The organism is Klebsiella sp. K47 (assembly GCF_051858335.1).
GTDB classification, from domain to species: Bacteria; Pseudomonadota; Gammaproteobacteria; order Enterobacterales; family Enterobacteriaceae; genus Klebsiella; species Klebsiella pneumoniae.
Genome location: NZ_JBPYUI010000010.1, coordinates 3,821 through 59,394, shown reverse-complemented (window position 1 = coordinate 59,394; position 55,574 = coordinate 3,821). Strand labels below are relative to the sequence as shown.

Annotated in this window: 60 protein-coding genes and 1 tRNA gene (1 of these 61 cut by a window edge); 37 read left to right on the top strand and 24 right to left on the bottom strand. The window is 57.0% G+C overall.

The window, feature by feature from the left end; all coding sequences use genetic code 11:
- Together RRF55_RS11830 and hglS are read right to left on the bottom strand one after the other, a co-directional pair.
- Nucleotides 1-621, bottom strand: the beginning of a protein-coding gene (locus tag RRF55_RS11830; protein ID WP_023278953.1) for a carboxylesterase/lipase family protein. Its footprint begins 885 nt before the window's first position; 621 of the gene's 1,506 nt are visible here — the first part of the coding sequence; the start codon lies at nt 619-621; the stop codon falls past the left edge of the window.
- Nucleotides 622-662: 41 nt separating this feature from the next.
- Complete coding sequence (gene hglS, locus RRF55_RS11825) at nt 663-2,006, bottom strand: 2-oxoadipate dioxygenase/decarboxylase HglS (RefSeq protein WP_439419129.1); 1,344 nt, start codon at nt 2,004-2,006, stop codon at nt 663-665.
- Between the two features lie 239 nt (nt 2,007-2,245).
- On the opposite strand from hglS, the gene pcaH reads away from it, so the two are divergent.
- The 4 genes from pcaH to RRF55_RS11805 all read left to right on the top strand — a co-directional run bounded on the left by pcaH (nt 2,246) and on the right by RRF55_RS11805 (nt 7,376).
- Nucleotides 2,246-2,986 carry a protocatechuate 3,4-dioxygenase subunit beta gene (pcaH, locus tag RRF55_RS11820; RefSeq protein ID WP_002907552.1) on the top strand — a complete coding sequence of 247 codons (741 nt, stop codon included), beginning with the start codon at nt 2,246-2,248 and terminating at the stop codon, nt 2,984-2,986.
- The gene (gene pcaG / locus RRF55_RS11815) at nt 2,983-3,603 is read left to right on the top strand and encodes a protocatechuate 3,4-dioxygenase subunit alpha (RefSeq protein WP_004184258.1); all 621 of its coding nucleotides are present in this window, start codon (nt 2,983-2,985) and stop codon (nt 3,601-3,603) included. The genes pcaH and pcaG overlap by 4 nt, the downstream gene beginning before the upstream one ends.
- A 177-nt stretch (nt 3,604-3,780) precedes the next feature.
- Nucleotides 3,781-4,704 (top strand): LysR substrate-binding domain-containing protein, encoded by a 924-nt coding sequence (locus RRF55_RS11810; protein WP_004143800.1) that lies wholly within the window; start codon nt 3,781-3,783, stop codon nt 4,702-4,704.
- 299 nt (nt 4,705-5,003) lie between these two features.
- The gene (locus tag RRF55_RS11805; protein WP_439419128.1) at nt 5,004-7,376 is read left to right on the top strand and encodes a membrane-bound PQQ-dependent dehydrogenase, glucose/quinate/shikimate family; all 2,373 of its coding nucleotides are present in this window, start codon (nt 5,004-5,006) and stop codon (nt 7,374-7,376) included.
- 69 nt (nt 7,377-7,445) lie between these two features.
- Here RRF55_RS11805 and RRF55_RS11800 read toward each other — a convergent pair whose 3' ends face one another.
- From RRF55_RS11800 to cybB, 3 genes are all read right to left on the bottom strand, one after another.
- Entirely contained in the window at nt 7,446-8,564 is a 1,119-nt protein-coding gene (locus RRF55_RS11800; protein ID WP_032415044.1) for an S-(hydroxymethyl)glutathione dehydrogenase/class III alcohol dehydrogenase, read from the bottom strand.
- Nucleotides 8,565-8,588: 24 nt separating this feature from the next.
- A complete protein-coding gene (locus tag RRF55_RS11795; RefSeq protein WP_002907563.1) occupies nt 8,589-8,864 on the bottom strand; it encodes a metal/formaldehyde-sensitive transcriptional repressor in 276 nt (91 codons plus the stop codon).
- A 104-nt stretch (nt 8,865-8,968) separates the two neighbouring features.
- A complete protein-coding gene (gene cybB / locus RRF55_RS11790; RefSeq protein ID WP_032415046.1) occupies nt 8,969-9,496 on the bottom strand; it encodes a cytochrome b561 in 528 nt (175 codons plus the stop codon).
- Between the two features lie 259 nt (nt 9,497-9,755).
- On the opposite strand from cybB, the gene RRF55_RS11785 reads away from it, so the two are divergent.
- The gene (locus tag RRF55_RS11785) at nt 9,756-10,118 is read left to right on the top strand and encodes a hypothetical protein (RefSeq protein ID WP_004143806.1); all 363 of its coding nucleotides are present in this window, start codon (nt 9,756-9,758) and stop codon (nt 10,116-10,118) included.
- A 9-nt stretch (nt 10,119-10,127) separates the two neighbouring features.
- Here RRF55_RS11785 and RRF55_RS11780 read toward each other — a convergent pair whose 3' ends face one another.
- A complete protein-coding gene (locus tag RRF55_RS11780) occupies nt 10,128-10,313 on the bottom strand; it encodes a hypothetical protein (RefSeq protein WP_002907644.1) in 186 nt (61 codons plus the stop codon).
- Between the two features lie 243 nt (nt 10,314-10,556).
- The gene (locus RRF55_RS11775) at nt 10,557-11,021 is read right to left on the bottom strand and encodes a winged helix-turn-helix transcriptional regulator (RefSeq protein ID WP_004180158.1); all 465 of its coding nucleotides are present in this window, start codon (nt 11,019-11,021) and stop codon (nt 10,557-10,559) included.
- A 193-nt stretch (nt 11,022-11,214) separates the two neighbouring features.
- Between RRF55_RS11775 and RRF55_RS11770 the strand changes: the two genes are divergently transcribed.
- Nucleotides 11,215-12,369 (top strand): MFS transporter, encoded by a 1,155-nt coding sequence (locus RRF55_RS11770; protein WP_032415048.1) that lies wholly within the window; start codon nt 11,215-11,217, stop codon nt 12,367-12,369.
- 157 nt (nt 12,370-12,526) lie between these two features.
- Entirely contained in the window at nt 12,527-13,528 is a 1,002-nt protein-coding gene (gene add, locus RRF55_RS11765; protein WP_004151209.1) for an adenosine deaminase, read from the top strand.
- 35 nt (nt 13,529-13,563) lie between these two features.
- Here add and RRF55_RS11760 read toward each other — a convergent pair whose 3' ends face one another.
- Nucleotides 13,564-14,604, bottom strand: coding sequence for an oxidoreductase (locus RRF55_RS11760; protein ID WP_004214966.1), 1,041 nt, complete (start codon nt 14,602-14,604; stop codon nt 13,564-13,566).
- A gap of 190 nt (nt 14,605-14,794) precedes the next feature.
- On the opposite strand from RRF55_RS11760, the gene blr reads away from it, so the two are divergent.
- From blr to gstA, 13 genes are all read left to right on the top strand, one after another.
- Nucleotides 14,795-14,932: a division septum protein Blr gene (gene blr / locus RRF55_RS11755; RefSeq protein WP_004898594.1), complete on the top strand. Its 138-nt coding sequence runs from the start codon at nt 14,795-14,797 to the stop codon at nt 14,930-14,932.
- A gap of 115 nt (nt 14,933-15,047) precedes the next feature.
- Nucleotides 15,048-16,418: a GH1 family beta-glucosidase gene (locus RRF55_RS11750; RefSeq protein WP_004180160.1), complete on the top strand. Its 1,371-nt coding sequence runs from the start codon at nt 15,048-15,050 to the stop codon at nt 16,416-16,418.
- A 216-nt stretch (nt 16,419-16,634) separates the two neighbouring features.
- Nucleotides 16,635-16,850 carry a transcription modulator YdgT gene (ydgT, locus tag RRF55_RS11745; protein ID WP_002907652.1) on the top strand — a complete coding sequence of 72 codons (216 nt, stop codon included), beginning with the start codon at nt 16,635-16,637 and terminating at the stop codon, nt 16,848-16,850.
- Nucleotides 16,851-16,925: 75 nt separating this feature from the next.
- Nucleotides 16,926-17,366: a DUF2569 domain-containing protein gene (locus tag RRF55_RS11740; RefSeq protein ID WP_002907654.1), complete on the top strand. Its 441-nt coding sequence runs from the start codon at nt 16,926-16,928 to the stop codon at nt 17,364-17,366.
- Between the two features lie 78 nt (nt 17,367-17,444).
- Nucleotides 17,445-18,026 carry an electron transport complex subunit RsxA gene (rsxA, locus tag RRF55_RS11735; RefSeq protein WP_002907658.1) on the top strand — a complete coding sequence of 194 codons (582 nt, stop codon included), beginning with the start codon at nt 17,445-17,447 and terminating at the stop codon, nt 18,024-18,026.
- The gene (gene rsxB / locus RRF55_RS11730) at nt 18,026-18,604 is read left to right on the top strand and encodes an electron transport complex subunit RsxB (RefSeq protein WP_004143816.1); all 579 of its coding nucleotides are present in this window, start codon (nt 18,026-18,028) and stop codon (nt 18,602-18,604) included. The genes rsxA and rsxB overlap by 1 nt, the downstream gene beginning before the upstream one ends.
- Nucleotides 18,597-20,552, top strand: a complete 1,956-nt coding sequence (rsxC, locus tag RRF55_RS11725; protein ID WP_439419127.1) for an electron transport complex subunit RsxC — start codon at nt 18,597-18,599, stop codon at nt 20,550-20,552. Before rsxB ends, rsxC begins: the two co-directional genes overlap by 8 nt.
- A complete protein-coding gene (rsxD, locus tag RRF55_RS11720) occupies nt 20,553-21,605 on the top strand; it encodes an electron transport complex subunit RsxD (RefSeq protein WP_020802941.1) in 1,053 nt (350 codons plus the stop codon).
- A gap of 10 nt (nt 21,606-21,615) precedes the next feature.
- Entirely contained in the window at nt 21,616-22,236 is a 621-nt protein-coding gene (gene rsxG, locus RRF55_RS11715) for an electron transport complex subunit RsxG (RefSeq protein WP_002907731.1), read from the top strand.
- A gap of 2 nt (nt 22,237-22,238) precedes the next feature.
- A complete protein-coding gene (locus RRF55_RS11710) occupies nt 22,239-22,937 on the top strand; it encodes an electron transport complex subunit E (protein WP_002907733.1) in 699 nt (232 codons plus the stop codon).
- Nucleotide 22,938: 1 nt separating this feature from the next.
- Nucleotides 22,939-23,574, top strand: a complete 636-nt coding sequence (gene nth / locus RRF55_RS11705; protein WP_002907734.1) for an endonuclease III — start codon at nt 22,939-22,941, stop codon at nt 23,572-23,574.
- Nucleotides 23,575-24,181: 607 nt separating this feature from the next.
- Nucleotides 24,182-25,687, top strand: coding sequence for a dipeptide/tripeptide permease DtpA (gene dtpA, locus RRF55_RS11700; RefSeq protein WP_004151206.1), 1,506 nt, complete (start codon nt 24,182-24,184; stop codon nt 25,685-25,687).
- Between the two features lie 110 nt (nt 25,688-25,797).
- Complete coding sequence (gstA, locus tag RRF55_RS11695; protein WP_004175870.1) at nt 25,798-26,403, top strand: glutathione transferase GstA; 606 nt, start codon at nt 25,798-25,800, stop codon at nt 26,401-26,403.
- Between the two features lie 42 nt (nt 26,404-26,445).
- On the opposite strand, the gene pdxY is transcribed toward gstA, so the two are convergent.
- The 5 genes from pdxY to anmK form a co-directional block, all read right to left on the bottom strand.
- Nucleotides 26,446-27,306: a pyridoxal kinase PdxY gene (gene pdxY, locus RRF55_RS11690; protein WP_002907739.1), complete on the bottom strand. Its 861-nt coding sequence runs from the start codon at nt 27,304-27,306 to the stop codon at nt 26,446-26,448.
- A gap of 61 nt (nt 27,307-27,367) precedes the next feature.
- A complete protein-coding gene (tyrS, locus tag RRF55_RS11685) occupies nt 27,368-28,642 on the bottom strand; it encodes a tyrosine--tRNA ligase (RefSeq protein WP_002907740.1) in 1,275 nt (424 codons plus the stop codon).
- A gap of 124 nt (nt 28,643-28,766) precedes the next feature.
- The gene (pdxH, locus tag RRF55_RS11680; protein ID WP_002907742.1) at nt 28,767-29,423 is read right to left on the bottom strand and encodes a pyridoxamine 5'-phosphate oxidase; all 657 of its coding nucleotides are present in this window, start codon (nt 29,421-29,423) and stop codon (nt 28,767-28,769) included.
- A 57-nt stretch (nt 29,424-29,480) separates the two neighbouring features.
- Nucleotides 29,481-29,804 (bottom strand): C-type lysozyme inhibitor, encoded by a 324-nt coding sequence (gene mliC, locus RRF55_RS11675; protein ID WP_002907744.1) that lies wholly within the window; start codon nt 29,802-29,804, stop codon nt 29,481-29,483.
- Nucleotides 29,805-29,896: 92 nt separating this feature from the next.
- Nucleotides 29,897-31,021, bottom strand: coding sequence for an anhydro-N-acetylmuramic acid kinase (anmK, locus tag RRF55_RS11670; protein ID WP_004143831.1), 1,125 nt, complete (start codon nt 31,019-31,021; stop codon nt 29,897-29,899).
- A 267-nt stretch (nt 31,022-31,288) separates the two neighbouring features.
- Here anmK and slyB point away from each other — a divergent pair, with 267 nt between their 5' ends.
- A complete protein-coding gene (gene slyB / locus RRF55_RS11665; protein ID WP_002907749.1) occupies nt 31,289-31,756 on the top strand; it encodes an outer membrane lipoprotein SlyB in 468 nt (155 codons plus the stop codon).
- A gap of 222 nt (nt 31,757-31,978) precedes the next feature.
- On the top strand, nt 31,979-33,340 hold the full coding sequence (locus tag RRF55_RS11660; RefSeq protein ID WP_023282654.1) for a sensor domain-containing diguanylate cyclase: 1,362 nt from the start codon (nt 31,979-31,981) through the stop codon (nt 33,338-33,340).
- A 33-nt stretch (nt 33,341-33,373) separates the two neighbouring features.
- On the opposite strand, the gene slyA is transcribed toward RRF55_RS11660, so the two are convergent.
- Nucleotides 33,374-33,814: a transcriptional regulator SlyA gene (slyA, locus tag RRF55_RS11655; RefSeq protein WP_004143833.1), complete on the bottom strand. Its 441-nt coding sequence runs from the start codon at nt 33,812-33,814 to the stop codon at nt 33,374-33,376.
- Nucleotides 33,815-33,986: 172 nt separating this feature from the next.
- Between slyA and RRF55_RS11650 the strand changes: the two genes are divergently transcribed.
- The 3 genes from RRF55_RS11650 to RRF55_RS11640 are packed head-to-tail and all read left to right on the top strand — an operon-like array spanning nt 33,987 to nt 37,154.
- A complete protein-coding gene (locus RRF55_RS11650) occupies nt 33,987-34,223 on the top strand; it encodes a DUF1656 domain-containing protein (protein ID WP_004143834.1) in 237 nt (78 codons plus the stop codon).
- A 10-nt stretch (nt 34,224-34,233) separates the two neighbouring features.
- Nucleotides 34,234-35,130, top strand: coding sequence for an efflux RND transporter periplasmic adaptor subunit (locus RRF55_RS11645; protein ID WP_004143835.1), 897 nt, complete (start codon nt 34,234-34,236; stop codon nt 35,128-35,130).
- A complete protein-coding gene (locus RRF55_RS11640) occupies nt 35,130-37,154 on the top strand; it encodes an FUSC family protein (RefSeq protein ID WP_004898611.1) in 2,025 nt (674 codons plus the stop codon). Before RRF55_RS11645 ends, RRF55_RS11640 begins: the two co-directional genes overlap by 1 nt.
- Here RRF55_RS11640 and sodC read toward each other — a convergent pair.
- From sodC to RRF55_RS11625, 3 genes are all read right to left on the bottom strand, one after another.
- Entirely contained in the window at nt 37,147-37,668 is a 522-nt protein-coding gene (gene sodC, locus RRF55_RS11635) for a superoxide dismutase [Cu-Zn] SodC (RefSeq protein WP_004184268.1), read from the bottom strand. The genes RRF55_RS11640 and sodC overlap by 8 nt on opposite strands.
- Before the next feature lie 69 nt (nt 37,669-37,737).
- Nucleotides 37,738-38,634 (bottom strand): aldo/keto reductase, encoded by an 897-nt coding sequence (locus RRF55_RS11630; protein ID WP_064150716.1) that lies wholly within the window; start codon nt 38,632-38,634, stop codon nt 37,738-37,740.
- Nucleotides 38,635-38,682: 48 nt separating this feature from the next.
- Entirely contained in the window at nt 38,683-38,925 is a 243-nt protein-coding gene (locus tag RRF55_RS11625) for a DUF1289 domain-containing protein (RefSeq protein WP_165452876.1), read from the bottom strand.
- Between the two features lie 139 nt (nt 38,926-39,064).
- On the opposite strand from RRF55_RS11625, the gene RRF55_RS11620 reads away from it, so the two are divergent.
- The 4 genes from RRF55_RS11620 to rnt all read left to right on the top strand — a co-directional run bounded on the left by RRF55_RS11620 (nt 39,065) and on the right by rnt (nt 42,086).
- A complete protein-coding gene (locus RRF55_RS11620) occupies nt 39,065-39,664 on the top strand; it encodes a TetR/AcrR family transcriptional regulator (RefSeq protein WP_004175857.1) in 600 nt (199 codons plus the stop codon).
- A 53-nt stretch (nt 39,665-39,717) separates the two neighbouring features.
- Nucleotides 39,718-40,815: an alkene reductase gene (locus RRF55_RS11615; protein ID WP_002907763.1), complete on the top strand. Its 1,098-nt coding sequence runs from the start codon at nt 39,718-39,720 to the stop codon at nt 40,813-40,815.
- A gap of 78 nt (nt 40,816-40,893) precedes the next feature.
- Entirely contained in the window at nt 40,894-41,301 is a 408-nt protein-coding gene (gloA, locus tag RRF55_RS11610) for a lactoylglutathione lyase (protein ID WP_002907764.1), read from the top strand.
- A gap of 137 nt (nt 41,302-41,438) precedes the next feature.
- Complete coding sequence (gene rnt / locus RRF55_RS11605; protein ID WP_002907766.1) at nt 41,439-42,086, top strand: ribonuclease T; 648 nt, start codon at nt 41,439-41,441, stop codon at nt 42,084-42,086.
- 47 nt (nt 42,087-42,133) lie between these two features.
- Here rnt and RRF55_RS11600 read toward each other — a convergent pair whose 3' ends face one another.
- Nucleotides 42,134-42,481 carry a Grx4 family monothiol glutaredoxin gene (locus RRF55_RS11600; RefSeq protein WP_002907768.1) on the bottom strand — a complete coding sequence of 116 codons (348 nt, stop codon included), beginning with the start codon at nt 42,479-42,481 and terminating at the stop codon, nt 42,134-42,136.
- A gap of 340 nt (nt 42,482-42,821) precedes the next feature.
- Here RRF55_RS11600 and RRF55_RS11595 point away from each other — a divergent pair, with 340 nt between their 5' ends.
- Nucleotides 42,822-43,694, top strand: a complete 873-nt coding sequence (locus tag RRF55_RS11595; RefSeq protein ID WP_004151204.1) for a C40 family peptidase — start codon at nt 42,822-42,824, stop codon at nt 43,692-43,694.
- Here the strand turns inward: RRF55_RS11595 and RRF55_RS11590 are convergent.
- On the bottom strand, nt 43,649-44,134 hold the full coding sequence (locus RRF55_RS11590) for a helix-turn-helix domain-containing protein (protein ID WP_040165305.1): 486 nt from the start codon (nt 44,132-44,134) through the stop codon (nt 43,649-43,651). The two genes, RRF55_RS11595 and RRF55_RS11590, sit on opposite strands and share 46 nt — an antisense overlap.
- A 469-nt stretch (nt 44,135-44,603) precedes the next feature.
- On the opposite strand from RRF55_RS11590, the gene sodB reads away from it, so the two are divergent.
- Complete coding sequence (gene sodB / locus RRF55_RS11585) at nt 44,604-45,185, top strand: superoxide dismutase [Fe] (protein ID WP_002907771.1); 582 nt, start codon at nt 44,604-44,606, stop codon at nt 45,183-45,185.
- Nucleotides 45,186-45,247: 62 nt separating this feature from the next.
- On the opposite strand, the gene RRF55_RS11580 is transcribed toward sodB, so the two are convergent.
- Complete coding sequence (locus RRF55_RS11580) at nt 45,248-46,414, bottom strand: MFS transporter (RefSeq protein ID WP_130974854.1); 1,167 nt, start codon at nt 46,412-46,414, stop codon at nt 45,248-45,250.
- 166 nt (nt 46,415-46,580) lie between these two features.
- Nucleotides 46,581-46,673: a cytochrome bd-I oxidase subunit CydH gene (cydH, locus tag RRF55_RS11575; protein WP_002907776.1), complete on the bottom strand. Its 93-nt coding sequence runs from the start codon at nt 46,671-46,673 to the stop codon at nt 46,581-46,583.
- Nucleotides 46,674-46,965: 292 nt separating this feature from the next.
- On the opposite strand from cydH, the gene purR reads away from it, so the two are divergent.
- Entirely contained in the window at nt 46,966-47,991 is a 1,026-nt protein-coding gene (gene purR, locus RRF55_RS11570; protein WP_002907778.1) for an HTH-type transcriptional repressor PurR, read from the top strand.
- On the opposite strand, the gene punR is transcribed toward purR, so the two are convergent.
- A complete protein-coding gene (gene punR / locus RRF55_RS11565) occupies nt 47,918-48,922 on the bottom strand; it encodes a DNA-binding transcriptional activator PunR (protein WP_004184276.1) in 1,005 nt (334 codons plus the stop codon). The genes purR and punR overlap by 74 nt on opposite strands.
- A gap of 112 nt (nt 48,923-49,034) precedes the next feature.
- Here punR and punC point away from each other — a divergent pair, with 112 nt between their 5' ends.
- Both punC and cfa read left to right on the top strand, forming a co-directional pair.
- Complete coding sequence (gene punC, locus RRF55_RS11560; RefSeq protein ID WP_002907785.1) at nt 49,035-50,216, top strand: purine nucleoside transporter PunC; 1,182 nt, start codon at nt 49,035-49,037, stop codon at nt 50,214-50,216.
- A gap of 292 nt (nt 50,217-50,508) precedes the next feature.
- Nucleotides 50,509-51,657, top strand: a complete 1,149-nt coding sequence (cfa, locus tag RRF55_RS11555; protein ID WP_002907788.1) for a cyclopropane fatty acyl phospholipid synthase — start codon at nt 50,509-50,511, stop codon at nt 51,655-51,657.
- A 36-nt stretch (nt 51,658-51,693) separates the two neighbouring features.
- Here cfa and RRF55_RS11550 read toward each other — a convergent pair whose 3' ends face one another.
- A complete protein-coding gene (locus tag RRF55_RS11550; RefSeq protein ID WP_002907792.1) occupies nt 51,694-52,329 on the bottom strand; it encodes a riboflavin synthase in 636 nt (211 codons plus the stop codon).
- A 229-nt stretch (nt 52,330-52,558) separates the two neighbouring features.
- Between RRF55_RS11550 and mdtK the strand changes: the two genes are divergently transcribed.
- Both mdtK and asr read left to right on the top strand, forming a co-directional pair.
- Nucleotides 52,559-53,932, top strand: a complete 1,374-nt coding sequence (mdtK, locus tag RRF55_RS11545; protein ID WP_016946504.1) for an MdtK family multidrug efflux MATE transporter — start codon at nt 52,559-52,561, stop codon at nt 53,930-53,932.
- Between the two features lie 175 nt (nt 53,933-54,107).
- Entirely contained in the window at nt 54,108-54,458 is a 351-nt protein-coding gene (asr, locus tag RRF55_RS11540; RefSeq protein ID WP_016529399.1) for an acid resistance repetitive basic protein Asr, read from the top strand.
- Between the two features lie 140 nt (nt 54,459-54,598).
- Here asr and RRF55_RS11535 read toward each other — a convergent pair whose 3' ends face one another.
- On the bottom strand, nt 54,599-55,177 hold the full coding sequence (locus tag RRF55_RS11535) for a TIGR00730 family Rossman fold protein (RefSeq protein WP_004175848.1): 579 nt from the start codon (nt 55,175-55,177) through the stop codon (nt 54,599-54,601).
- 254 nt (nt 55,178-55,431) lie between these two features.
- Between RRF55_RS11535 and RRF55_RS11530 the strand changes: the two genes are divergently transcribed.
- A tRNA-Val gene (locus tag RRF55_RS11530) sits at nt 55,432-55,508 on the top strand.
- Nucleotides 55,509-55,574 lie beyond the last annotated feature (66 nt).

Genomic DNA, 55,574 nt, shown 5'->3' with positions numbered 1-55,574 from the left:
GGAGGCCATTAGCGACAGCACGCTGCGCGCCCCGGCGGATTCGCCAAACAGCGTGACGTTGGCGGCATCCCCGCCGAAGGCGTGGATATTCTCCTGAACCCACTGCAGAGCGGCAATCTGATCGAGCAACGCGAAATTATAGAGACGTTCGCCCGCCTCTTGTTCCAGCGCCGGATGGGCGAAAAAACCGAGATGGCCCAGCCGGTAGTTAACTGTCACCACCACCACGTCGCGGCTGGCAAGCGCTTTGCCATCGTAAGGCGGCAGGCTGCCGGCGCCGATGGTAAACCCGCCGCCGTGCAGCCAGACCATCACCGGCAGCGGCTGCGCTGCGCTGGCCGGGGCCCAGACGTTGAGATATAAGCAGTCTTCGCTGAAGGCGCCAGGATCGCCGCCGCCGAGCTCGCGGCAGTAGTCAATGTCCTGCCAGCTGGCGGCGGAAAAGGTCTCAGCTGGACGTACCCCCTGCCAGCGGGCGGCTGGCTGCGGCGCGCGCCAGCGCAGCGGGCCCACGGGCGGCGCGGCGTACGGAATGCCGCGCCAGATATGAATCCCCTGTTCTGCGCTCCCGGCAAGCGTTCCCTGACGGGTTTTCGCCAACGGTTTCGACGGATGTTGCATAACCTGCTCCCTGTAAGGCTGATGCCAGCAGGGTACTGATTTTACAGCAGACCGCAACGTCGTTTGCTGCGCTCCTCCGCCTGTCGGTATAGTTCAAACTCATCCTGCACCGGGCAGCCCAGAGCTGCCTCAAACGCCTCGCGACTGGCGTTCCCGTGGCTGCGCGCCTGGGTCTCGTTGCCCAGATTGGACTGAAAAATGCCCGCCGCGCTGACCGGTAAAAAATCTTCATAAATAATCGGCTGGGCGACCACCCACCCGCGCTCAATCAGCGGCTGCGGATCGTCGCCCGGGCGAAACGCCTGGCGATGTGCCTCACCCGTGGGCGTCAGGCGGTAGCGAAACCAGGCCAGCCCCTGCTGACGGAGCAGAAATTCGCTGTCGGGAAATTCGCTAAACACCTCCTGTAGATGCTGCTGGTGGCTGAGATTATCTTTCCCGGTTCCTGCCGCCTGCAGCAGCCGATCGTACAGCGCGCGCCCTTTCGGCGTCAGCGCCACGCCCCGCTGCTCAATTTCGCCAAAGCGGGCGCAATGGGTGCCTCGGTGTTCTCCGGCGAACATCACCGGCTCCTCAAGCGCCTTAAAGCTGGTCTGCCGCAGGAGGATCGGAACCTCCCGGCGCGGTGGCCCTTCAATCAACGCTTTGGGTTCAATACCGCACTCCGGCATCAGGGACTGGACGCGGTCAATATCCAGCGTCCGCGGCGTGAGATGGTTGATATGACACCCCGGGAAACAGACCACATCGGCAATCAGGCGGTGCTCGCGATGCAGAGCATGGTAAGTCTCCTCATCGACGGTGGCTTGCCGGTGCCAGCGGAACGTCTCCAGCGCCTCCTGGACAAACTCGCGCGCGTCGGCAGAGGTGAATTCGCCCTCTGCTTCATACTGCGCAATCAGCGCCAGGCAGCGGGGGGTGAAGTTTTTGCGCCGCGCGAGGATCGCCTCGGCCCGCTCGCGCAGGGCGTGATTTTCAATCAGCTCCAGGCGCAGCAGCGAGGTGAAAATCCGAAATGGATTGCGCGCCAGCGCGGCATCGTCGATGGGACGAAACGCCGTGGAGTGGACCGGCACGCCGGCCTGCGAGAGATCGTAATAGCTAACGGGATACATTCCCATGATGGCAAACATGCGACGGAGCGTCGCCAGTTCTTCCGCTGTGCCCACGCGAATCGCGCCGTGGCGCTCCACGTTTAAGCGCGCCAGCTCGTCAGCGTTAGCGAGCTGTTCATGCAGCTGCGGATTATTTTCCAGTACCGCCAGGTTGACGTCAGCCACCAGCTCCAGCAGCGTTCCGTACTGCGGAACTTCCTGCTGGTACATGGCCGACATGGCCTGCGAAAAGTGCTCCCGAATCTCATCAGCCGTGATGGTGTTCGCCATGATGTGTTACCTCCAGTGAATACTTCCTGGAGTGTAGGAAAGCTGCCTCGCGGCGGGGGGAAGAATTTACAAACTGTGATGGCGATAACCTGCCGCCGGCCCAGGTCATTGCTCAAAACATAACCCATAGTTATGAAAAACACCCGGTAATTTCACTTTAAATTAACAATACATTTACACACACTGCTTCTGGCGACATTACAACAATATGCCCCTCTACCGTCTACACGGAGTACCCTATGAACGACAAATGGTCCCCACGTGAGGTTGTCCATCGCGATTACAGTAGCCACCCGCCCGCTTACGCGCCGGGCTATAAAACCAGCGTCCTGCGCTCGCCAAAAAACGCCCTCATCTCTCTGCAGAACTCGCTGTCAGAGATCACCGGCCCGGTATTTAGCCGCGACGACCTCGGCCCTCTGGATAATGACCTAATCCTGAACTATGCCAAAGAAGGCCTGCCGATCGGCGAGCGGATCATCGTCCACGGTTACGTGCGCGATGGATTCGGCCGACCGATGAAAAATACGCTGGTGGAAGTCTGGCAAGCCAATGCTGGCGGTCGCTACCGGCATAAAAAAGATCAGTATCTGGCGCCGATTGACCCGAACTTTGGCGGCTGCGGCCGGGTGCTTACCGATGAAAACGGCTATTACTGTTTTCGCACCATCAAACCCGGCCCCTACCCCTGGCGCAACCAGGCCAGCGACTGGCGTCCGGCGCATATCCATTTTTCTCTCTCAGGCGACGCCTGGGCCCAGCGCCTGATCACCCAGATGTATTTTGAAGGCGACCCGCTGATTAAGCAGTGCCCGATCGTCAGGACTATTAATAATGACGACGCCGTGCGCACGCTGATCGCCGAGCTGGACATGCACGCCGCCGTACCGCTGGATTGTCTGGCCTACCGCTTCGACCTTGTTCTGCGCGGCCACCGCGCCACGCTGTTTGAAAATCGCACTCAGGGGGCCGCCCGATGAAAGAGTATCTGCCTGAAACCGCCTCGCAGACGGCGGGACCCTATGTTCATATCGGCCTGGCGCCGGACGCCGCAGGCTTTCATATTTTTGAGAAAAATTTTGGCCCGGTCCTCACTACCGCCGATACCGCCGGGGAGCGCATCACCATTGAAGGCCGGGTCATCGACGGCTCCGGGACGCCGGTCCGCGATGTGCTGCTGGAGATCTGGCAGGCCAACGCCGCGGGTCGCTATAACCATCCTGACGATCGTCAACAGCAGAAAGCCGTCGACCCGGCCTTCCGCGGCTGGGGGCGTACCTGCTCTGATTTCACCTCCGGCATTTGGCGCTTTGAAACCATCAAGCCGGGCCCGGTGGTCGGTCGCGATGGCCGGCTGATGGCGCCGCACGTCAACCTGTGGGTGGTGGCGCGGGGGATCAATATTGGCCTGAATACGCGGATGTACTTTGCCGATGAACACGAGGCCAACGCCAGCGACCCGGTGCTGAATCTCATCGAGTGGGAGGTGAGGCGCAAAACCTTAATCGCCGAGCGCGAGGTTCGCGGTACGGAAGTGGTCTATCGTTTTGACATTCATCTGCAGGGCGAGAACGAAACCGTCTTTTTCGATATTTAGCCGTCGCGGTGACAACCACCTTCGCCCCGGTTCTGCGGGGCGAAGGCGTTTTCAACCACAGGGAAAGATCTTGTCATGTAACCAACTCAAATGTTAATAATATTTTGCTATCTGGTTATCAAATTTAAACAAGTCCGCTTGTCTCTTTCACCGCTGTGTTTTTAACATCATCTTACTATGGAAAAAAATGGTCTCTTCAGTCAGCGCATTCGCTTGCGCCATCTACACACCTTCGTGGCCGTCGCTCAACAGGGAACGCTGGGGCGCGCGGCTGAAACATTAAATCTGAGCCAGCCAGCACTCTCGAAAACGCTTAACGAGCTAGAACAGCTGACCGGTACCCGGCTGTTCGAGCGGGGTCGTCTTGGGGCGCAGCTAACCCTGGTCGGCGAACAGTTTCTGACGCATGCCGTTAAGGTGCTTGACGCCCTTAATTCGGCCGGCCAGGCGCTGAACCGCAAAGAGGGCCTGAATAACGATATCGTGCGCATCGGCGCGCTGCCCACCGCCGCGCTGGGGATCCTGCCGACGGTGATCGGCCAGTTTCACAAGCAGCAAAAAGATATCACGCTGCAGGTCGCCACTATGAACAACACCATGCTGCTTGCCGGCTTAAAATCCGGGGAGATCGACATCGGCATTGGACGTATGTCCGACCCGGAGCTGATGAGCGGGCTGCATTACGAACTGTTGTTCCTTGAATCCCTGAAGCTGGTGGTTCGCCCGGGACATCCCCTGCTTCAGGAGACGGTGACCCTTAGTCGGGTGATGGAGTGGCCGGTGGTGGTCTCACCCAAAGGCACCGTGCCGCGGCAAAACGCCGAAGCGCTGCTCCAGAGCCAGGGCTGTAAGATGCCCGCCGGCTGCATCGAGACCCTTTCCGCCTCCCTGTCGCGCCAGCTGACGGTGGATTTTGACTATGTCTGGTTTGTCCCTTCCGGGGCGGTAAAAGACGATCTTCGCCGTGGCGTGCTAACCGCCCTGCCGATCGCCACCCAGGGCGCCGGAGAGCCCATCGGCATTTTAACCCGCGTCGATGCGACACTGACTCCGGGTACGCAGACGCTGCTCAGCGCTATCCGTAAGTCCATGCCTGCCTGACCCCCTTTCTCCCCGGCCCGCAGCGGCCGGGGAACCTGCAAACGCGCCGACGCCGCTCCCCATGACGTTAGACATATTCGGCAAAATAATCATTTAGTGCGAAATTATTTATTAACATTTGCGCAAACTTCTTTAACAGATCTATCATGTCTCGATTTCACCAAATGGTTCACTCTAAATCTAATCAAGCAACAAATACAGTTTTATGAAGGTTAAAACCACTTCATTCAAAAATGATTCAAAAGCAACATGTTTCATTTGGTTCACAGTGAGGTGGCTGGTGTGGTTAAGGAGATTACATGGCAACTGGCAACGCGCCGCGCGGATTCCCCCGGATCCTGCAGTGGCTTCTCGCCGGACTGATGCTAATCATCGGTCTGGCTGTGGGTATTCTTGGGGCAAAACTGGCCCTCGTCGGCGGTACACTGTACTTCGCGCTGATGGGCGTGGTCATGGTCATCGCGGCGGTGTTGATTTTCCGCAACCGCCGCGGCGGTATTCTGTTATACGCCGTGGCGTTTATCGCCTCGGTGATCTGGGCGATTAGTGACGCTGGCTGGAACTACTGGCCGCTCTTCTCGCGCCTGTTTGCGCTCGGCGTACTGGCCTTCCTGGCCGCCCTGGTCTGGCCTTTCCTCGCCAGCCCACCGGCGAAAAAAGGCCCGGCCTATGGCGTCGCCGCCGTTCTCGCCGTGGCGCTGGCGGTGAGCTTTGGCTGGATGTTCAAATCCGCACCGCTGGTCAGCGCGACTGAAGCGGTACCAGTCAAGCCCGTCGCGCCAGGCGAACAGCAGAAAAACTGGGCGCACTGGGGTAACACCACCCACGGCGACCGTTTCGCCGCCCTCGACCAAATCAACAAACAAAACGTCAACCAGCTGCAGGTTGCCTGGGTAGCGCATACTGGCGATATCCCACAGAGCAACGGCTCGGGCGCAGAAGATCAGAACACCCCGCTGCAGATTGGCGATACTCTCTATGTCTGTACCCCTTACAGTAAAGTGCTGGCGCTGGATGTGGACAGCGGAAAAGAGAAATGGCGCTATGACTCCAAATCCTCTTCACCCAACTGGCAGCGCTGCCGCGGCTTAGGCTATTACGAAGATAGCCAGGCGCAAACCGCGCCAGCGGCAGGCACGCAGCCGGCCGCCTGTTCCCGTCGTCTGTTCCTGCCGACCATCGACGCCCGCCTGATCGCCATTGATGCCGATACCGGCAAACTGTGCGAAAGCTTCGGCGATGGCGGTATTGTCGACCTCAGTGTCGGCATGGGTGAAGTGAAAGCGGGTTACTATCAGCAGACCTCCACCCCGCTGGTGGCGGGCAATGTGGTGGTGGTGGGCGGCCGCGTCGCGGATAACTACTCCACTGGCGAACCGCCGGGCGTGGTCCGCGCGTTTGATGTCCACACCGGCAAACTGGCATGGGCGTGGGATCCGGGCAATCCAGCGCTGACCGGTGTTCCGCCGGAAGGCCAGACCTACACGCGCGGTACGCCAAACGTCTGGTCGGCGATGTCCTACGACGCGAAGCTGAATCTGATCTATCTGCCCACCGGCAACGCCACGCCAGATTTCTTTGGCGGCGAACGTACCGCGCTGGACGATAAATACAGCTCCTCTATCGTGGCTGTGGATGCCACCACCGGCCAGGTGCGCTGGCACTTCCAGACCACACACCACGATCTGTGGGACTTTGACCTGCCGTCTCAGCCGCTGCTGTACGATCTGCCTGACGGCAAGGGCGGCACCACCCCGGTGCTGGTGCAGACCAGCAAGCAGGGCATGATCTTTATGCTCAACCGCGAGACCGGCGAGCCGGTGGCCAAAGTTGAAGAGCGTCCGGTGCCGGCGGGCAACGTCAAAGGTGAACGCTACTCGCCGACGCAACCTTACTCGGTAGGGATGCCGATGATCGGCAACCAGACGTTGACCGAGTCCGATATGTGGGGAGCGACACCGATCGACCTGCTGCTGTGCCGTATTCAGTTCAAAGAGATGCGCCATCAGGGCGTCTTTACCCCGCCAGGTGAAGATCGTTCCCTGCAGTTCCCGGGCTCGCTCGGCGGCATGAACTGGGGCAGTGTTTCGCTGGATCCAAACAACAGCCTGATGTTTGTCAACGATATGCGTCTGGGCCTGGCCAACTATATGGTGCCGCGCGCGAAGGTGGCGAAAGACGCCAGCGGGATCGAGATGGGCATCGTGCCGATGGAAGGCACGCCGTTTGGCGCGATGCGCGAACGTTTCCTGTCGCCGCTGGGCATTCCGTGCCAGAAGCCGCCGTTCGGCACCATGTCCGCGGTAGATCTGAAAACCGGGAAACTGGTGTGGCAGGTGCCGGTTGGCACCGTAGAAGACACCGGGCCGCTGGGCATACGTATGCACATGCCAATTCCAATCGGCATGCCGACCCTTGGCGCATCGCTGGCAACGCAGTCCGGACTGCTGTTCTTCGCCGGCACCCAGGATTTCTACCTGCGCGCCTTTGATACCGCGAACGGCAAAGAGATCTGGAGATCGCGTCTGCCGGTCGGCAGCCAGTCCGGCCCGATGACCTACGTCTCACCGAAAACCGGTAAGCAGTACATCATTATCAATGCCGGCGGCGCCCGCCAGTCACCGGATCGCGGCGATTACATCATCGCCTACGCGCTCCCAGACCATCACTGATCGACATACACAAAAGGGCCCATCCGGGCCCTTTTTTTATGGGTGACGATTCGCCTTCAGCGTCGGGGATTACTGGACGCCAAAGTGGATCACGGTGCGAATCGATTTACCTTCATGCATCAGATCAAAGGCCTCGTTAATCTGCTCCAGCGGCAGGCGATGGGTAATAAACGGATCGAGGCGAATTTTACCCGCCATGGCGTCTTCCACCATGCCCGGCAGCTGACTGCGCCCTTTTACGCCGCCGAAGGCGGAACCGCGCCACACGCGGCCGGTCACCAGCTGGAACGGACGGGTCTTGATCTCCTGCCCGGCGCCGGCTACACCGATGATCACGCTCTCACCCCAGCCTTTATGGCAGCACTCCAGCGCCGCGCGCATCACATTTACATTGCCGATGCACTCGAAGCTGAAATCCACCCCGCCGTCGGTCAGCTCAACAATCACATCCTGAATCGGCTTATCGTAGTCGTTCGGATTGATAAAATCGGTCGCGCCCATCTCTTTCGCGAGAGTGAACTTATCCGGGTTGGTATCAACCGCCAGAATGCGCCCGGCCTGCGCCTGCACCGCGCCCTGGATCACCGCCAGACCAATGCCGCCCAGACCAAAGACCGCGACGCTATCCCCGGCCTTGACCTTCGCCGTGTTATGCACCGCGCCGATACCGGTGGTTACGCCGCAGCCCAGCAGGCACACTTTATCCAAAGGCGCCTGCGGATTGACTTTCGCCAGCGAAATCTCGGCGCAAACCGTATATTCGCTGAAGGTGCTGGTGCCCATATAGTGATAGATCGGTTCGCCATTGTACGAGAAACGAGTGGTGCCGTCCGGCATCAGTCCTTTACCCTGGGTGGCACGCACCGCCTGACAGAGGTTGGTTTTACCCGACTTACAGAATTTGCACTCGCCACATTCGGCGGTATACAGCGGAATGACGTGATCGCCCGGCTTAAGGCTGGTGACGCCCTCGCCTACTTCCACGACAATCCCGCCGCCCTCATGGCCCAGCACCGCCGGGAAGACACCTTCCGGATCGTCACCGGAGAGGGTGAAGGCATCGGTATGACACACCCCGGTGTGGGTGATTTTCACCAGAACTTCGCCTTTTTTCGGCGGCGCGACGTCGATCTCAACGATTTTTAACGGCTGACCGGGGCCGAAGGCCACTGCTGCGCGTGATTTCATAACTGTCTCTTCCTCGTCGTGATGTTATTTTAAATAGGATCGTAGCAGATGACCGACCTCTGCCATTCTCGCGGCCCGCTGCTCAGGGGTGGTGTCGCCGCTGACCAGCTCGTCCTGCAGGTGGATCTCCACCATTTCGCCCATCAGGCCGTTCGCCGCCCCGCGAATCGAGGCGATCTGCTGCAAAATAGTCATACAGGGCTCGCCGGACTCCAGCGCGCGCTCAAGGGCTTCGACCTGGCCGCGGATGCGTCTTACGCGGCTGAGCGCCCGTTTTTTATCTTCAGGTGAATGTGGCACGATTACGCCTCCGTATCATATAGGGGGGTATACTATATTCTATTAGCGGTGAAGGCAAAAAAAACCCCGTCGCGGGACGGGGTCAGGAAGTGAAAGAGGATGATTTAGCGCTTACGAGGCATCATTCGCAGCAGAGTATTATCCTTCCACCAGTAATGATGGAGCAGCGCGGCGAGAGCATGCAGGCCAATCACAAAGTACCCGGCATTGGCCAACCATTCATGGATCGCCTTCAGGGTATCCACCCGCTCAAAATCGCTCTGCGGGGCATACGGCATGGTCAGACCAAAGGCATACCAGGGGTTACCGCGCCAGTACATCATCACCATGCCGATCAACGGCAAGGCAATGAACAGCAAATAGATCGCCAGGTGACCAATATGGGCGAAACCGGTCATCATCGGCGATGGTTTCGGTACGATCGGCGGCGCCGGCGATTTCAGCCGCACCAGCAGACGCGCCACCATCAGCACGAAAATGGTGATCCCGCAGGAAACATGCACCATATTAATCAATGGCCGTTCACTGCGGGGAAAAAACCCGCGCAGCTCCATCGCCGCATAGGCTACTACTACCAGCAAAAAAACCAGCCAATGAATCCCAATCTGCAGGCCGGAATATTTATCGCGCATGGCATATCCTTTATGGAAAGTATGATGCTGCCAACATAGCGGCGTTCCCTTAAATTTTCATTAACCTTTACGTAGAATTAACAATTGATTACCGCTTTCTGCCGAGCCGCTATGCCACGCTTAGCGCACGCTCTTTCCTGGCCGAACGACAAACCGTCCACCGGCCATTACAAAATTACACAGTTTTGTTACTTACCGCGCTACTGCCGCCGCTATAGTACAGAATGTCTGGCAGACCACACGGCCCTGGGAGATAAGAATGAAGGAAATCGGCTTACCGTTATTGCTACTGACCGCGCTGGCCAGTCCGGCTTTTGCTGCAGACTGTCAGCCAAACGGCATTGGCGGCTCGTTTTGCATTAACGATGACGGTACGACTACCGACACGGTGCCTAACGAAGTCAACGGCATGGATACGTACTCGAATAATGGCGGCTATACCAGTTCCCTGCCCGATCGGTCAGGGGCGGATGAAGCACTGGAAGGTTCATCGCTGTCGACGCAGCAAGGCGTCGGCAGCGGACAGAGCGACAGTGCGCTGGCGGGTCGCGACTGGCATTCGCCCGCCAATCTGAATGATGGCGCCGCCACCTCCAGTATGAGCCTGCTGGATAAACCCTGAGGCCAGCGGCTAAGCGAGACTCCAGCCTGCGGCGCCGATGGCAAGGGCGAAAAGCAGGCAGGCCAGCGCCGTCTTACGTAACAGCATGGTATAGAATGAAATTGCGACACCAATGAATACCACCAGCAGAATCGGCCACATGCTTAATAACAACAGCAGAAAACCCTCAATATTGTTATGGATTACGCTCTCCACATCCGCATCCTTGCCTCATCGTCGATAAAGTAAGCAGAATTTAATATGTAACATGAATACATTCAAATAAAATATAATTGTAAATGGTTATGCACCGCCTCCTGCGGTTGGCGGTGGGTCACTTTCACGCGTCCGGAGCTTTGGCATCAGAAGCAGTTCGCAAAAAAACACGTCAGGATTGTTCCATGACACTTTAGCGGCACGCTCGTATTCTCGCTGGTATCCTGCAAATTCTTCACGCCATTATTCGGCGCGGGTATCTGACACAATGCGCCGGCGATGACAGTCGCCTGGTTGCAGTTTATCCCCCTGAGCGGAACGCACATCCAGATACTGAAGGGGCTGGCCGTGCGCGTTATCCAGCAGGACCGAATAGGTTTCCCCTTGCTCAAACATATAACGCTCTCCCCATTGCCGCAGCGCCACAACAATGGGAAACACGGAGCGCCCCTTTTCAGTCAGGACATATTCCTTGTATGCGCTGCCATCCGATGCCGGTAAAATCTCGAAAATACCGATATCAACCAGATGCTTCAGCCGCGAGGCAAGGATATTTTTGGCCAGCCCCAAATTTTTTTGAAACTCGCTGAATCTCCGCACATCGTCAAATGCTTCGCGGATAATCATCAGGCACCAGCGTTCACCAATTGATTCCAACGTTCTCGCCACCGGACATTCACTGGTTCTAAGTGATTCCTGCTTTGCCATCTGCGCGCTCCTTATCAATTTATCTACTGATCTAGCTTAATCCTCACCTTTACCAGTTGCAAAAAAAAACCAGCAAGGCTAATTCTATAGGTACACTAGTTTTAAAAAGCAACCAGACAGAGGGTCTCTTATGAAATGTAAGGCAAGTAGATGTACCGGCCAAAGGATCCAAACTGCGTCAGTCCCTGACACGATGCTGACCACAGGGATAACGGCGTTGTTTTCACTAACCTGCGCGCTGGCAGTAGCCAATGTTTATTCAGCACAGCCTTTACTCGACTCGATGGCGGTCAGCCTGAAGGTGTCGCCAGGCATGATTGGTAGCGTCATCACCGCTACGCAGGCGGGCTATGCCATTGGCCTGCTGTTCCTGGTTCCGCTCGGAGACTGGTTGAACCGTAAATACGTGGTGATGAGTCAACTGTTGCTTTCAGTAGCGGCGTTAGTCGCGGCAGGGTTATCCCCCAATATAGCAACGCTGCTTGGCGCCATGCTGATCGTCGGCCTGATGGCCGTGGTGGTGCAGGTGCTGGTGGCCTGGGTGGCAATACTGGCGACGCCGCAGAAACGAGGCCAGGCGGTGGGTACCCTGACCAGCGGCATTGTTTCAGGTATCCTGTTATCTCGGTTTATCTCAGGCGCGATAGCCGATATCGCCGGCTGGCGAGCCGTGTATCTCACGGCTGCCTGTCTGATGTTGGTGATTGCAGGGGTCGTCTGGAAAATCATGCCTTCGCCCCCGCAGCAGCCGCAGCCGCAAAAGCCGACTTACCTTTCCTTATTGAAGTCCGTGTTTCAGCTGTACCTCACCGAGCCGCAACTGAGAAAGCGCGGGATCCTGGCGCTATTTATCTTCGCCGCTTTCAGCATGCTATGGACGACCATGGTCATGCCGCTCACCGCCCTTTCCCTCTCGCACACCCAGACGGGGATGTTTGGCTTAGCCGGCTTCGCTGGCATGCTGGCCGCCGCCAGAGCGGGCAAGTGGGCTGACCAGGGATGGGCTCAGCGCACTACCGGCCTGGCGCTGGCGCTGCTGACCATCTCATGGCTTCCTATCGGCTATGCCGAAACCTCTCTGCTTTGGCTGATAGCTGGCGTCATTGCGCTGGACTTTGCGGTACAGGCCGTTCATGTCTCCAGCCAGAGCCTGATCATTGCCGCCAGGCCTGCAGCGGCAAGCCGCCTGGTTGGGGCTTACATGTGTTTTTATTCGCTGGGCAGCGCGGCAGGGGCTATCGTTGCCACACAGCTTTATTCCCACTGGGGATGGCAGGCGGTCTGCCTTGCGGGCGCCGCGGTCAGCGCGTGTGCATTTCTGATCTGGTCAGGATCGCGTCAATCATGATATTCGTTCTGCGTTTTAAAGGGGCCAGTCAAAAAGACCGTAACACTGACCTGATTGCTGCCAGCTATTTGTATCGCATACATTTTTTCAATGCTTTTAAACAGTTATGTTCATGTTGTATAATGACGTGCACTTTAACTAAAAAAAGAGTGCGACCATGATTGATTCCTCATTGCCATTAACCGACATTCATCGTCATCTTGACGGTAACATCCGGGCCCAAACCATCCTCGATCTTGGCCGCGAATTTAATATCGCTCTTCCCGCAACCACCCTCGACACGCTGCGTCCGCACGTCCAGGTCACCAGCCTTGAGCCCGATCTGGTTAGTTTCCTCGCCAAGCTCGACTGGGGGGTAAAGGTCCTGGCCTCGCTGGAAGCCTGTCGCCGCGTGGCGTATGAGAACGTCGAAGACGCGGCGCGAAATGGCCTGCACTACGTTGAGCTGCGCTTCTCTCCCCGCTATATGGCGATGACCCACCGGCTGCCGGTCGACGGCGTGGTAGAGGCGGTAATTGCCGGGGTTCAAGAGGGATGCCGCGATTTCCAGGTCGACGCCCGGCTGATCGGTATTCTGAGCCGCACCTTCGGCGAAGCCGCCTGTCAGGAAGAGCTGGCGGCGCTGCTCGCCCACCGCGAGGGCATCACTGCCCTCGACCTCGCCGGCGATGAGCTCGGCTTCCCGGGTACGCTGTTCCGCAACCATTTTAACCAGGCCCGCGACGCCGGGTGGCATATCACCGTCCACGCGGGCGAAGCGGCCGGCCCGGAAAGTATCTGGCAGGCCATTCGTGAGCTGGGCGCGGAGCGCATCGGCCATGGGGTTAAAGCGGTAGAGGATCCAGCCCTGATGGACTACCTGGCCGAGCACCGCATCGGGATTGAATCCTGCCTGACCTCGAACGTGCAAACCAGCACCGTGGCCTCCCTGGCCCAGCATCCGCTGAAGCAGTTCCTTGAGCACGGCGTGCTGGCGAGCCTCAACACTGACGATCCGGCGGTCCAGGGTGTGGACATCATTCACGAGTATACCGTGGCGGCGCCGGCGGCAGGGCTGAGCCGGGAGCAGATCCGTCAGGCGCAGATCAACGGCCTGACCCTGGCGTTCCTCGGCGAACAGGAAAAAGCCGCCCTCATTCAGCGGGTTGCCAAAGGCTGATAACCGGCCCGGCAGCCGTGCTGCCGGGCTCCTCCTCAGACCAGGCTGAGCGTGGCGCGATGTCTGGCCGACTCGATACCCAACTCAATCAGGGTCATTATCTGAATCGCCTCGCTGGCCGAGACCGGGTTTTCCCCTACGCCGTTAAGCGCGTCGCGGATAGCGGCATAGTAAGCGGGATAATTACCCGGTAGCGTCAGCCATTTCTCCTGACTACGTTCATCCCCTTCCGCACGGGTCAGGGTACCGTCGCGCATATCATATCCCCAGTCCTCCTGCGGCAGCCGTTCACCGTTTTTTAGCCGCTCCTCCTGCGGGTCAAGGCCGTACTTAATATAGCTGGCCCGCGAGCCGTGGACGATAAAGCGCGCGCTCTCCGCGGCGGCGAGTAACGTACCATGCAGTACTACCCGCCGCTGCGGATAGGCCAGCACGGCGTGAAAATAGTCGGTGGATTGCGCGCCGGGCCGAAGCTGCGCGAGGTCCACCGTGATGCTTACCGGCAGGCCAAACAGCACCACGACCTGGTCGAGCAGATGCGGCGCGAGGTCATACCATATGCCGCTGCCAGGACCTGCCTGCTCACGCCAGCGCTGGCGCACCTGTGGTCGGAAGCGATCGAAATGCGACTCGAAGTAACACACCTCCCCCAGCTGACCTTCGTTGATCAACGCGCTGACCGTTAAGAAATCGCTGTCCCAGCGCCGGTTATGAAACACCGAAAGTATCCGACCGCAGTGCTTCGCCAGGCTTTCCAGCTCGCGAGCTTGTGACAGTGTCACGGTAAAGGGTTTATCCACCACAACATGCTTTCCCGCCTCCAGCGCCGCTTTCGCCAGCGGAAAGTGGGTGTCGTTCGGGGTGGCGATGACCACCAGATCGATATCCGGGTCGTCCAGCAGATCCCCCGGCGCACTCATTACCTTCACGCCAGGCCAATCGGCATGGACCTTATCGGCGTCGCTGCTGGCGACCGCCTTCAGCGCCATACCCGGCGTGCCGCCGATCAACGGCGCATGAAACGTTTTGCTGGCGTAACCGAACCCCACCAGCCCCACCCGGATCGCATCGCTCATCTTACCGCCTCGCTTATGCAACTGATATCAACACCAGGTTAATGAGAATAATTTTACAAACCGTGAGCAAAACTTATCATTCCTTACTTTGCGACTTACATGCAAGTGTGAGAAATCAGACAGATACCCCTTGTGATCTGCTGACCATCGAGTAACATTTCACGCTGTGTTCAAAGGATATTGAAGTGTTATGACAACTGTTTTTACCCGTATTGTAGAACTTATTGGCTGGGTTGTTTTTGGTATTTCGGCACTGCTTTTGGTTATCGCACACCATATAGATAACTATCAGTCCCCACCGCCAGCGGATGTGGTGCACACGAAGTAGCTCCGCGTTAAAACAGTGACCCGCCTCGCAACTGTGCAACCGGTTTCAGAAACCGGTTGCACGTATGCTCGCGCTTTTATTACACTCCCTTTATCATCAGACAGGGAGCTTTTTCATGGCCGCTTTTCCGCACAATTTCTTATGGGGTGCCGCTACCGCAGCGTATCAGGTTGAGGGAGGACACGACGCCGACGGTAAAGGACCGTCAATCTGGGATATCTACTCTCATCTGCCGGGTACCACCTTTGAAGGCACCACCGGCGATATTGCCGTCGACCACTATCACCGTTTTCGCGAAGACGTGGCGTTAATGGCCGAAATGGGCCTGCAAAGCTATCGATTCTCCATCTCCTGGCCCCGCCTGCTGCCCGCCGGGCGCGGTAAGGTGAATGAAGCGGGAGTCCAGTTTTACAGCGATCTGATCGACGAACTGCTGGCGCACAATATTGAGCCGATGATCACCCTCTATCACTGGGATCTGCCGCAGGCCCTGCAGGATGAGGGCGGCTGGGAAGCGCGCACTACCGCCGAGGCCTTCGCCGAGTACGCCCGCCTGTGCTATGCGCGCTTTGGTTCACGGGTGAAGCTGTGGGCTACCTTCAACGAAACCATTGTCTTCATTGGGCACGGCTACATTAACGGCCTCCATCCCCCGGCGGTCCGCGATCCGGCGCGTGCTATTCAGGCCTGCCACCACGTATTTATCGCCCATGCGCTGGCGGTGAAGGCCTTTCGCGAGATGGCTGTGGCCGGCGAGATTGGCTTCGTCAACGTACTGCAACCGCATACCCCGCTCACCGACAGCGAGGCGGACATTAAGGCCACCGAACTGGCTGACGCCATCCATACTCACTGGCTGTACGATCCGGTGCTGAAAGGCACCTATCCTGCCGACCTGCTGGCGCAGACCCAGGCGCTGTGGGGGGTACCTCGCTTTGCTCCAGGCGACGACGCGCTGCTCCGTGACAACCGCTGCGACTTTATCGGTCTGAATTACTATCGCCGGGAAACGGTATCTGCCCAGCCGCCTGAGATCGCTACCGGCGGTGAGCCTGGCGTGGAGGGATTATTCTATTTCGTGCGTAATCCCCAGAGTACATATACCGAATGGGGCTGGGAAATCTGGCCGCAGGGGCTAACTGACGGCATTATGATGATTAAGGCGCGCTATGGCGATATTCCGATATATATCACCGAGAATGGCCTCGGCGCGAAGGACCCGATTATTGACGGGGAAGTGGTCGACGACCCGCGGATTGATTATCTCAGCAGCCATATTGGCGCCCTCGAAAAAGCGCTGGCGCTGGGGGCAGATGTGCGCGGCTATTACCCCTGGTCATTTATCGATCTGCTGAGCTGGCTCAACGGCTATCAAAAGCAATATGGTTTTGTCTATGTCGATCACCAGCAAAATCTGGCGCGGAAACGAAAGAAGAGTTTTTATTGGTACAAATCTGTTATTGCCAGTCACGGCGAACAGCGTTAATCTTCTCTTGCGGGCGCCATTCGGCGCCCGGTCTGATTTTAGAATATTCTTAAACTTCTCCCTGCTCTTCAAGGCTGGCTTTGCCCCTTGTCATGGGTTTATATAACCTGATTCATTCCACGCGGCCCCAGCAGAAGGCGCCGTTGGTTGAGAGTAGGTTTAGTGAATGCTGATAATATTCAACGCAATAATTCCGATTATAAAATGGATACGAAAATGACCGTGCTGGACTACTTATTAAAATTTCGCAAAATCAGTTCGCTGGAAAGCCTTGAAAAACTATTTGATCACCTTAACTACTCCCTGACTGACACCCAGGAGATCGTGAATATGTATCGCGCCGCCGATCATCGTCGCGCAGAGCTGGTCTCCGGTGGTAAATTGTTCGATGTGGGCCAGGTTCCTAAATCCGTTTGGCGATTCGTGCAGTAAGGCTGTCATCCTTCACGCCAGTTGCTTATACTTCCCGGCCTGATTTTATTCACTGGCGTTGAATAGGGGAGAAACATGACGTCTCAATCTGCAGAGCGCATCGGCGGATGGCTGCTGGCTCCGCTGGCCTGGTTGCTGGTGGCGCTGCTGAGCGCCTCGTTATCGCTGCTGTTTTTTGCCAATGCGCTGATGTCGCCGCAGACCTATACACTACTGCGCGCCATGAGCGCGGGCCATATGGCGCTGTGGGTCGCCTCGCTGCTGTTTGCCCTCGCCATGTGGTATTACACGCTCTGGCTGACTATCGCCTTTTTCAAGCGGCGCTCGGTGGTGCCGAAACACTACATTATCTGGCTGCTCATCACCCTGCTGCTGGCGATAAAGGCTTTTGCCTTCTCGCCGGTCTCGGATGTGCTTGCCCTGCGTCAGCTGCTGTTTCCGCTGCTGGCCGCTGCGCTGCTGGCGCCCTATTTTCGCCGTTCGCAGCGGGTAAAACGGACTTTTGTTAATCCGTAATACCCCCACACTTAACCTGTTGTCGCTGGTATCGTTTTATTCGATAATAAGCGGCTTTTTTTCGTTTCAGGTCGCATGATGGCTGATTATTTACTGCTCTTTATTGGTACAGTCCTGGTCAATAACTTCGTTCTGGTGAAGTTTCTTGGTCTGTGCCCGTTTATGGGGGTTTCCAAAAAGCTGGAAACCGCAATGGGGATGGGGCTCGCTACCACCTTCGTGATGACCCTGGCCTCTATTTGCGCCTGGCTGATTGATACCTGGATCCTTATCCCGCTAAATTTGGTTTATTTGCGTACCCTGGCCTTTATTCTGGTTATCGCCGTGGTGGTTCAGTTTACTGAGATGGTGGTGCGTAAAACCAGCCCGGCGCTCTATCGCCTGCTGGGGATCTTTCTACCGCTGATCACCACCAACTGTGCCGTACTCGGGGTAGCGCTGCTGAATATTAATCTGGGCCACAATTTCCTGCAGTCGGCGCTGTACGGCTTTGCCGCCGCCGTCGGCTTCTCGCTGGTAATGGTGCTGTTCGCGGCGATCCGTGAACGCCTGGTGGTGGCCGATGTCCCCGCGCCGTTTCGCGGTAATGCCATCGCGCTGATTACCGCCGGTTTAATGTCTCTGGCCTTCATGGGCTTTAGTGGTTTGGTGAAGTTGTAATGAGCGCAGTCTGGATAGCCGTGATCGCCATCAGCCTGTTAGGGCTGATTTTCGGCTTAATACTGGGATACGCCTCGCGTCGTTTCGCGGTGCAGGACGACCCGGTGGTGGAAAAAATTGATGAGCTATTGCCGCAGAGCCAGTGTGGGCAGTGCGGGTACCCTGGGTGTCGCCCCTATGCGGAAGCAGTCGGCGTACAGGGTGAGAAAATAAACCGCTGCGCGCCGGGTGGCGAAGCGGTGATGTTAAAAATCGCCGCCTTGCTGAACGTCGACCCGCAGCCTGTCGACGGCGACGCACAGGAAGCGGAGCCGGCCCGCATGCTCGCGGTAATTGACGAGCCGAACTGCATTGGCTGTACCAAGTGTATCCAGGCCTGTCCGGTGGATGCCATCGTTGGGGCGACCCGCGCCATGCATACCGTGATGAGCGACCTGTGCACCGGCTGCAATTTGTGCGTCGCCCCCTGCCCGACCCAGTGCATTTCACTCGTTCCGGTGGCCACCACCCCGGAGACCTGGAAATGGGATCTGCATACGATCCCGGTGCGAAATATTCCTGTGGAACAACATGTTTAAGCTATTTTCCGCTTTCCGAAAAGACAAGGTCTGGGATTTCAACGGCGGTATTCACCCGCCTGAAATGAAAACCCAGTCTAACGGCACCCCGCTGCGTCAGGTTTCCCTGCCGCAGCGCTTTGTTATCCCGTTGAAGCAGCACATTGGCGCCGAGGGCGAACTGTGCGTTAAAGTGGGCGACCGGGTGCTGCGCGGCCAGCCGCTGACCCGCGGCTGGGGAAGAATGCTGCCCGTTCACGCCCCGACTTCCGGCACCATTGCCGCCATCGCTCCGCACACTACCGCGCACCCGTCGGCTCTGGCGGAGATGAGCGTGATCATTGACGCCGACGGCGAAGACCGCTGGATCGAGCGCGATGGCTGGAGCGACTATCAGACCCGCACGCGTGAAGCGCTGATCGAGCGTATCCACCAGTTTGGCGTTGCTGGCCTCGGCGGCGCAGGCTTCCCCACCGGCAGTAAACTGCGCGGTGGCGGAGATAAAATTAAAACGCTGATCATTAACGCCGCCGAGTGCGAGCCCTATATCACGGCGGATGACCGCCTGATGCAGGACTGCGCGGCGCAGATTGTCGAGGGTATCCGCATCCTCACTCATATACTGCAGCCTGAAGAAGTGCTGATCGGCATTGAAGACAATAAGCCGCAGGCCATCTCAATGCTGCGGGCGGTGCTCTGCGACGCCCATGGCATTTCGCTGCGCGTGATCCCCACCAAATATCCCTCCGGTGGCGCCAAGCAGCTCACCCAAATTCTCACCGGCAAACAGGTACCGCACGGCGGTCGTTCATCGGACATTGGCGTGCTGATGCAGAACGTCGGTACGGCTTATGCGGTGAAACGCGCGGTGATTGACGGTGAGCCGTTAACCGAGCGCGTGGTCACCCTCACCGGCGAAGCGGTAACCAGACCGGGCAATGTCTGGGCGCGTCTTGGCACGCCGGTGCGCCATCTATTGAACGATGCCGGCTTCTGCCCCAGCGCCGAGCCAATGGTGATCATGGGCGGCCCGCTGATGGGCTTTACCCTGCCGTGGCTCGACGTCCCGGTGGTGAAGATCACCAACTGTTTGCTGGCGCCTTCCGCCAGCGAGATGGGCGAACCGCAGGAAGAGAAAGGCTGCATTCGCTGCAGCGCCTGTGCTGACGCCTGCCCGGCCGATCTGCTGCCGCAGCAGCTGTACTGGTTCAGCAAAGGTCAGCAGCACGATAAAGCCACTGCCCATAATCTGGCGGACTGCATCGAGTGCGGCGCCTGCGCGTGGGTATGTCCAAGTAATATTCCGCTGGTGCAGTACTTCCGTCAGGAAAAGGCCGAGATCGCGGCGATTCGTCAGGAAGAGCAGCGCGCTGCGGAAGCCAAAGCCCGATTCGAGGCCCGACAGGCGCGCCTGGAGCGTGAGAAAGCCGCGCGCGCCGAGCGGCATAAAAAAGCCGCCGTTCAGCCTGCCGCCAAAGATCAGGAGGCGATTAGCGCCGCCCTGGCCCGGGTACGGGATAAACAGCGCGATGCCGCGCAGCCGATCGTGATCCAGGCCGGCGCCAAACCTGACAACAGCGAGGCGATTGCCGCCCGCGAAGCGCGTAAGGCTGAGGCCCGGGCGCGCAAAGCGCAGCAGCAGGCCGCGCCGATGGTAGCCCCGGCCGCCGAACCGGTCGATCCACGCAAGGCGGCGGTGGAAGCCGCTATCGCCCGCGCCAAAGCGCGTAAAGCCGAACAGCAGGCCGCGCCGGTGGAAGCCCCGGCCGCCGAACCGGTCGACCCGCGCAAGGCGGCGGTGGAAGCCGCCATCGCCCGCGCTAAAGCGCGTAAAGCCGAACAGCAGGCCGCACAACTGGATCTCGCGTCAGCCGCAGCCAATGACGACCCGCGCAAAGCGGCCGTCGCCGCGGCTATCGCCCGCGTTCAGGCGCGAAAAGCAACACAGCAGGCAGTTAACGAGGAATAAATGGTTTTCAGAATCGCAAGCTCCCCCTATACCCATAACCAGCGGCAGACCTCGCGTATTATGCTGCTGGTGCTGCTCGCCGCTGTGCCTGGCATTGTGGTCCAGACCTGGTTTTTCGGCTGGGGCACCGTACTGCAGATTGTCCTCGCCGCCCTGACGGCCTGGGCGACCGAAGCCGCTATTCTCAAACTGCGTAAACAGCCTGTTGCTGCCACGCTGAAAGATAATTCCGCCCTGCTCACCGGCCTGCTGCTGGCGGTGAGTATTCCGCCACTGGCCCCGTGGTGGATGGTGGTGCTCGGCACTGCCTTTGCCGTAGTCATTGCCAAGCAGTTGTACGGAGGCCTGGGCCATAACCCCTTCAACCCGGCAATGATCGGCTATGTCGTGCTGCTGATTTCGTTCCCGGTGCAGATGACCTCCTGGCTGCCTTCCTATGAGATAGCCGCCCATATCCCGGCATTCAGCGACGCGCTGCAGATGATCTTCACCGGTCATACCGCCGCCGGAGGCGACATGGCCAGTCTGCGGCTGGGTATCGACGGCGTCAGCCAGGCCACCCCGCTGGATACCTTTAAAACCTCCCTGCATGCCGGACATAGCGTTCCGCAGGTGCTCCAATTGCCGGTCTACGGCGGCGTGCTGGCAGGTCTGGGCTGGCAGTGGGTGAATATCGCCTGGCTGGCAGGCGGCCTTTTCCTGCTGTGGCAGAAGGCGATCCGCTGGCATATCCCGGTCAGCTTCCTTGTTAGCCTCGGCCTGTGCGCCACCCTCGGCTGGATTTTTTCGCCGCAGAGCCTGGCCTCACCGCAGATGCATTTGCTCTCCGGGGCGACCATGCTTGGCGCCTTCTTTATCCTGACCGATCCGGTGACGGCCTCAACAACCAACCGCGGCCGTCTGATCTTTGGCGCCCTCGCTGGCCTGCTGGTCTGGCTCATCCGCAGCTTCGGTGGTTATCCGGACGGCGTGGCGTTTGCCGTTCTGCTGGCGAATATTACCGTGCCGCTGATCGATTACTACACGCGCCCGCGCGTATATGGCCACCGTTGAGAGAGCAATGATGTTAAAAACGATGCGTAAACACGGCGTCACGCTGGCGCTGTTTGCCGCCGGTTCCACCGGGCTGACGGCGGCGATCAATGAGCTGACCAAAAGCACCATCGACCAGCAGGCGGCCCTGCAGCAAAAGGCGTTATTCGACCAGGTTTTACCTGCCGACCGCTATAATAACGATCTGCTTAAGAGTTGCTATCTGGTCAGCGCCCCGGCGCTGGGCAAAGGCCAGCATAAAGTGTGGATCGCCAAAAATAACGATCGACCGATCGGCGCGGTGATGGAAGCCACTGCGCCGGACGGCTACTCCGGAGCAATACAGCTGCTGGTTGCCGCCGATTTTAGCGGCACGGTCCTCGGCACCCGCGTAACTGAGCATCATGAAACGCCGGGCCTGGGTGATAAAATCGAACTTCGCCTGTCGGACTGGATTACCCATTTTGCCGGGAAAGTCATCCACGGCCAGGGCGATAGCCACTGGGCGGTCAAAAAGGATGGCGGCGATTTTGACCAGTTCACCGGCGCCACCATCACCCCCCGGGCGGTGGTCAATGCCGTTAAGCGCGCAGGCTTATATGCACAAACGCTGCCTGCGCAACTTCCTGAATTCACCGCCTGTGGAGAATAACCATGAGCGAAGTTAAAGACGTCATCGTCCAGGGCCTGTGGAAAAATAACTCCGCCCTGGTTCAGCTGTTAGGTATGTGTCCTCTGCTGGCGGTCACCTCGACCGCCACCAACGCCCTCGGGCTGGGTTTGGCCACCACCCTGGTGTTAACCCTGACCAACCTGACCATCTCCAGCCTGCGCCGCTGGACGCCGGCGGAGATCCGGATCCCCATCTACGTAATGATTATCGCCTCGGTGGTGAGCGTCGTGCAGATGCTGATCAACGCCTATGCCTTCGGCCTCTATCAGTCGCTGGGGATTTTCATCCCGCTTATCGTGACCAACTGCATCGTGGTCGGCCGCGCCGAAGCCTTTGCCGCCAAAAAAGGGCCGGCGCTGTCGGCGCTGGACGGTTTCTCGATCGGCATGGGCGCTACCTGCGCGATGTTTGTGCTGGGCTCCCTGCGCGAGATCCTTGGCAACGGCACCCTGTTTGACGGCGCCGACAGTCTGCTTGGGAGCTGGGCGAAGGTTCTGCGCATCGAGGTTTTCCACACCGACACCCCTTTCCTGCTGGCTATGCTGCCGCCAGGCGCCTTTATTGGCCTCGGCATGATGCTGGCGATTAAATACCTTATCGATGAACGTAGCAAACAGCGGAAGGCGCAAGCGGCCCGGGCCGTCTCTGTCGCCCCGTCCGACGTGACAGGGAAAGCATAATATGAACAAAGCCAAACGCCTGGCGATCCTTACCAGGCTGCGGGAAAACGATCCCCACCCCACTACCGAACTGCATTTCAGTTCGCCATTCGAGCTGCTGATTGCCGTCCTGCTTTCTGCACAGGCCACCGATGTAAGCGTCAACAAAGCGACAGCCAAACTCTATCCGGTGGCCAATACGCCCGCAGCGATGCTGGCCCTGGGGGTGGATGGGGTAAAATCGTATATCAAGACTATCGGCCTGTTTAACAGCAAAGCGGAAAACGTCATCAAAACCTGCCGCATCCTGTTGGAGCAGCACAATGGTGAGGTGCCGGAAGACAGAGCAGCGCTGGAGGCGCTACCCGGCGTGGGCCGTAAAACCGCCAACGTGGTGCTGAATACCGCCTTTGGCTGGCCGACCATCGCCGTGGACACGCACATCTTCCGCGTCTGCAATCGGACGCAGTTCGCCCCGGGCAAGAATGTTGAACAGGTGGAAGAGAAGCTTCTGAAGGTGGTCCCCGCCGAGTTTAAGGTCGACTGCCATCACTGGCTGATCCTGCATGGGCGTTATACCTGTATTGCCCGCAAGCCGCGCTGCGGCTCCTGCCTGATTGAAGATCTTTGCGAATACAAAGATAAAGTCTACGCCTGACTGTCTCGTCTCTATTGCGGTCATAGCTTAACTCTGGGTTATGGCCCGCATTCATCTATTTCACCGGCCATTAACACCACATAATCATCATGATTATGGATGATTATCCGGTTATATAACAAACAACTAGTTCATTCATTTTTTATCAGCGCAAAATTTCTATGCATTTGTGATCCAGATCATGCTCGCAACTTTATGTTGATTGAATGTTACTGGAATGGAAATAAATGTCAGGCAATACAACGGATGAGTAAAGATTGTCAGGATAATGACCCATGATTTTTTAAGATAATGGACCATATCACTATGCTTACGCCAGATCAGTAGAATATATCGCCTTTTCCCGGAAAACCGGCGAACCCAAAAGATAAAAATACCAACGATATCGAAACGGTAAAATTTAACGCTGTATAACATTCATATGTCCGGAGCATTATACCACCCTGATTATGTGTAACAGATTATTACAAAAGCCTTGCCTGATGCGCCAGGATAGTGAACATTACTTGCCGTTTTCCCTCCAAGAATAACTATAAAGGCGGCGGTCCAACGAGATTGCGCCCCGAACACCCCCCAGTAAATATGGGATGTAAAAAAAGAGGTATATGTGTCTACTGCAAACAATAAACCAGCAGAAAGCGTGAGTCTGAACGCTTTCAAACAACCACGCGCGTTCTATCTCATTTTCTCGATCGAGTTGTGGGAGCGTTTTGGTTACTACGGCCTGCAAGGGATCATGGCCGTTTACCTGGTAAAACAGCTGGGTATGTCGGAAGCGGATTCCATTACTCTGTTCTCCTCCTTTAGCGCGCTGGTTTATGGCCTCGTCGCCATTGGCGGCTGGCTGGGTGATAAAGTGCTGGGTACCAAGCGTGTCATCATGCTGGGCGCTATCGTGCTGGCGATTGGCTATGCGCTGGTGGCCTGGTCCGGCCATGACGCCGCTATCGTCTATATGGGTATGGCGACCATCGCCGTCGGTAACGGCCTGTTTAAAGCCAACCCGTCCTCCCTGCTTTCAACCTGCTATGACAAAAACGACCCACGTCTGGACGGTGCATTTACCATGTACTACATGTCCATCAACATCGGTTCGTTCTTCTCTATGCTGGCAACCCCGTGGCTGGCCGCACGTTTTGGCTGGAGCGTAGCGTTTGCCCTCAGCGTGGTGGGGATGGTGATCACCATTATTAACTTCGCCTTCTGTCAGAAATGGGTTAAACAGTACGGCTCTAAACCGGACTTTGCCCCGGTACACATGGGTAAACTGCTGGCGACCATCGCTGGCGTGGTGGTGCTGGTCGCTATCGCCACCTGGCTGCTGCATAACCAGGGTATCGCACGTATGGTGCTGGGCGTCGTCGCACTGGGTATCGTCGTGATTTTCGCCAAAGAAACCATAGGCCTGAAAGGCGCTCCGCGTCGTAAAATGATCGTCGCTTTCCTGCTGATGGTAGAAGCGATTGTCTTCTTCGTGTTGTACAGCCAGATGCCGACCTCGCTGAACTTCTTCGCCATCCGTAACGTGGAGCACTCGATCCTCGGTCTCGCCTTTGAACCGGAACAGTATCAGGCGCTGAACCCCTTCTGGATCATGATTGGTAGCCCGATTCTGGCCGCCATCTACAACAAGATGGGCGACCGCCTGCCGATGCCGCACAAATTTGCTATCGGTATGGTACTGTGCTCTGGCGCATTCCTCGTCCTGCCTTTAGGGGCGAAGTTCGCCAGCGACGCCGGTATCGTCTCGGTCAACTGGCTGATTCTGAGCTACGCGCTACAGTCTATCGGTGAACTGATGATTTCCGGCCTCGGCCTGGCGATGGTCGCTCAGCTGGTTCCTCAGCGTCTGATGGGCTTCATCATGGGCAGCTGGTTCCTCACCACGGCAGGCGCGGCGATCATCGCCGGGAAAATCGCTAACCTGATGGCAGTCCCGGAGAATGTCACCGATCCGCTGGTGTCGCTGGAAGTGTACGGTCACGTATTCCTGCAGATTGGTATCGTCACCGCGGTTATCGCCGCCCTGATGCTGCTGACCGCGCCGAAACTGAATCGTATGACTCAGGACGACAGCGCGGACATTAAAGCACGCGAAACCGCGGCTGCCTGACGCCGCAGGGAAAACTAATTATTTTTAAGCCGCTAACGTTAGTTTAGCGGCTTTTTTTTTACCCCTGGCAGGACTAACATACAGAAAACTGCAGCCACGAGGAGTCACGCATGAAACTGTTCTACAAACCCGGCGCCTGTTCCCTTGCCTCGCATATTGCCCTACGCGAAAGCGGTCTGGATTTTACCCTGCAGAGCGTGGATCTGGCCCAGAAACGGCTGGAAAACGGGGAAGACTATCTGCTGATCAACCCGAAAGGTCAGGTGCCGGCGCTGCTGCTGGATGATGATATCCTGCTCACTGAGGGCGTAGCCATCATGCAGTACATCGCAGACCAGGTGCCGGATCGTCATCTGCTGGCGCCGGTGGGCTCGATTGCGCGCTATCAGACTCTCGAATGGCTGAACTATGTGGCCACCGAGCTGCATAAAAGCTTTACCCCGCTGTTCCGCCCGGATACCCCGGAGGACTATAAGCCTGTCGCGCGGGGGCTGCTTGAGAAAAAGCTGCAATACGTTGATGCAGCGCTGGCAGACAAACAGTGGCTGACCGGCCATCGCTTCACCATTGCCGATGGTTATCTGTTTACGGTGCTGCGCTGGGCCTATGCTATAAAACTGGATATGGCTGCCTATGGTCATATCGGCAACTGGATGACGCAGGTGGCAGCGCGTCCGGCGGTGGCGGCCGCACTGGCGGCTGAAGGCTTAAAATAAGGCCTGAACCTGCCCGGCGGACCGTCGGGCAGGCCCTGGGAGTTACAGCCGGGTGGCGCTGAAGCAGTGCTCCGGTACGGCGATGCGATCCTGCGCCGCTACTACCTGCAGTTCGTATTCCTGCATATTTTTGGTGGCGAGCATAATCTCGTACACCGCGGCGGTGACGTGTTCCAGCGCATCGCGCAGACTTGCCCCCTGCAGCAATTTTACCAACAGCAGACCGCTGGTCACATCGCCGACGCCCACCGGCTGACGCAGGCCGAAATCCACCAGCGGCCGACTAATATGCCAGGCTTCTTCGGCCGTCACCAGCAGCATCTCAAAACGATCCATACTCAGACCCGCACGGGCAAGATGCTTAACTAATACCACTTCCGGCCCCTGGGCAATCAGCTCCCGCGCGGCGGCCACTGCCTCGCTGACGCTGGCGACCGGATGACCGCACAGGATCTCCAGCTCAACCAGATTCGGGGCAATAATATCGCTGGCCGGCAGCGCATAGCGCACGTGGAACTCCGCCACGCCCGGCGCAACGATGCAGCCCTTCTCCGGGTGACCCATCACCGGATCGCAAAAATATTTCGCCGCCGGATTGGCCGCCTTAACCTGACGCACGATACCGAGGATATGCTCTCCCTGCTCAGCGGAGCCAAGATAGCCGCTCAGTACCGCATCGCAGGTCTGCAGCTTGTCGATGTCGGCAATCCCCTGAACGATCTCCGTCAAATGCGAAGGCGGCATGACGCAGCCGGTCCATTTGCCGTACTGCGTATGGTTAGAGAACTGTACGGTATTCAGGGGCCAGACATTGGCGCCCAGACGGCGCATCGGAAATTCGGCGGCACTGTTGCCGGCATGGCCAAACACAACGTGAGACTGAATGGCGAGGATGTTCTTCATTTTCTTACCACAACCCTAAAAAGAAAAAGGGCGTGGTTTCCCACGCCCTGGCAGTATTTTTTTATTTCCAGCAGACCAGGCAGTAATTTTTCTTACCGCGACGCAGCAAGGTGTAGCGGCCAAACAGGCGATCGCTGTCACTGAATACATATTCCGGGTCGGCCTGTTTTTCGCCGTTGATGGTCACCGCGTTAGAGGCAACGGTTTTACGCGCCTGACCGCGGGACGGCTGCAGCTCGGAATCAACCAGCGCCTGCAGCAGATCGGCGCCTTTTTCCATTTCGATCATCGGCACGCCATCCTGGGCCAGCTGTTCGAAGTCTGCTTCGCTCAGGTCGCTCAGGTTACCGTTGAACAGGCTTTCGGTAATGCGCTTCGCCGCTTCCAGGCCTTCTTCGCCGTGAACAAGGCGCGTCACCTGCTCTGCCAGCACGTACTGGGCGCGCGGCGCTTTACCGCTGTTTTTGTCTTCTTCTTCCAGGGCATTGATCTCCGCAATGTCCATAAAGGTGAAGAATTTGAGGAAGCGATAGACATCAGCATCCGCGGTGTTGATCCAGAACTGGTAGAATTTGTACGGACTGGTTTTCTTCGGATCCAGCCACACGGCGCCGCCTTCGGTTTTACCGAATTTGGTGCCGTCCGCTTTGGTGATCAGCGGTACGGTCAGGCCAAACACCTGGTTCTGATGCAGACGACGGGTCAGATCGATGCCGGAGGTGATGTTGCCCCACTGGTCAGAGCCGCCGATCTGCAGCGCCACGCCGTGCAGCTTATTCAGGCAGGCAAAGTCGTAACCCTGCAGCAGATTGTAAGAGAACTCGGTAAAGGAGATACCCTGATCGTCACGATTCAGACGCTGCTTCACCGCTTCTTTGTTGATCATCTGGTTAACAGAGAAGTGTTTACCGATATCGCGCAGGAAGGTCAGCACGTTCATGCTGCCAAACCAGTCATAGTTATTCGCCGCGATCGCCGAGTTGTCGCCGCAGTCAAAATCAAGGAACGGAGCCACCTGTTTGCGGATTTTATCCACCCACTCCTGCACGGTATCCTCGGTGTTTAGTTTACGCTCAGCGGCTTTGAAGCTTGGGTCGCCAATCAGACCGGTTGCGCCGCCCACCAGCGCCACAGGTTTATGACCTGCCTGCTGGAAGCGTTTCAGGCATAACAATGGAACAAGATGCCCCAAATGCAAGCTGTCAGCGGTAGGATCGAAGCCGCAATAGAGCGCGATCGGGCCTTGCGCCAGTCGCTCTGCTAACGCTTCCTCGTCCGTCACCTGGGCTACCAGCCCCCGCTCTTGCAATTGTTTAATCAAGTTACTGCTTGCCATCAAATTCTCCATGTATAAACGACTGCACCTCTGCCGGTACACGACTTTTCGCCAGATGCGAAAAGTACATAGAATAAAGCGCCGGCCCTTTCAGCGCCAGCGCTTCGATAACTAATTTCGGCGTTTACGGCGCCAGACGGTCTATTTTCCAGGCGCCGCTATCGCGCTGGTATAAAAAGCGATCGTGCAGACGGTGTTCTCCCCCCTGCCAGAACTCCATCTGCTCAATGCTGACGCGGAATCCGCCCCAGAAGCTCGGCAACGGCACTTCACCCTGCTGGAACTTCTGCTTCAGCTCAAGGAATTTGCTTTCGAGGATGCCGCGGGCTGAGATCCGGCTCGACTGCTTCGAGACCCAGGCGCCAATCTGGCTGTCGCGCGGACGGCTGTGGAAATATTTGACCACTTCCAGCGTCGACAGACGCTCCGCTTTGCCGATTACCATCACCTGGCGCTCCAGCATATGCCACGGGAAAAGCAGGCTGACCTGCGGGTTGTTTTCAATTTGATGCGCTTTGCGGCTGCCGAGGTTGGTATAAAACACCAACCCTTTTTCGTCGTAGTGCTTCAGCAGCACAATGCGCTGGTAGGGCTGGCCGCGCTCATCGACGGTGGCGACCACCATGGCCGTCGGGTCGGCAAGTTTCGCATCGCAGGCCTGACGCAGCCAGCGTTCAAACAGCGGCAGGGGTTCAGCAGGAAGATCGTGGCGACGCAAACCGCCACGGGTGTATTCACGGCGCAAATGCGCAATTTGCTGGAGTTCGTCGTTATCAGACATGGCCATTGAGGATGTAGTCATAAGGTGGCGTTATTGTGCGCCCCCCGGACAGAAATCTCAACGTTTGGCCGTCTGCAGCTGACAGTTATCAAGGACGATGCGGTCGCGCTTATAGACGGTGGCGGTATCGCCTTTTGACCAGAACACATAGACGCCGTCGGTATAGCGCGCCCCGGAAGCCGACAGCCCCTCAGACAGGTTCAGTTGCTGATTATCATAGATAAAACTGACCTGCTGGCGTGCGTTATTGCGATGGACCGTCAATGGTTTCTGGTCGCATTGATACTCCAGCGTGTCCGTCTGCATCCGCTCGACAAACTGGTTGTAGTAGCTACAGCCCGCCAGCATAAAAGGTACAACTGCGATAAGAATTTTTTTCATTCGTTTGCCTTCGACTTTCCCGGTCACGGCGGGCACTCCGCCCTCCGCTTAACTTGTCCAGTTTACCGGTCGCATCGTATTTAAGATTTCAGTTAACTCCGATTCTGCGGCGGGTTAGCCGGAAAAATGGCGCCCAGCACCGAGGCTTCGCTGGCGCCGGTCACGGAGGGCAGATTGCCCGGCAGACCAGCCAGCGTTCGCCAGGCCAGCCAGGCAAAGGCCAGCGCTTCCATATCATCGCCGCTGATCCCCGCCTCATCGGTGGTGGAGACCTCGGTTCCCGGCAGCAGCGCCGCCAGGCGAGCCATTAACAAGGGGTTACGCGCGCCGCCGCCGCACACTAACAAACGCTCGCAGCCGCCGCTTAACAATACCTGCTCACTGATGGTGACGGCGGTCAATTCCGCAAGCGTAGCCTGAACATCCTCCCCGCGTAGCCCCGGATAGCGGGCCATATGCTGCTCCAGCCAGCCGTAATTGAAATATTCCCGACCGGTGCTTTTTGGCGCCGGCAAGGCAAACCACGGATCGCTCAGCATGTCCTGCAGCAGCGGCAGCAGCACTTTACCTTCGCTAGCCCATTGGGCGTCCTTGTCGTACGGTTTGCCCTTCTGGCGCCAGATCCAGGCGTCCAGCAACATATTTCCCGGCCCGGTATCATAGCCGCGCACCGGCTGCCCTGGCGCCAGCAGCGACACATTAGCGATCCCGCCGATATTGAGCACCATACGTCGCTCAACGGGGTGGGCCAGCAGCGCATGATGAAAAGCCGGCACCAGCGGCGCTCCCTGCCCGCCTAGCGCCATATCCCGGCGACGAAAATCCCCCACTACGGTTATCCCGGTGTGGGCGGCGATCTGGTTGTTGTCACCAATTTGCAGGGTATGCGGAGCCTCTCCCTGCGGTTCATGCCATACGGTCTGTCCATGGCAGCCGATGGCGATGACGTCGGTGGGTTTGAGACTTTCCTGGCGCATCAGCGCCAGTACGGCATCGGCAAACAGCCGTCCCAGACGGGTGTCCAGACGACCTAGCTGCGAAAGGGTCAGCGACTGCCCCTGGCAAATCGCCAGAATCTCTTCTTTTATCGCGTGTGGAATGGGCCAGGTGAGACTAGCCTGCTGCGCCACCATGTTTTCAGTAATGGTGGCCAAAACGACATCGATACCATCCAGGCTGGTACCAGACATAACGCCAATAAAGCGACCCGATCTCATACGTTTTCCTTCATTCCATGACCCTTGTATGCCCTTCACTCCATCATAAAGTGTCGGTTAATGCTATGTTGTACTAATACTTTTTAACAATAGAGCGACAAATCAGAGAACATCGTAAAGAACCGGCGTTTAGTTGAGGTTGAAGCACCAGTGTTTATTATTTTTTGTATAGTCCAGGGAGAACCTATGCCCGCCGACGACTAAATGCCATATAATTAACCGTATGGACGTTCAATTGAACACCTTCGGTGAACAGGAGATTCATAAATGATTTTACGTGTTTTGGCTGTATCGATGATTGGTTTTACGCTCGCAGGCTGCGTGAGCAGCAGCGGCCTGTCCGGCGACGTTTATTCCGCATCTGAAGCCAAACAGGTGCAGAGCGTGACTTACGGTACTATCGTGCATACGCGCGCCGTACAGATCCAGAGCGGCGACGATAGCAATGCCATCGGGGCCATTGGCGGTGCGGTACTGGGCGGGTTCCTTGGAAACACCATCGGCGGCGGTACCGGACGCTCTCTGGCTACGGCGGCAGGTGCGGTCGCGGGCGGCGTAGCCGGTCAGGGCGTTCAGGGCGCGATGAATAAAACGCAGGGCGTTGAACTGGAAATCCGTAAGGACGATGGCAATACCATTATGGTAGTGCAGAAACAGGGCAGCACTCCGTTCTCCGTTGGTCAGCGCGTGGCCATTGCCGGCAGCGGCAGCCAGGTCACCGTCTCTCCGCGATAATTTCCCTTACGATGCGGCCGGTTGCGCCGCATCGTATTTTTCAGCCACGTTTATTTCGCCGTAATAAATTCGTAGTAACCATCAGACATCTTTATTTTAATATTCCATGAATCATTGCGCCTGCGCAATATCTTATCTGCCCGCCCCTATTACCCTCAAGAACGTAAATTAGCCCTGGTGACTCATCGTCGCTGCCGTTGCCTTTTATGTGGAATATTGCCTATGCCCGAACATGTGCATCATATCGTTAAACGTCTAATCCTTTATATTTGCATTTGTTTACTGGCCGGGATTGGCATTTCCGGGATGACTGCGTTTTTTCATACCAGCTTCAGTAGTACTTCCTCAATATTATTTCCGCTGCTGACCAGTTTCCTGATGGTTTTTCATATTACCATTGCCTGTTTTATGGGCATGAAATACTGGAGCAGCAAGCGGCGTCTGTACCTTACTCCAGTCTCTTTCGGGTTTGCCTGCTCAGCGCTGCTGATGCTTGGCACGCTCAGCAGCTATCCGGACTGGCTTACCTGCAATCCGGCCCCGGTCGTTAATCAAAATGACGCCGTTATCTATTATTTCTTCCGCAATATAATGATGGCTGTGTTATTCATGTCATCTATTATTTTGTACTATTTTCGCCAGCGCATCATGCATTCGTGGAAAGCACACGTTCTTACATTTACAGCATGTATACTTTTTACGTTGACCATTATTGTTTTATCATGGCTATACTCCAGCCATTCGCCGTGGCTGAGCGTCAATTTTATCGACGATCTGAGCCATACCTTTACCCCGTTGTGGCAAAGTATTATCGGCTGGCTGCTGATGGCTGTTTGGTTAATCACGCTGATTTTATTAATTAGCTTGAGTAAACTGCGTAATATTTTTTGGTTCAGCGGCGCTTTTTTTTGCAGCGCTTATTTGTTCACGCTTTTCCAGCTGCTCTCCACCGCAGGGGAGCTGGATCAGACCTGGTACCAGGCGCGTTTTTTCGAAACGCTATGCACCTTGTTCCTGATTCTGGTGCTACTGGTTGACGTCTTTATCCTCTATCGCGAGTCTAACCACAAATATGTTCATTCGTATCAGAATTCGATCCGCGACCCGTTGACCCGCCTCTACAACCGCAGCTTCTTCTACGACACCCTTAACCAACAGCTGGCGAAGGTGAATGCCCAGCATCCGCTGTCGGTGCTCATCAGCGACCTCGACCATTTCAAACGCATCAACGATAGCTACGGCCATGTCGCCGGCGACAAAGTGATCCAGTTCGCCGCCTCGGTGCTGGAAAGCCATTCGCGGGTAGATGACGCCGCCGCACGCATCGGCGGTGAGGAATTTGCTCTGCTGCTGGTCAACACCGGTGAAAAAGAAGCGCAAGCGATCGCCGAGCGTATCCGCCTGGCGGTCAGTGCCGGGGAGAGCCATTTACCGGAGCGAATGACCATCAGCATGGGGGTGTATACCACCCACGACAATAGCGTGACAGCGGAAGCGTGCGTTCAGCGCGCGGACGAAGCCATGTATGAAGCAAAGAATAACGGACGTAACCAGGTGATCGTCTGGCATCGGCAGGGAGGGTGAAAAAAGGCCCGGATTAGCCCGGGCCGCAAAGAATTAATCTTTAGCCTGGAGATCGAGGATATTTTGTTCAAGTTTACGGATTAAGTGGAGCAAGGTTTCCACTTCCTGCTTCGAGACCCCTGAGAGGATTTCATCACGGGTCTTACCTATCACCTCTTCCATCTCGTTGATCAGCGGTTCGGCTTTTTCCGTCAGCTTGATGCGTTTGGCCCGCCGATCGCTTGCGCAGGTCTGGCGAGAAATGAGCCCTTTCTCCTCCAGCTGATCGAGCGTGCGCACCAGCGACGGCTGTTCAATACCGATAGCTTTCGCCAGCTGGATCTGCGACTGCTCAGGCGGCAGCTGGTGGATGTTATGCAGCGTGACCCAGTGGGTCTGCGTTAACTCCAGAGGTTTCAGGCGATGGTCGATTAGCGCGCGCCAAACGCGAACTAAACGTGCCAGATCAGAACCAAGTGGCGATTCCAATTTCATCTCCTTATAATTAGCTTGCTAAGTTATTATACTGGTTTTAGAATAGTGTGCAGCATTTGAATTATCAAAACAAATGAATTACTTGATTCAACAAAAACCAAAACAATGATTTACACTGTTAAAGAGTAGCACGTCCTGAGGTTACCCCTGTAATGGCAAAGGATTTTTGCTTGTGAAACTGAGTCTTAACACATCCGGATTGCCGCTGCAGGACCTGGTGTTCGGCGCATCCGTCTATTTCCCTCCGCTGTTCAAAGCCGTCTTGTTGGGTTTCTTTATCTGGTTGTTTTTACATCGCCAGCTGCGTGACTGGATGTATGCGGGCGATATCTGGCACCCGCTACTAATGGATCTCTCCCTGTTCGCGCTCTCGGTCTGTCTGGCCCTGGTATTGCTCATTGCCTGGTGATCTCCCTGTTATGAAAAGATTAAAATATCTGTCAACGCTGCTGGTCGCGGCCGTCGCCCTGATTGCCGCATGGTTGTTATGGAATTTCTACACTCAGTCACCCTGGACCCGCGACGGCAAAGTGCGCGCCGAGCAGGTTGGGATCACCCCTCAGGTCTCCGGCAGTATTCTGCAGTTGAACGTAACCGATAACCAACGGGTCAAAGCCGGGGAAGTATTGTTTACCATCGACGACACCCCCTATCGCATCGCGGTGCTGAACGCCCAGGCGCAGCTGGCGAAAGCCCAGGCGGAGGTGGCGAAAGCGCAGGCGGAGCAAAGCAAGGCCGCCAGCGAGGCTCGCCGTCGCCGAAGCCTGTCGCAAAATGCCATCTCGGCTGAAGACCTTGAGAACGTCAATACCGCCCTGAATACCGCCACCACCACCCTGGCTGCCGCCAGAGCGGGGGTCGGCGTAACCGAAGCGGCGCTGAAACATGCGCAGTGGCAGCTCAGCCAGACGGTTGTCAAAGCGCCGGTGGATGGCTGGGTGACCAACCTTTCCACCCGCGTCGGTGATTACGCTACCACCGGCCATCCGGTCTTTGCCCTGGTGGACAGCCATTCGTTTTACGTACTGGGCTACTTCGAAGAGACCAAACTGCGCCACATTCGCATCGGCGATCCGGCACAAATTATTCTCTATAGCAATCAGCAGACGCTAAAGGGCCATGTCGCGAGCATCGGCCGCGCGATTGTCGACCAGAGCGTGGAACAGGGAACCGGGCTGGTGGCCAACATCAAACCAAATATCCCCTGGGTTCGTCTCGCCCAACGCGTTCCGGTGCGAATTGCCTTTGATACGCTGCCGGCCGATGTCACCCTGGTCTCCGGCACCACCTGCACTGTCTCAATTGGCGGGCAGTAATGAACCTGCAGACCCTGTCGTGGCGCACACTCCCCTGGGTTAAAGCCACCCGGCCGCAGTGGCGGTACGCATTGCGCAACGGCATCGCGATGTGTCTTGCGCTGAGTATCGCCTATGCGCTGGATCTTGATGAGCCCTACTGGGCGATGACGTCCGCGGCGGTGGTCAGCTTTCCCACCGTCGGCGGCGTGATCAGTAAAAGTTTTGGCCGCATCGCAGGCAGCCTGCTCGGCGCCTGCGCCGCCCTGCTGCTTGCCGGTCATACACTCAACGATCCCTGGCTGTTTCTGTTCAGTATCTCCGGCTGGCTGGCGCTCTGCACCTGGGCCTGCGCCCTGTTCACCAACAACGTCGCCTACGCCTTTCAGCTGGCGGGCTATACCTGCGCCATCATCGCCTTTCCGGTGATTAACATCAGCGACAGCTACGAACTGTGGGTCATCGCCCAGTCGCGCGTCTGCGAAGTCATCGTCGGGATCCTATGCGGCGGGCTAATGATGATGATCCTGCCAAGCACCTCCGACGGCAGCAACCTGCTGACGGCCCTGAAAACCATGCACGCCCGGCTGCTGGAGCACGCCAGCCTGCTGTGGGTGCCGGAGACGACGGATGCCATTCGCACCGCCCATGAGAGCGTGATTGGCCAGATCCTGACCATGAACCTGCTGCGTATCCAGGCCTTCTGGAGCCACTACCGTTTCCGTCGGCAGAATCCTCTGCTGAACTACCTCCTGCATCAGCAGCTCAGAATGACCAGCGTCATCTCCAGTCTGCGACGGATGCTGCTGAACTGGCCTGACGCGCCGGCGAACACTCGCCAGGTACTGGAGTCGCTGCTCGCCGAGCTCGCCACCCCTCATGCCGACAGCTATCACGTTGCGCGGATCCTGGCGCCGCTGGCGCCGCGGCAGGATGCCGATTACCGGCACATCGCTTTCTGGGCGCGATTGCGCTATTTCTGTCGCATTTACCTGGAGAGCAGCCGCTGGATCCGCCGCGTTGAAAATGCCTCGGCGATCGCCGAGTTCAATGTGCCCGCCGCCCCGCCGTTAGCCCGCCATACCGATCAGGCGGAGGCGTTGCTCAACGGTGTCCGTACCTTTTGCGCGCTGGTGGCGATTGGCGCATGGGGGATCAGTACCCAGTGGACCAGCTGCGCGGCGGCCCTGACCCTGGCCTCCATCTGCTGCGTGCTCTACTCCGTATCCGCCTCGCCGTTTCGCTCGCTGACATTGCTGATGCAGACTCTGGTCCTGCTGTCGCTATTCAGTTTCGTGGTGAAGTTCGGCCTGATGGTGCAGGTAACCGACCTGTGGCAGTTTCTGCTGTTCCTGTTCCCGCTCCTGACCACCATGCAGTTATTCAAACTGCAGTGGCCCAAATACGCCGGCCTGTGGGGACAGCTTATCGTCTTTATGGGCTCGTTTATCGCCGTCACCAACCCGCCGGTGTACGATTATGCGGCCTTTTTCAATGATAATTTGAGCAAGATTGTCGGGGTAGGCTTTGCCTGGCTGGCCTTTGCGGTACTGAGTCCGGGCTCGGACGCCCGCAAAGGGCGACGCCATATCAGAGCGTTACGGCGTCACTTTGTCGATCAGCTCAGCCGTCATCCTCAGCACAGTGAGCATGAATTTGAATCGCTGGTCTATCACCACGTCAGTCAGCTCAGCCAGAGTAAGGATGCCCTGGCGCGCCGCTGGCTGTTGCGTTGGGGCGTCGTGCTGCTCAATTGCTCGCACGTCGTCTGGCAGCTTCGCGAATGGGAAACCCGCTCCGATCCTCTCGCCCAGGTGCGCGACCTGTGCATCAACCTGTTACGCGATGTGATGAGCGAGCGCGGCGTGCAGCAGCGCCCGCTGGCCTCCACCCTGCAGGAGCTGCAGCGGATCTGCGACGCCCTGAACCACCATCATCAGCCGGCGGCGCGGGAACTGGCCGCCGCGATTTGGCGACTGTACTGCGCCCTGTCGCAGCTGGAACAGGCCCCGGTGGCCGGCACAATTGGCGAAGGAACTACTTAATCACCCCGCAGGCAAACCGTTCGCCGCCGCCGCCCAGCGGCTGCGGACTGTCGGCCATGTTATCCCCGCCTACGTGGACCATCAGCGCTTTCCCTTTCACCTCCGCCAGCGTTTTCAGGCGCGGAGCAATAATCGGCTGGTCGGCTACGCCCGCATCGTTGACCACCAGCAGGGGCAGGTCGCCAAGATGCCCGGCCCCCAACGGCCCTTCGTGTTTGCCGGTATGCTGCGGATCGTAATGTCCGCCCGCCGCCCCGGCGGCCACGGCTTTACCTTCTTTCATCGCCGGCTGGCAGCTGCCTTCGGCATGAATATGAAACCCGTGCTTACCCGGCGGTAGCGCCCGCAGAGTGGGGGCGAACTCGAGTCCGCGGTCGGTTTCGGTGATTTTGACGCTGCCGATGGTCTGACCGACGCCCTGGGTGGTCACGAGATTAAGTTGCACATCTTCACTAACGGCCTGTGCGCCGGCGCAAAATGCGAGGGATAAGATCGCGAGAATACATCGTTGCATAACACCTCCGGATGGCTGTCTCCCTGTTAAGTGTAAACCAGGAACGCCTTTCCGGAGGGGAAATGCCCGTTACGGTACGTCGTACCCGAGCGCGGCTTTACGGATGCGGAACCACTGCTGACGGGTCATGCTGAGTTTTTCAGCCACAATCGCCGAGCGCACGCGCTCGATTTTGCCCGAGCCAATAATCGGCAGCGGCTGCGACGGCAGACGCAGCACCCAGGCATAAACTACCTGTTCGATACTGTCGGCGTTAAGCTCGTGCGCCACCTGCGCCAGCTCATCGCGCAGCGCCTGGAAGCCCTCTTCGTTAAACAGGCGACCACCGCCAAGACAAGACCACGCCATCGGACGAATACGCAGTTGCTGCAGCTGATCGAGAGTACCGTCGAGCAGCAGCGGCTGATGCACCGGTGAAATTTCGACCTGGTTGGTGGCGAGGGTAAACGGCAGACGTGACTGCAGCAAGGTGAACTGGGCGGTGGTAAAGTTCGAGACGCCAAAATGGCGCACTTTACCGCTATGATGCAGCGCGAGAAAAGCTTCGGCTACCTCGTCGGCGTCCATCAGTGGGTCCGGCCGGTGGATCAGCAGCAAGTCGAGATGGTCCGTCGCCAGATTACGCAGCGATTGCTCGGCGCTGAGCACGATGTGATCGCGGTCGGTAATGTAGTGGCCAATGGTGTTCTCAGCGCGCGCCCGGGTGGCGATACCGCATTTGCTGACGATTTCCATCCTGCTACGCAGATGCGGCGCTCGCTTCAGCGCTTCGCCAAAGGCAGCCTCACACTGATAATCGCCATAGATATCGGCGTGATCGACGGTGGTTACGCCTAAATCGAGATGCTGCTCAATAAAGCTGACCAGCTCGCCAGGCGACATTTTCCAGTCCATCAGACGCCAGTAGCCCATCACAAAACGTGAAAATTCCGGCCCCTGGGGAGCCATAGCAATACGCTGAACCATAACCGCTTCCTCAATAAAAAAGTGCTCTGAGTATACGTAATTTTTGGCTTAAAACAGTGAGGGTTGCTGCGGTTCTTCCGCCGGCTCCGGCCTGTGCGCGCGTATTTTGCGCAGCAGCCGTTGGCGGCAAAGACGCAAAACCTCCTGTTTCTGCGCATCGCTCATCGTTTGCCAGTTAAAACGTTCCTCACGGCTGCGGAAACAGCCGCGACAGTAGCCGCGCTCATCGGTCTGACATATTCCCCGGCACGGGCTCTGCACCGGGAAAAATTCTAACTGCTCTGCCACCACACGCCTCCTGTCCCCTCGTCTCCTTTCATTGAAGACGTTTCCCCGCGCCGACGCAAATTTTGTTCACTACGTGCTGCGCCAGCTAACATTTTTCCGCCGACGCTTGCATTAGACCAATCGGTCTACTACAGTGTGCAGCATGAACAGACACAGCGATTGCGATACCCGAGAACATATCCTGGCCACCGGCGAGCAGCTTTGCATGCATCGCGGTTTTACCGGAATGGGCTTGAGCGAACTTCTGAAGACGGCGGAGGTGCCCAAGGGCTCCTTCTACCACTACTTTCGCTCTAAGGAAGCCTTCGGCGTCGCGCTGCTTGAACATCACTACACCGGATATCTGCAGCGCCTGGTGGACCACTTCGATCATGGCGACGGTAACTATCGCGATCGCCTGCTGGCCTACTATCAGCACACGCTGAATCAGTTCTGCCAGCAGGGGATTATTAGCGGGTGTCTTACTGTCAAGCTATCCGCGGAGGTTTGCGATCTGTCGGAAGATATGCGCGCCGCCATGGATCGCGGAGCCAGCCAGATTATCGCCCTGCTGGGCGACGCGCTGGAGAAAGGACGTCAGGAAGGCAGTCTCGCATTTGACGGCGAGGCCATGACCCTGTCGCAGGTGCTGTATTCCCTGTGGCTCGGGGCCAACCTGCAGGCCAAAATTACGCGTAGCGCAACGCCGCTGGAAAGCGCCCTTGCCCACGCCAAACAGATTATTGCAGCGCCTGCGGTATAACAGGCGTTTTTATTTCATCAGTTACTAGACGACCGGTCTACTCAGGAGTCACTATGTCGGAAGCAAAATTATTCAGCCCACTGAAAGTCGGTGCGGTCACCGTCCCTAATCGCGTATTTATGGCGCCGTTGACGCGTCTGCGCAGCATTGAGCCGGGCGATATCCCTACTCCGCTGATGGGCGAATACTACCGTCAGCGCGCCAGTTCCGGGCTGATCATCACCGAAGCGACGCAGATCTCCGCGCAGGCCAAAGGCTACGCCGGCGCGCCTGGGCTGCACAGCCCGGAGCAGATTGCCGCCTGGCAGAAAATCACCGCCGGCGTTCATGCCGAAAACGGTCATATCGCCGTCCAGCTGTGGCACACCGGGCGTATTTCCCATAGCAGCCTGCAGCCTGGCGGCGCCGCCCCGGTAGCGCCTTCCGCGCTGAGCGCGGGCACCCGTACCTCACTGCGTGACGAAAACGGCCACGCCATTCGCGTCGACACCTCAATGCCCCGCGCCCTGGAAACCGCAGAGATCCCAGGGATCGTCAACGATTTCCGTCAGGCGGTCGGCAATGCCCGTGACGCCGGCTTCGATCTGGTTGAGCTGCACTCAGCCCACGGCTATCTGCTGCACCAGTTCCTCTCGCCATCGGCGAACCAGCGTACCGATCAGTACGGCGGCAGCGTGGAGAACCGTGCCCGTCTGGTGCTGGAAGTGGTTGACGCCGTGAGTCAAGAGTGGAGCGCCGAGCGCATTGGCATCCGCGTGTCGCCGATTGGCAGCTTCCAGAATGTGGATAATGGCCCGAACGAAGAAGAAGACGCGCTGTATCTGATTAGCGAGCTGGCGAAACGCGGTATCGCCTATCTGCACATGTCCGAGCCGGACTGGGCGGGCGGCAAACCTTACAGTGAAGCTTTCCGTCAGAAAGTCCGCGACCGCTTCCCGGGGGTGATCATTGGCGCTGGCGCTTACACAGTAGAAAAAGCCAACGATCTTATCAATAAAGGGCTGATTGATGCCGTGGCCTTTGGCCGCGATTACATCGCCAACCCGGATCTGGTGGCTCGCCTGCAGAAAAAAGCGCCGCTTAACCCGCAACGCCCGGAATCCTTCTACGGCGGCGGCGCGGAAGGCTACACCGATTACCCGACTCTGTAATCCCTCCATTGATAGCGGCGACGTATCGCCGCTATACTCAACGTTCTGATCTATCAAATAAACTGCATAGGGGACATTATGCGCTTACTCCACACCATGCTGCGCGTTGGCGACCTGCAACGTTCTATCGACTTCTATACCAACGTGTTGGGCATGAAGCTGCTGCGCACCAGCGAAAACCCGGAGTACAAGTACTCCCTCGCCTTTGTCGGCTACGGCGAAGAGAGCGAAACCGCGGTGATCGAACTGACCTACAACTGGGGCGTGGACAGCTATGAGCTGGGCACCGCCTACGGCCATATCGCGCTGAGCGTCGATAACGCCGCCGAAGCCTGCGAACGGATCCGTCAGAACGGGGGCAACGTCACCCGTGAAGCCGGGCCGGTAAAAGGCGGCACCACCGTCATCGCCTTCGTGGAAGATCCGGACGGTTACAAAATCGAGCTCATTGAAGAGAAAGATGCCGGCAAAGGTCTGGGCAACTAACGCTTCCCCACGCTGGCATATTTAATGCCATGGCTCGCCCGGGCGCTACGGCGCCCGTTGTTTTCACCCCTGCCTGCTGCAAGCCGCGGCAAAATTTGCCATAATGCGCGCTACTTTTTTCCAGCTAAGAGAATCTGATGTCCGAGAACGCTCAACTGAATGGTCTGTGCGACCGTTTCCGCGGTTTTTATCCGGTGGTGATCGATGTTGAAACCGCAGGATTTAACGCCAAAACCGACGCCCTGCTGGAGATCGCCGCCATTACGTTGAAGATGGATGAGCACGGCTGGCTGATGCCCGATGAAACGCTGCATTTCCATGTTGAACCTTTCGAGGGCGCCAATCTGCAGCCCGAAGCGCTGGCTTTTAACGGGATTAACCCGCATGACCCGCAGCGCGGGGCCGTCAGCGAATACGATGCCCTGCATGCCATCTTCAAAATGGTGCGCAAAGGGATGAAAGAGAGCGACTGCAGCCGGGCAATCATGGTGGCGCACAATGCCACCTTTGACCACAGCTTCACCATGACCGCCGCCGAACGCGCGGGACTTAAACGCAACCCTTTCCATCCGTTTGTTACCTTCGACACCGCCGCGCTAAGCGGGCTGGCGCTGGGCCAGACGGTGCTGTCGAAAGCCTGTATTGCCGCGGGTATGCCGTTCGACGGCGCGCAGGCTCACTCCGCCCTGTATGATACCGAGCAGACGGCGCAGCTGTTTTGCGAGATCGTGAACCGCTGGAAGCGTCTGGGCGGCTGGCCGCTGCCAGTGGCCACCCCGGAGTGATAAAAAAAGCGACTTCCAGGAAGTCGCTTTTTCACTGATGGCGGGAATTACTCCGCTTTTGGCTCGTCGGTATGGTACTTTGCCGCCGTCTCTTTGATCAGCTGCTGCAGTTCACCGCGCTGGTACATTTCGATGACGATATCGCAGCCGCCCACCAGTTCACCGTCTACCCACAGCTGCGGGAAAGTCGGCCAGTTGGCGTATTTAGGCAGCTCGGCGCGGATATCCGGGTTCTGCAGGATATCAACGTAAGCAAAACGTTCGCCACAGGCGGACAGCGCCTGAACGGCCTGGGCAGAGAAACCACAGCTTGGCAGCTTCGGCGACCCTTTCATGTACAACAGGATCGGGTTTTCAGCGATTTGGCGTTGGATCTTTTCTAAAGTCGAGCTCATTGTCGTGCTTCCTTAAACTTCTTTCTACGGCAGTAACTTGTCATTGTAGCGTCCTGTAGGCAGGACGGATAATAACATTTTTTTCACTATTCATATTTTATCTTCTGTTGCGCGAAGTTGCCTTAAAAATATCATTTTGCGGTCACAGGCGGGCGCTCATTGCGCATTTTCTGTGCGAGGCGGTCAATGTCTGACGCGTTTTCTTGCAATCGTTAACCAATCGACATTTTTGATACAAAAGAATATTAACTTTCCGGCTTTTTATGCTTTAGAATCATTCCGGTTTGTCATTCATCGTCAGGCATTTGTACATGTCTGTAATTAATCAGGGGATTGCTCAGTGGCGCGGCTAAACAAAATCGCGATATCGCTCTGTGCATTACTGTTCACGTCTATCTCATTCACGCCACTGGCTCAGGCATCAGGGCATACGCACGCCTCCGCTTCGCCAAAAGCGTTGCCCGCGAAAAGTGGCTCAGAGCGCAAGAAAAAAGCAACCAGTCAAAAAACTAAAACCACCGCTAAAACCACCAGTAAAAAGTCCTCGCGCACCCGGCTCCCTACCCGCACTACCGCAGCAAGCCAAACCGCACTTCATCGTCAGGCCGCCGGCGCGACGAAAAAATGCGTGCTGCGTAAAGGTTATAAAAAGCAGTGCGCGAAAACGGTCGCCGCCAGCGCCGAGCCGACCCTGGCGCTAAACAGCGTCAAAAGCAAATGCGTGGTGCGCAAGGGCTATAAAAAACGCTGTAAGCCCGAGGCCAGCGAAGCGAATTTAACGATCGCCGACGCCCACAAGGTCCGGGTGCAAAAGGCGCAAAGTACCGCGATGAACAAACTGATGGGCCAGTTGGGTAAACCCTATCGCTGGGGCGGCACCTCACCGCGCACCGGGTTTGACTGCAGCGGGCTGGTCTATTACGCCTATAAGGACCTGGTCAAGATCCACATCCCGCGTACGGCCAACGAAATGTACCACCTGCGCGATGCGCGTCCGGTGGATCGTGATGAACTGCAGAGCGGCGATTTAGTCTTCTTCCGCACCCGCGGACGGGGCGCTGCCGACCATGTCGGCGTCTACGTCGGCAACGGAAAATTCATTCAGTCGCCGCGCACAGGTCGTGATATTCAAATCACCTCCCTGAGCGAGGATTACTGGGTTCGCCATTATGTCGGCGCTCGTCGCGTCATGACGCCGAAAACCATTCGCTGATCCCGGTCTGCCGCTGCGGCGGCAGACCGCCTCTCCTGCTCGATATCCATCCCCACCCGCAAGGGATATTGCAGATTGCTCTCTTTGCCCGGCGTATCACGACGATAGCGGGTCGGTGACATGCCAAAGTGACGGTGAAAGGTCCGGCAGAAAGCGGCTTGTCCCTCGTATCCCAGGCACTGAGAAATACTCTGTATCGACGCCTGCGTCTGCGTTAAATAGATTGTCGCAATCGTCATCTTTCGTCGGCTGACGTAGCTCGCCAGCGTGCAGCCCGTTACCATGGCGAATTGTCGCTGGAAGTACCAGTGTGAGTAGCCGGACTTTTTCGCAATCGCGCTCACCGACAGGGTGTCGAAAATATGTGCTTCGATCCAGTCAACAATCCCCTGCACCACCGGGATCATTTTCGCGCTCACCACCTCATCTGTTTTTGCCATCGTCGTCATCCTGGGGAAATTACTGCTGGCGGCTATATTTGTCATACAAATTAAAAAATAGACAATGAATTATTGGCATAGCGACGATTGCCTGAGCGCATATTTTTATTAATCGTTTGATATTAAAGATTTATTTTTTGTTCAGCGCATTGCGTGACAGCGGCGAAGCAGAGTAGTTAATTGCCATGCGAGTTCGCAAATCCGCAGAGGGCATCTCCTTATACATGGTTGCAACAATTTTGGCGGCTTATTGCCCACTCCTGCAGAAAACGGTTAAGCCTTCACCACATGCACCGGAGATAATAGCCTTTATCGTTGTAAGGCTTTTCACTGCTTGCGGCAAATGTTAACATTCTCAATACAATAACACGCCCGGGACGCGACAGCGTCGGGCGGTCAGAACACGATTCAGGTGAAAACCTCATCCTGTCAATGTGAGATAAAACAAAAAGTTATAAGGAGAGTAGCAATGTCGTTTGAATTACCTGCATTACCATATGCAAAAGACGCCCTGGCGCCGCACATTTCCGCAGAAACCCTGGAATATCACTACGGTAAACACCACCAGGCGTATGTCACTAACCTCAACAACCTGATCAAAGGCACTGCGTTCGAAGGCAAGTCCCTCGAAGAGATCGTCCGCACGTCTGAAGGCGGCGTATTCAACAACGCAGCGCAGGTCTGGAACCACACCTTCTACTGGAACTGCCTGGCGCCTAACGCCGGCGGCGAACCGGAAGGCGAACTGGCGGCCGCAATCGCCAAATCTTTCGGCAGCTTCGCGGATTTTAAAGCCAAATTTACCGATGCCGCGGCGAAAAACTTCGGCGCTGGCTGGACCTGGCTGGTCAAAAATGCCGACGGCAGCCTGGCTATCGTCTCCACCAGCAACGCCGGCACCCCGCTGACCACCGACGCGAAGCCGCTGCTGACCGTTGACGTTTGGGAACACGCCTACTACATCGACTACCGCAACGCCCGTCCAAGCTACCTGGACCACTTCTGGGCGCTGGTTAACTGGAAGTTTGTTGCGGCTAACCTGGCGGCATAAACGACAAACCGCAGCGGGGTCTCCCCGGCTGCGGTTTTTTTTTGCCCTTGCCCAGCCGATGATTACTGGCTGGCGAAAGCCTCTTCCGGCTGCGCTCGCCCGCTAAACCAGACCAGCAGCAGCGCCAGACCAGCGATAATCGCGCCCATCACCGGCACAAACGCATAGCCCAGTCCACCAGAGATCACCGCCCCACCGGCGGCGGCGCCCAGCGCGTTGCCGAGGTTGAACGCGCCGATATTCACCGAAGAAGAGAGCCCCGGCGCCTCATGCGCTACGCGCATAACCCGCATCTGCAGCGGCGGAACCACCGCAAAGGTTGCTGCGCCCCAGACAATCATGCTGATGGCCGCCCAGGCCTGGGATTGCGCCAGCAGCGGGATCGCCAGCATGATCGCCATCAGCAGCAGCAGAAAGCCCTTCAGCGTGCCGGAGACCGACCGGTCAGCAAATTTGCCGCCCAGATAGTTGCCTAGCGAAAAACCGACGCCAATCAGCACCAGCATCGCGGTTATAAACAGCGATGAAGCGTGGGTCAGCGTATTGAGCACTGGCGAAATGTAGGTATATAGCGTAAACATCGCCCCGGCGCCCAGCACGGTGGTCAGCAACGCGGATAGCACCTGCGGGCGCAGCAGGACAGAAAGCTCTTTTTTGACATCAGGACGTTCCCCCGCGCTGCCCTTCGGCAGGGAGAACCACAGGCTAACCATCGCCAGCAGGCCTAATCCCGCAGTAGCAAGGAAGGACATCCGCCAACCGATGGTTTCGCCAAGCCAGGTGGCCGCCGGCACGCCGCCAATGTTGGCGATGGTCAGGCCCATAAACATAGTGGCTACCGCGCTGGCCTGCTTATGCTTTGGCACGACGCTGGCCGCCACCACCGATCCCAGGCCGAAAAAAGCGCCGTGGTTGAGGCTGGTAATAATGCGCGACAGCAGCAGCGTGGTGTAATCCGGCGCGATGGATGACAACAGGTTGCCAACGGTGAAGATCCCCATCAGAAAAATCAGCGCATTGCGCCGTGCGCGATGCGACAACAGCAGCGTCATCAGCGGTGCGCCGACCATGACGCCGATGGCATACGCACTGATCAGCATTCCCGCTACCGGTATCGAGACGTCCACACCTTTCGCAATCACCGGCAGCAATCCCATCGGGGAGAACTCGGTGGTACCGATGCCAAAGGCGCCGATCGCCAGCGCAAGTAAAGGAAAGTTGATTTTCATTCAATGACTCCATCAGACCGTCAGAGAGGACGGCGTAACATCAGAAGTCAAAAGCATGACATCAATCACAAAAAAACAAAAGTGAACGAAATGACAAAAGATTTTTGCAGAATTGATAATAATGGCGGGATATGGGGAGGAAGCGGCCTCCTCCCTCAGCGAAACATTAGTGCAGTATGGCGGTCAGGCTGAAAGCGACAATCACGCCGAGAGCAATAATCGTGGTGATCAGCGAAAACTTTAAATTGGTATCCATCATTTTTCCCTCTTGTTATCCCCACACCAAAAGTGAGCTTGCTCATTTTTGCACAAAAAATCGCAAAAATCTTCCGGGATTTAGGGCGATGCACATTTTTGCTCTTCCACTTTGCCCCAAGATCGGACAAAATCCCACGCTAATTTAAAAGCGTATCGGCCATTGACCCCTTCCTGTCGTTCTGTGTCGTTTTCCCGACGTGATGCAATGTTGAAAATTGTATTCAGGGTGTGTGTAGGCAAACGTTTACGTATCGATGATCAGGCGATCAGGTCAAGGCATGGAGTGAGATGTAATGGCAACTATTAAAGATGTAGCGAAACGCGCAAACGTTTCCACTACAACTGTGTCACATGTAATTAACAAAACCCGTTTCGTTGCCGAAGAGACGCGTAATGCGGTATGGGCGGCGATCAAAGAGCTGCACTACTCGCCGAGCGCCGTGGCGCGCAGCCTGAAAGTCAATCACACCAAATCGATTGGCCTGCTGGCGACCAGTAGCGAAGCCGCCTATTTCGCTGAAATTATTGAGTCCGTTGAAAAGAGCTGCTTCCAGAAGGGCTATACTCTGATCCTCGGTAACGCGTGGAACGATCTGGAAAAACAGCGCGCCTATCTGTCGATGATGGCGCAAAAGCGCGTAGACGGTCTGCTGGTGATGTGTTCCGAGTATCCGGATTCGGTATTGAGCATGCTGGAAGAGTACCGCCATATCCCGATGGTGGTGATGGACTGGGGCGAGGCGAAAGCCGACTTTACCGATGCGGTGATCGATAACGCCTTCCAGGGCGGCTATATCGCCGGACGCTACCTGATTGAACGCGGCCATCGCGAAATCGGCGTGATCCCGGGTCCGCTGGAGCGCAACACCGGCGCGGGGCGACTGGCCGGCTTCATGCAGGCGATGAAAGAGGCGCATATCAGCGTGCCGGAAAACTGGATTGTGCAGGGCGACTTCGAGCCGGAGTCCGGCTACCGCGCAATGCAGCAGATCCTAAACCAGCAGCACCGCCCGACGGCGGTCTTCTGCGGCGGCGATATCATGGCGATGGGCGCTATCTGCGCGGCGGATGAAATGGGACTGCGAGTGCCGCAGGACATTTCGCTGATCGGTTATGATAATGTGCGCAACGCCCGCTATTTCAGCCCGGCGTTAACCACCATTCATCAGCCGAAAGATTCCCTGGGCGAGGCCGCATTTAACATGCTGTTGGATCGTATCGTCAACAAGCGTGAAGAGTCGCAGTCTATCGAAGTGCACCCTCGTCTGGTTGAGCGCCGCTCGGTAGCGGATGGCCCGTTTGTCGATTATCGTCGTTAAGGCATCTGGCGGGCGCGGATCTCTCCGGCGCCCGCAGCCACTCCCGATTCAGCGTGTCGCTGTCCCCCAGATAGTCAAGCATCCAGTTCAGCGCCGGTGAGGCATCGTTCTGCTGCCACGTCAGGCAGCAGGCGGCATCCGGGAACGGATTTTCCAGCGCCAGCGCAGTCCACTCGCCGCGATCTATCCATGGACGGGCGAAATGGCTCGGCACCATGCCGACGCAGAGTCCTGCCGACAAACAGGTTGCTGATGATTCCCAGTCAGGGACGACTACCCTCTTCTGGTTATCCAGCAACCATGTTGTCCGTTTAGGCAACGAGCGCGAGGTATCCTCCCGCACCAGCGACGGCCAGTTACGCAGGACGTCGTCGCTCAGGGGTCCATCCATCTTCGCCAGCGGATGATCGCTCGCCACCACGCAGTCCCAGCTCAGCATCCCCATATCGCGGAACGCATAGCGACCGCCGACCGGAATAGATCGCGTTGCGCCAATCGCCAACTCAACGCGGCCGTCGGCCAGCGCATCCCATACACCATTGAATACTTCCTGAAAGACGATCAGTTCGACGTCGGGAAAATGGCGATAGAAATCGACGATCATCTGACGCATCCGCGCCGGTTTCACAATATCATCCACTGCGATCGACAACTGTCCGCGCCAGCCGTTCGCAATTTGCTGACACTGCTGGCGGGTGATCTGCATTTTTTTGATAACAGAGCGCCCTTCCTGTAAAAACCAGACCCCGGCGGGGGTCAACTCCACATCACGATGGCGACGCTCAAATAAGGGAACGGCGAGCCACTCTTCGAGCTGACGCACGGTATAGCTGACCGCGGAAGGCACCCGGTGAAGCTCCTGCGCGGCCGCGCTGAAGCTGCCGTTACGGGCGACGGCATCAACCACTTCCAGAGAGTATTCAGACCACATTTTCTGCCTGCAAAATTTTTGAATGCATGTGACAAATATTAGCGTTTCACAAGCCACAATGCACTCCCTACACTCTGCGGCATCGTACCTGTACACCAACTATGAGAACGTTATGTCACAACCCGGGAAAGGATTTTTAGTCTGGCTGGCCGGCCTGAGCGTGCTGGGCTTTCTGGCCACCGATATGTACCTGCCGGCGTTTGCCGCCATGCAGCAGGATCTCAACACCTCCGCCGCCTCCATCAGCGCCAGTCTGAGCCTGTTCCTCGCCGGCTTCGCGCTGGGCCAGCTGTTCTGGGGACCGCTGTCGGACCGCTATGGACGTAAACCGGTGCTGCTGAGCGGCCTGGCGATTTTCGCGGCCGGCTGTCTGGGGATGCTGTGGGTGCACAACGCCACCCTGATGCTGGCGCTGCGCTTTCTGCAGGCGATTGGCGTCTGTGCCGCGGCCGTTACCTGGCAGGCGATGGTCGCCGATTACTATCCTGCCCAGCGCACGAACCGCATCTTCGCCACCATTATGCCGCTGGTAGGACTGTCGCCGGCGCTGGCCCCGCTGCTGGGCAGCTGGCTGCTGGTGCACTTCGAGTGGCAAGCCATCTTCGCCACCCTGTTCGCCATCACTCTGCTGCTGATGCTGCCTGCCCTGCGCCTGAAGGCAGCCGCGAAGTCAGTAGTAGTGACGCAGCAAAAGATCACCTTTCTCGCGCTGCTGCGCTCCCGGGAATACAGCGGCAACGTCCTGATCTACGCCGCCTGTTCCGCCAGCTTCTTCGCCTGGCTTACCGGTTCACCTTTTATCCTGCATGAAATGGGCTATGGCCCAACCGCTATCGGCCTGAGCTATATTCCGCAGACCATCGCCTTTCTGGTGGGAGGCTATGGCTGTCGCGCGCTGCTGCAGAAATGGTCCGGTCAACAGATGCTGCCGTGGCTGCTGGTGATTTTTGCCGTCAGCGTAGCCGCCACCTGGCTGGTGGGCCTGCAAACCCATGCCTCGCTGGTGGCGTTAATGATCCCGTTCTGCATGATGGCGGTGGTCAACGGCGGGATCTACCCCATCGTGGTTGCTCAGGCGCTGAAGCCTTTTCCGCAGGCGACCGGCCGCGCGGCGGCGCTGCAAAATACCCTGCAGCTTGGCCTGTGCTTCCTGACCAGTCTGCTGGTATCCGCGCTGATCGCCACGCCGCTGCTGACCACCACCAGCGTAATGCTGGTTTCGATTGGCTTAGCCGGAATAGGCTATCGCCTGCAGCAGACGCCGGAGCTGACACCCCACTCTTCCCACGCGTAATGCCCGTCGCCAGGGCCCGGACCAGTCGTTAGCATGCTAAGAAATTTTTATTGAAAGCCAGTACTTAGCGTCCTATACTGGATCCGGGTTCACATAAATAGAAAATAGTTACAGATTAACGGATGCAGGATGCCTCCGTTTCACCATGGAAGGCCTTTCGGCAAGGGTTATCTCCCTTCCTCTGTTTACGTCGGATAGCGACTTCACGGATTATCCGTGAGATTTCTCACAAAGCCAAAAAAGCGTCTACGCTGTTTTAAGGTTCTGATCACTTGGGCGTGATGGAGAAGCTATGAGTTCATCGTGTATAGAAGAAGTAAGTGTACCAAATGATGACTGGTACCGGATTGCAGCTGAATTATTAGGCCGTGCGGGAATTGAAATCAATGGCTCCGCGCCGTCCGACCTGCGGGTTAAAAATCCTCTCTTTTTTAAACGGGTTTTGCAGGAAGGTTCGCTGGGTTTAGGCGAAAGCTATATGGACGGCTGGTGGGAATGCGAGCGTCTGGATATATTCTTCCACAAGGTGTTACGCGCCGGGTTGGAAAAGCAGCTCCCACACCATTTCAAAGACACACTCCGCATCGCAGGCGCTCGTCTGTTTAATCTACAAAGTAAAAAACGTGCCTGGATTGTCGGTAAAGAGCACTACGACCTCGGCAACGATCTCTTCAGCCGGATGCTTGATCCCTATATGCAATATTCCTGCGGTTACTGGAAAGAGGCGCAGAGCCTCGAGGCCGCCCAGCAGGCTAAGCTGGATCTCATCTGCCGCAAACTGGAGCTGGAGCCAGGCATGCGGGTACTGGATATTGGCTGTGGATGGGGCGGTCTCGCCGAATATATGGCGCGAAATTATCAGGTCAGCGTCGTGGGTGTAACCATCTCCGCCGAGCAACAAAAAATGGCCCAGGCGCGCTGCGCCGATCTCGATGTAGAGATTCGTCTCCAGGATTATCGCGATCTGCACGACAGCTTTGACCGCATCGTCTCCGTTGGCATGTTTGAGCACGTGGGGCCGAAAAATTACGCTACCTACTTTGAGGTTGCCGACCGTAATTTGAAACCCAACGGCCGCTTTTTACTGCACACCATTGGTTCCAAGGTCACCGACCATAACGTTGACCCGTGGATCGATAAATATATCTTCCCGAACGGCTGCCTGCCTTCCGTGCGTCACATTGCCGAAGCCAGCGAGAAGCACTTTGTGATGGAAGACTGGCACAACTTCGGCGCCGATTATGACACGACCCTGATGGCCTGGTATGAGCGTTTCCTCGCCAGCTGGCCGGAAATTGCCGATAACTATTCTGAGCGTTTCAAACGCATGTTTACCTATTATCTGAACGCCTGCGCCGGCGCCTTCCGCGCCCGCGACATTCAGCTCTGGCAGGTGGTGTTCTCGCGCGGTATTGAACATGGACTGCGCGTCGCCCGTTAAATAACACTCCCCCGCTTATCGGCGGGGGATTTTTTTTCAGGCTTCATTGACCTTAGCCGCCATCTCTTTCGCGGCCAGCACGCGTTCGACCGTATCGACAACCGCCTGGGTCTGCGGATCAATCTCAATATTGACGCGATCGCCCAGTTTTTTCGCTCCCAGGGTGGTCCGCTGCAGCGTCTCCGGAATAAGATGCACGCAGAAACGGGTCGCCGTCACCTCACCCACCGTCAGACTAATGCCGTCAATACCGATGAATCCTTTATAGAGGATGTATTTCATCAGCGTTGGATCCTGCACTTTAAACCAGATCTGACGGTTATTTTCGGAAGTCAGAATCTTCACGATTTCCGCGGTGGTCATAATGTGGCCGGACATTAAATGCCCGCCGATTTCATCACTAAATTTCGCCGCTCGCTCGACGTTCACTTCATCGCCGACCTGAATATCACCAAGATTGGTAATCCGCAGCGTCTCTTTCATCAGATCGAAGCTGATGCGCGCGCCGTTGATTTCGGTCACCGTCAGGCAGCAGCCGTTGTTGGCTACCGAGGCGCCGGTTTCCAGCCCCTCCAGCATATGTGCCGGTAACTCAACCACGTGAGTGCGAAAATTGGGTTTATCATCAATGGAGACCACTTTCGCGGTTCCCTGAACAATACCAGTAAACATGTTTGGCTCCTGTTGAAAATCATGACGGTATCATTACCGCTTTCGCTATCGGGAACAATAACAGGAGGGCAAAGCGGTTGCCAGCGCGCTTCGTGCCTCGACTCTTTTTTCACTGGCTTAATAGCCAATCCTCGCTACAATAGACTGGAAATTCCTCATTTTTATCCCCTTGCTGCCAGTTACGGCGGCTTTTTTAGTCTCAAAATAACAACAATTCGAAGGTGTTCACGTGCAGAAGTATTTCGTTGAAGCGCGTCAGTTATTAGCTCTGGCTATACCCGTCATCCTTGCGCAGGTGGCGCAGACGGCGATGGGTTTTGTCGATACCGTGATGGCGGGTGGCTACAGCGCCACGGATATGGCCGCCGTGGCCATCGGGACCTCCATCTGGCTGCCGGCGATCCTCTTCGGCCACGGCCTTCTGCTGGCGCTGACCCCGGTGGTGGCGCAGCTTAACGGATCCGGGCGGCGGGAGCGTATCGCGCCTCAGGTGCGTCAGGGCTTCTGGCTGGCCGGCTTTGTCTCGGTGCTGATCATGGTCGTGCTGTGGAACGCCGGATACATCATCAGCTCCATGCATAACATCGATCCGCTGTTGGCTGAGAAGGCGGTTGGCTACCTGCGCGCGCTGCTGTGGGGCGCGCCGGGCTATCTGTTCTTCCAGGTCGCCCGTAACCAGTGTGAAGGGCTGGCAAAAACCAAGCCCGGGATGGTCATGGGCTTTATTGGATTACTGGTCAACATTCCGGTGAACTATATTTTTATCTATGGTCATTTCGGCATGCCCGAGCTGGGCGGCGTCGGCTGCGGTGTGGCGACGGCCTCCGTTTACTGGGTGATGTTCGCCACCATGCTGTGGTGGGTGCGCCGGGCGCGTACGATGCGCGATATCCGCTGCGCCGAGCGCTTCAGTGGCCCTGATTTTGCCGTCCTGTTACGGCTGGTGCAGCTGGGGCTGCCCATTGCTCTGGCGCTGTTCTTTGAAGTCACTCTGTTTGCCGTCGTCGCGCTGCTGGTCTCCCCGCTCGGGATCATTGACGTCGCTGGTCACCAGATCGCGCTTAATTTCAGCTCGCTGATGTTCGTTCTGCCGCTGTCGCTGGCGGCGGCGGTCACCATTCGCGTCGGCTTCCGCCTTGGCCAGGGCTCAACGATCGATGCCCAGGTTTCGGCCCGCACCGGCGTGGGCGTGGGGGTCTGCCTGGCGGTATTTACCGCTATCTTTACCGTCCTGATGCGTAAGCAGATTGCGCTGCTGTATAACGATAATCCCGAGGTGGTGACGCTGGCCTCGCACCTGATGCTGCTGGCGGCTATCTATCAGATCTCCGACTCTATTCAGGTGATCGGCAGCGGCATTCTGCGCGGCTATAAAGATACGCGGTCTATCTTTTTTATTACCTTTACCGCGTACTGGGTGCTGGGTTTGCCAAGCGGCTATCTGCTGGCGCTGACCGATATGATTGTGCCCCGCATGGGACCTGCCGGTTTCTGGTGCGGATTTATCATCGGTCTGACCTCCGCCGCCATCATGATGATGCTGCGGATGCGTTTTCTGCAGCGCCAGCCTTCCAGCATCATCTTACAGCGCGCTGCGCGCTAACTTGTCTAAGCCCGCCGCTCCGGCGGGCTTTTTCGTTCTTCGCTATAACGGCGCGTTGTACATTCCGTTACTCCCTGACACCAAAGACTCACTGATAGCCTCCCGGCAGGCGCTTATAGTGTTGCCAACAGCCCCGCAGTGGGGTTACTCAAGAAACCAAGTCGAGGATTTCAGAATGAAAAAAGTATTAGCTCTGGTCGTTGCCGCTGCTATGGGTCTGTCATCAGTTGCTTTCGCTGCCAATGCGGCAAGCACCACCCCGAGTGCAGCAGCCAGCCATACTACCGTTCACCATAAGAAACATCACAAAGCGGCCGCGAAACCGGCAGCCGAGCAGAAAGCGCAGGCGGCGAAGAAACACCACAAAGCCGCTGCTAAACCGGCAGTCGCGCAGAAAGCGCAGGCGGCGAAAAAACACCATAAAGCCGCTGCTAAACCGGCAGTAGCGCAGAAAGCGCAGGCGGCGAAGAAACACCATAAAACGACGCACCATGCAGCTAAACCGGCGGTTAAACCGGCGGCATAATGGTCAGGGCGTTAAGGTGATAAACCGGCGCTGAACAGCGCCGGTTTTTTTTCAGGAGGACATCATGCTGCAACGCTATCGCTTCGAATTGCTGCTGTTACTGCTCATCGTCTGCGCGCTGTTTACCCTGCGTTTGATGTTTAAATAGCTGGCTGCTGAACCCATTTACGGGCCGGCGGCGTATAGTCGCGAAAACCGGCGATAATCTCGTCTGCCGAGGTAGCGAACGGCAGCATCTCCGCGTAGCGCGGGTGCATAAACCCTTCCCGTACCATGTTATCGACCATCGCCTGAAGCGGATCGTAATAACCCTTAATATTCAGGAACGCGCACGGTTTCTCATGGATCCCCAGCTGCGCCCAGGTCCATTGTTCGAAAATCTCCTCGAGCGTCCCCGCCCCGCCCGGCAGGGCAATAAAGCCATCCGCCAGCGCCGCCATTTTGGTTTTCCGCTCGTGCATATCCTCGACCACATGCAGCTCCGTCAAGCCGCGGTGGGCAATTTCCCGCTCCACCAGGCCGCGCGGCATCACGCCGATCACCACGCCACCGGCCTCCAGCGCCGCATCGGCGACCGCCCCCATCAGACCAACTTTGCCGCCGCCATAGACAAGCGCCAACCCCTGCTGCGCCAGCGTACGTCCAACCAGACGGGCGGTTTCGAGGTACAGCGGATGTTCGCCAGCTGAAGAACCGCAGAAAATACCAATCGATTTCATCTTCGTTATGACTCCTTCTCTTCTGGTGGCCGATAATTTAACACATCGGCAACCCTTCCGCGCAGGTTTGGACTGGCTGAAAAATAAGACCCGTGATGCTCGCTGGCGAAGAAATATCCTTGTGGTTCAGTAAAATATATCCGGAATGAGTAAAAGTTCCGCAATCGCATGCAATGTGCAAGAAAAGTGACGTTTACCTCTTGCCACATCCCCTCCCTGCCGCTAATATGCGTCCCCGTTGTCACCACAACATTGCGTTCGTAGCTCAGTTGGTTAGAGCACCACCTTGACATGGTGGGGGTCGTTGGTTCGAGTCCAATCGAACGCACCATAATGCGTTTATAGCTCAGTTGGTTAGAGCACCACCTTGACATGGTGGGGGTCGTTGGTTCGAGTC

Excerpts from the sequence above, each read along its gene's own strand:
- hglS (WP_439419129.1), bottom strand. The coding sequence starts at position 2,006 with ATGGCGAACACCATCACGGCTGATGAGATTCGGGAGCACTTTTCGCAG.
- pcaH (WP_002907552.1), top strand. The coding sequence starts at position 2,246 with ATGAACGACAAATGGTCCCCACGTGAGGTTGTCCATCGCGATTACAGT.
- pcaG (WP_004184258.1), top strand. The coding sequence starts at position 2,983 with ATGAAAGAGTATCTGCCTGAAACCGCCTCGCAGACGGCGGGACCCTAT.
- RRF55_RS11810 (WP_004143800.1), top strand. The coding sequence starts at position 3,781 with ATGGAAAAAAATGGTCTCTTCAGTCAGCGCATTCGCTTGCGCCATCTA.
- RRF55_RS11805 (WP_439419128.1), top strand. The coding sequence starts at position 5,004 with ATGGCAACTGGCAACGCGCCGCGCGGATTCCCCCGGATCCTGCAGTGG.
- RRF55_RS11800 (WP_032415044.1), bottom strand. The coding sequence starts at position 8,564 with ATGAAATCACGCGCAGCAGTGGCCTTCGGCCCCGGTCAGCCGTTAAAA.
- cybB (WP_032415046.1), bottom strand. The coding sequence starts at position 9,496 with ATGCGCGATAAATATTCCGGCCTGCAGATTGGGATTCATTGGCTGGTT.
- RRF55_RS11785 (WP_004143806.1), top strand. The coding sequence starts at position 9,756 with ATGAAGGAAATCGGCTTACCGTTATTGCTACTGACCGCGCTGGCCAGT.
- RRF55_RS11775 (WP_004180158.1), bottom strand. The coding sequence starts at position 11,021 with ATGGCAAAGCAGGAATCACTTAGAACCAGTGAATGTCCGGTGGCGAGA.
- RRF55_RS11770 (WP_032415048.1), top strand. The coding sequence starts at position 11,215 with ATGCTGACCACAGGGATAACGGCGTTGTTTTCACTAACCTGCGCGCTG.
- add (WP_004151209.1), top strand. The coding sequence starts at position 12,527 with ATGATTGATTCCTCATTGCCATTAACCGACATTCATCGTCATCTTGAC.
- RRF55_RS11760 (WP_004214966.1), bottom strand. The coding sequence starts at position 14,604 with ATGAGCGATGCGATCCGGGTGGGGCTGGTGGGGTTCGGTTACGCCAGC.
- blr (WP_004898594.1), top strand. The coding sequence starts at position 14,795 with ATGACAACTGTTTTTACCCGTATTGTAGAACTTATTGGCTGGGTTGTT.
- RRF55_RS11750 (WP_004180160.1), top strand. The coding sequence starts at position 15,048 with ATGGCCGCTTTTCCGCACAATTTCTTATGGGGTGCCGCTACCGCAGCG.
- ydgT (WP_002907652.1), top strand. The coding sequence starts at position 16,635 with ATGACCGTGCTGGACTACTTATTAAAATTTCGCAAAATCAGTTCGCTG.
- RRF55_RS11740 (WP_002907654.1), top strand. The coding sequence starts at position 16,926 with ATGACGTCTCAATCTGCAGAGCGCATCGGCGGATGGCTGCTGGCTCCG.
- rsxA (WP_002907658.1), top strand. The coding sequence starts at position 17,445 with ATGGCTGATTATTTACTGCTCTTTATTGGTACAGTCCTGGTCAATAAC.
- rsxB (WP_004143816.1), top strand. The coding sequence starts at position 18,026 with ATGAGCGCAGTCTGGATAGCCGTGATCGCCATCAGCCTGTTAGGGCTG.
- rsxC (WP_439419127.1), top strand. The coding sequence starts at position 18,597 with ATGTTTAAGCTATTTTCCGCTTTCCGAAAAGACAAGGTCTGGGATTTC.
- rsxD (WP_020802941.1), top strand. The coding sequence starts at position 20,553 with ATGGTTTTCAGAATCGCAAGCTCCCCCTATACCCATAACCAGCGGCAG.
- rsxG (WP_002907731.1), top strand. The coding sequence starts at position 21,616 with ATGTTAAAAACGATGCGTAAACACGGCGTCACGCTGGCGCTGTTTGCC.
- RRF55_RS11710 (WP_002907733.1), top strand. The coding sequence starts at position 22,239 with ATGAGCGAAGTTAAAGACGTCATCGTCCAGGGCCTGTGGAAAAATAAC.
- nth (WP_002907734.1), top strand. The coding sequence starts at position 22,939 with ATGAACAAAGCCAAACGCCTGGCGATCCTTACCAGGCTGCGGGAAAAC.
- gstA (WP_004175870.1), top strand. The coding sequence starts at position 25,798 with ATGAAACTGTTCTACAAACCCGGCGCCTGTTCCCTTGCCTCGCATATT.
- pdxY (WP_002907739.1), bottom strand. The coding sequence starts at position 27,306 with ATGAAGAACATCCTCGCCATTCAGTCTCACGTTGTGTTTGGCCATGCC.
- tyrS (WP_002907740.1), bottom strand. The coding sequence starts at position 28,642 with ATGGCAAGCAGTAACTTGATTAAACAATTGCAAGAGCGGGGGCTGGTA.
- pdxH (WP_002907742.1), bottom strand. The coding sequence starts at position 29,423 with ATGTCTGATAACGACGAACTCCAGCAAATTGCGCATTTGCGCCGTGAA.
- mliC (WP_002907744.1), bottom strand. The coding sequence starts at position 29,804 with ATGAAAAAAATTCTTATCGCAGTTGTACCTTTTATGCTGGCGGGCTGT.
- anmK (WP_004143831.1), bottom strand. The coding sequence starts at position 31,021 with ATGAGATCGGGTCGCTTTATTGGCGTTATGTCTGGTACCAGCCTGGAT.
- slyB (WP_002907749.1), top strand. The coding sequence starts at position 31,289 with ATGATTTTACGTGTTTTGGCTGTATCGATGATTGGTTTTACGCTCGCA.
- RRF55_RS11660 (WP_023282654.1), top strand. The coding sequence starts at position 31,979 with ATGCCCGAACATGTGCATCATATCGTTAAACGTCTAATCCTTTATATT.
- slyA (WP_004143833.1), bottom strand. The coding sequence starts at position 33,814 with ATGAAATTGGAATCGCCACTTGGTTCTGATCTGGCACGTTTAGTTCGC.
- RRF55_RS11645 (WP_004143835.1), top strand. The coding sequence starts at position 34,234 with ATGAAAAGATTAAAATATCTGTCAACGCTGCTGGTCGCGGCCGTCGCC.
- RRF55_RS11640 (WP_004898611.1), top strand. The coding sequence starts at position 35,130 with ATGAACCTGCAGACCCTGTCGTGGCGCACACTCCCCTGGGTTAAAGCC.
- sodC (WP_004184268.1), bottom strand. The coding sequence starts at position 37,668 with ATGCAACGATGTATTCTCGCGATCTTATCCCTCGCATTTTGCGCCGGC.
- RRF55_RS11630 (WP_064150716.1), bottom strand. The coding sequence starts at position 38,634 with ATGGTTCAGCGTATTGCTATGGCTCCCCAGGGGCCGGAATTTTCACGT.
- RRF55_RS11620 (WP_004175857.1), top strand. The coding sequence starts at position 39,065 with ATGAACAGACACAGCGATTGCGATACCCGAGAACATATCCTGGCCACC.
- RRF55_RS11615 (WP_002907763.1), top strand. The coding sequence starts at position 39,718 with ATGTCGGAAGCAAAATTATTCAGCCCACTGAAAGTCGGTGCGGTCACC.
- gloA (WP_002907764.1), top strand. The coding sequence starts at position 40,894 with ATGCGCTTACTCCACACCATGCTGCGCGTTGGCGACCTGCAACGTTCT.
- rnt (WP_002907766.1), top strand. The coding sequence starts at position 41,439 with ATGTCCGAGAACGCTCAACTGAATGGTCTGTGCGACCGTTTCCGCGGT.
- RRF55_RS11600 (WP_002907768.1), bottom strand. The coding sequence starts at position 42,481 with ATGAGCTCGACTTTAGAAAAGATCCAACGCCAAATCGCTGAAAACCCG.
- RRF55_RS11590 (WP_040165305.1), bottom strand. The coding sequence starts at position 44,134 with ATGGCAAAAACAGATGAGGTGGTGAGCGCGAAAATGATCCCGGTGGTG.
- sodB (WP_002907771.1), top strand. The coding sequence starts at position 44,604 with ATGTCGTTTGAATTACCTGCATTACCATATGCAAAAGACGCCCTGGCG.
- RRF55_RS11580 (WP_130974854.1), bottom strand. The coding sequence starts at position 46,414 with ATGAAAATCAACTTTCCTTTACTTGCGCTGGCGATCGGCGCCTTTGGC.
- cydH (WP_002907776.1), bottom strand. The coding sequence starts at position 46,673 with ATGATGGATACCAATTTAAAGTTTTCGCTGATCACCACGATTATTGCT.
- purR (WP_002907778.1), top strand. The coding sequence starts at position 46,966 with ATGGCAACTATTAAAGATGTAGCGAAACGCGCAAACGTTTCCACTACA.
- punR (WP_004184276.1), bottom strand. The coding sequence starts at position 48,922 with ATGTGGTCTGAATACTCTCTGGAAGTGGTTGATGCCGTCGCCCGTAAC.
- punC (WP_002907785.1), top strand. The coding sequence starts at position 49,035 with ATGTCACAACCCGGGAAAGGATTTTTAGTCTGGCTGGCCGGCCTGAGC.
- cfa (WP_002907788.1), top strand. The coding sequence starts at position 50,509 with ATGAGTTCATCGTGTATAGAAGAAGTAAGTGTACCAAATGATGACTGG.
- RRF55_RS11550 (WP_002907792.1), bottom strand. The coding sequence starts at position 52,329 with ATGTTTACTGGTATTGTTCAGGGAACCGCGAAAGTGGTCTCCATTGAT.
- asr (WP_016529399.1), top strand. The coding sequence starts at position 54,108 with ATGAAAAAAGTATTAGCTCTGGTCGTTGCCGCTGCTATGGGTCTGTCA.
- RRF55_RS11535 (WP_004175848.1), bottom strand. The coding sequence starts at position 55,177 with ATGAAATCGATTGGTATTTTCTGCGGTTCTTCAGCTGGCGAACATCCG.